The following is a 57051-nucleotide window of genomic DNA, read 5'->3' as shown; positions in this document are numbered from 1 at the left end:
ACGCTGCCCGCGGCAGCTGCATAGGATTTCACATATCAAAAACAATTTTCCGCTTTATGAAATCTGGGAGCGGCAAAGGCAAGAAACGAGGAGGAACAGATGGACCCGAAGGATCAGAACAACGTCTCGGAATTCCCGGCACCCGGCCAGGAGCTGTACCTGCCGTTTGGCGCCACGGATCCTGACTTCTACATTCCGGCGGACTGTGACCGGCGCTCCGGCGGCCTGTCCCGGTGGCTCCGGGCGCTCCCGGTCTTCGGCCGGAGGTAGCCCAGATTCAGGACTCCTCCGGGCGGCCGGGCCACTCCTTGCCGGCCCAGGGGTCGTAGCTGGCGATCAGCTCCTCCTGGGGCGGCCGCTCCGGTTCCGGGACGTGCTGCAGGTTCACGCGCACCCGGTACCAGAGCGAGCTCGATCCGCGCATGCCGTCGACCAGCACGTCGGCCGGATGCAGCGCCGGCACAACGTCCGCGTGCCGGGACTTCCACTCCTCCAGGGCCGACAGTGCCTCAGGCTTGGTCCTCGTCCGCGCCACCTCGATGAGCGGCATCACGGACTGCCGGCGGCCGGTGCCGTTGACGCCACGCGGGGCCTTCTCCGCCGGGCCGAGCTCGGCGGCCAGCGAGAGCAGCCCGTCCAGTGAGCCAACGGCACCGTCAATGCCGGCGTGGGGGTCGCCAACGTGCGCAAAGCGCTCCAGCACCGCAGGCACCGTGAACTGTTCCGGCCGGGCTGAGCGGACCTCTTCCCAGGTGAGCGGTGTGGAAACCCTGGCATCGGGCAGCGGCCGCACGGAATAGGCCGATGCCACGGTGCGGTCCTTCGCATTCTGGTTGAAATCCACGAACACGCTCTCGCCGCGCTCCTCCTTCCACCAGCGCGCGGTGGCGAGGCCGGGGGCGCGGTTCTCGACCTCCCGTGCGAGGGCCTCGGCCGCGAGCCGCACGTCGCGGTAGGACCACTCCGGCGCGATGCGCACCAGGATGTGGAGCCCGCGCGAACCGCTCGTCTTGGGCCACCCCACCAGCCCCACGTCGTCGAGCACCTCCTGGGCCACATACGCGACGTCCACGATCTGGGACCAGTCGACCCCCGGCATCGGATCGAGGTCCACCCGCAGTTCATCCGGGTGGTCCAGGTCCTCGGCGCGCACGGGATGCGGGTTGAGGTCGAGGCAACCGAGATTCACCACCCATGCCAGGCCTGCGGCATCCCGGATCACCGCCTCCTCCGCCGACGTCCCCGACGCGTAGTGCAATGTGGTGGTGTCGATGAATTCGGGATGGTTGTCCGGCACGCGCTTCTGGAAGAACGGCTCTGAGTCGATGCCCTTCGGGAAGCGTTTGAGCACCATCGGCCGGCCGCCCGCCCCGCGCAGCGCACCGTCCGCAACCGCCAGGTAATAGCGCACCAGGTCCAGCTTGGTCAGCCCGGGCTCCGGGAACACCACCTTGTCCGGGCTGGAGATGCGGACCTCGTGGCCGGCAATGTCCAGGATCTCGGCCGGCGTCTTCGACGGAGTCATGCCGCCACGCTAGCAGTTGGCCGGCCCCGTTTCGATGGTTCCGTGCGCACTCGACGCTGCGAATCGTCGTCTGCGCAGGGAACCGTCGAAATGGCGGGAGCAGGGGGAGGGGTCAGCCGTTCACCAGCCGCCGCGCTGCCGCCGAATGCTCCGCGATCAGCCCGGCCACGTCCAGCCCCGGAATCTGCCCGTCGGCCACCCGCCATTCGCCGCCCACCATCACGCGGTCCGCGCGGTCGGCGGCGCACAGCAGCAGGGCAGCAAGAGGGTCGTGGCTGCCGGAGAACCGCAGGTCGTCCAGCCGGAACAGGGCCAGGTCCGCCTGCGTGCCGGGCGCCAGCTGCCCCAGGTCCGGCCGTCCCAGCACCGCTGCCGATCCCCGCGTGGCCCAGCCGAGCGCCCGCTCCACCGGAACGTGCGCACCGTAACGCAGCCGCTGCAGGTACAGTGCCTGCCGCGCCTCGAGAATCATGTTGGATGCATCGTTCGACGCCGATCCGTCCACTCCCAGCCCCACGGGCACTCCCGCGTCCTCCAGTTCGAGCACCCGGGCGGTGCCGGAGGCAAGGCGCATGTTCGACGTCGGGCAGTGGGCGACGGCGGTTCCGGCTGCCCCCAGCCGGGCAATTTCAGCGTCGCTGAAGTGGATGCCGTGGCCCAGCCATGTCCGGTCCGTCAGCCAGCCCACGCTGTCCAGGTAATCCACGGTGCGCAGCCCGAACGTCTCCAGGCAGAACTGCTCCTCGTCGAGGGTTTCAGCGAGATGGGTGTGCAGCCGGACGTCGTGCCGGTCCGCCAGTGCGGCGCTCTCGGCCATGATCTCCTTGGTGACGGAAAACGGCGAACACGGCGCCAGCGCAATCTGGATCACGGCACCGTCGCCGCGCTCGTGGTACTGCCGGATGAGCCGTTCACTGTCCGCCAGCACCGCCTCCGGCGCCTGCACCGTCGACTGCGGCGGCAGACCGCCGTCGTCCTCTCCCAGTGTCATGGAGCCGCGGGTGAGCGTTGCCCGCATGCCCAGGCGCCGGACGGCGCCGATTTCGACGTCGACCGCGTCCTCCATCCCGGCCGGGAAGAGGTAGTGGTGGTCCGCGGCGGTCGTGCAGCCGGAGAGCAGCAGTTCGGCGAGGGCCACGGTGGCTGCCAGTTCCAGATCCTGCGGGGTCAGCCGGGCCCAGACCGGGTAGAGGTTCTGCAGCCAGGGGAACAGGGGAGCGTTGGCCACCGGCCCCCACGCGCGGGTGAGGGTCTGGTAGAAGTGGTGGTGCGTGTTGATCAGGCCAGGCAGCAGCACATGCGCGGAGGCGTCAAAGGTTTGCCCGCAGGGTGAGGCGGGCTGCTGCCCGGCGCCCAGCACCTCCACGATTTTGCCTCCGCTCACCACCAGGCCGCCGGAGGCGTCGAGGCTGTTGGCGGTGAAGGCTGCCAGCGGGTTCCGGATCCAGAGCCGGGATTCAGTGCCCGGAAGGGTGAGCGTTGCTGAGGGGGCAGGGGACTGGGTCATGAGGGTCCTTGTCTGAGCGTGCTGATACTTTCCAGCTCAGTGGTCCTGTCTGCTGATCCAGGGGACGGGCTGCCCTGTAACGCGACGTCCGGGCAGCAGATCGGCACCAGCGTAGGGCGGCGGCGCGGGGCCCGTCAACGGCGACGGATTGCGACAGTACCAGCGCAGCAGTCATTTCACATTACGAAATTAAGTTTCCAGAAAACTATGGCGCGGACCACATCCGGGTGCTACTCTCGATGTTGCCAAAGGCGGGCACCCGGACTCCGGGAAGCTATCTACCAGGCGCAACTTAACCTTCAAAAGCACATGCTGAAGCCTGGTAACCGTCGCATCTGGTCCCTTCCGTCCGTCCGCGGGTACCGGCTTCCACAGCAAAGGGAGTCGCATCATGAGTACCACCGTCACGGCCGAGGCATTCCTGGCCAGGTCCATCCAGCTGGCAACCGCCAACGTCCTGAACAGCGGCGGCCCGTTCGGCGCCGTGATCGTCACCGCCGACGGTCAGACGTTCGACGGCGTCAACCGGGTCACGGCCGACAACGATCCCACAGCCCACGCCGAGGTCACGGCCATCCGCCGCGCGTGCAGCGGGCTTGGCACCTTCGACCTCCGCGGGGCCACCCTCTACAGCAGCTGCGAGCCGTGCCCCATGTGCCTCGCTTCCGCTCTTTGGGCCCGCATCGACCGCGTGGTCTTCGCCGCCGACCGGCACGACGCCGCCTCCGTTGGCTTCGACGACGCCGTCTTCTACGAGTACTTCGACAACAAGGACCGGAACAGCCTGATGCCGGTCTCCAAGCTCGAGCTGGGCCACCCTGAAGCCCCGGCCATCCTGGAACCGTTCAACACCTGGAACACGCTCGAATCCAGGATTGACTACTAGGGCCCGGTGGCTGACATGACAATCCTGGACAATTCCGCTGAAAAGCAGGCTGCGCTCGAGGGTGCAGGGCAGACAGCGGCACTCGAAATGCACCAGACAGCCGGCAAGGCGCACCGGGGCACCAGCCCCCAGCCCCCGTCGTCGAACTCGCTCCTGGACCGCTTCTTCCACATCACCCGGCGCGGTTCCACCGTGGCCCGCGAGGTGCGCGGCGGACTGGTCACCTTCTTCACGATGGCCTACATCGTGATCCTCAATCCGCTGATCCTCGGCGGGTTCAGCGCTGACAACGCCCCGACGGACGTCGCCGGCGGCTGGCTTTCCGCGGCACAGGTGGGTGCTGTCACCGGGCTGACAGCCGGCGTCATGACCATCGCGTTCGGCCTGATCGCCAACCTGCCGTTCGGCCTCGCGGCGGGGCTGGGCATCAACTCCTTCCTCGCCGTGGCGGTCATCCAGGAGGTCACCTGGGCCGAGGCCATGGGCCTGGTGGTCATCAACGGCATCCTGATCGTCCTTTTCGGTGTCACCGGCGCGCGGACAGCGATCTTCCGGGCCGTGCCCAAGGAGCTGAAGGCCGCCATCACGGTGGGCATCGGCCTGTTCATCGCCTTCATCGGCTTTGTTGATTCGGGCTTCGTCAAGGCCACCGCCGGCGGACCGCCCGTCCAGCTCGGCGACAACGGCTCCATTACCTCCGTGCCCACCATCGTGTTCATCGTCGGCCTGCTGACCATGGGCATCCTCGTGGCACGGAAGGTCCAGGGCGGCCTGCTCATCGGCATCGTCGCAACGACGGCGCTCGCCGCGGTTGTCGAGGCCATCCTGCACATCGGCCCCGCCAGCGAAAGCAACCCCGGCGGCTGGCACCTGAACACCCCGGTGCTGTCCGGCCACCTGGTCTCCGCACCGGATCTTGGCCTGGTGGGTCAGTTCGACCTGTTCGGCGCCTTCGGCCGGATCGGCGGCCTGGCCGCCACGATGCTGGTGTTCACGCTCGTGTTCACCAACTTCTTCGACGCCATGGGCACCATGACCGGGCTCGCGAAGAGCGCAGGCGTGGCGCACAAGGACGGCACGTTCCCGCGGCTCAAGTCCGCCTTCATCGTCGAAGGCGTCGGGGCGGTGGCAGGCGGCGCGACGTCGGGCTCCTCCAACACCGTGTACATCGACTCCGCTGCGGGGATCGGGGAGGGGGCCCGCACCGGGCTCGCCTCGGTGGTCACCGGCGCGCTGTTCCTGGGATCGATGTTCCTCACCCCGCTCACCAGCGTGGTGCCGCTCGAGGTGGCAGCCGCAGCCCTGGTGGTGGTGGGCGCGATGATGATGGCGCAGATCCGCGAGATCAAGTTCACCAAGTTCGCGGTGGCGCTGCCGGCCTTCCTGACCATCGTCACGATGCCGCTGAGCTACTCGATCGCCAACGGGATCGGCGTGGGCTTCGTGACGTGGGCCGTGATCGGCGCGGCCTCCGGCAAGGCCAAGAAGATCCACCCGCTGATGTGGGTGGTGACTGTGGGCTTCGTCATCTACTTCGCGCGGGGTCCGGTCGGGGCGCTGCTCGGGGCCTAGGAACCGGCCTAGGAACCGCCCTAGGACCCGGCAAGGATCCGGAAAACGCACCGCGACGCGCAAACGGCCGGCGGACACGGGAATCCGCAAATCCCCGGACCGTTTGCGTGTCGCCGGGCCGGACCGGCATCCGGATCCGCGCCAAACACTTTCCACTACCGAGATAAGGAACGACAATATGGGCACCATCGGACGGGACGAGGGAGTGCTGCCATGCTGGACCTGATGCCTTCGCTGGCCGGCTGGCGCCCGGCGGCCACCGGGGAACGGTGCGCCGTCGCCACCATCATCGCCGCCAGCGGCTCCGTGCCGCGACCGCCCGGCACCTCCATGCTGGTGTCCGAATCGGGCGAGATCCTCGGCAGCCTCTCCGGCGGCTGTGTGGAGGGGGCCGTGGTTGCCTCGGCGCTGGAAGTGATGGCCGACGGCGGCACGCGCCTTGAGGCGTTCGGGTACAGTCCCGAGGACGCATTCGCCGTCGGGCTCACCTGTGGCGGCGAGCTGGAGGTCCACATCCAGCCACTGGACGGCAGCGCCACCGGTCTCGCGGCACTCCGGACGCTTGCCGCCGGCGATCCCGAACGGCCCCTGGCCCTGATCCGGCGCATCGACGCTCCGGGGGAGGGGGCACTTGCGCAGCCGCCCTCCGCCGTCGTGATTCCGGACCCCGGAAGCTTCCGGGCAGCCGGATCAGCCGAGTTGGCGGCACTGCTGGGACTGGGCGCTGCGGAGCTGGGCGCCCCGGGGCTGGGCCTTGAAGCGAGGCGGGAAGCGGTCCTGGCAGCCGCGGCGCAGGTCGAACCGTTGCTGCACGGCGGCCGGACGGGTCTGGTCCGGCTGGCCCCCCTGCAGGGCTGCGGCGGTACCACCTCGCCGGAGCCGGTGACGCTGCTGGTGGAAAGCCGGCTGCCGCAGGCCCGGCTGCTGGTGTTCGGTGCCAACGACTTCGGCGCAGCGCTGGTGCCCGCCGCGAAGCTGCTCGGTTACCGCGTCACCCTCTGCGACGCCCGGCCGGCGTTCGCGGCGCAGGAGCGCTTCGCGGCCGCGGACGAGGTGGCCATTGACTGGCCGCACCGTTACCTGGCCGCCGAAGCAGCAGCCGGCCGGACCGATGCCCGCACGGTGATCTGCGTCCTGACCCACGACCCCAAATTTGACATTCCCCTGCTGCAGGAAGCCCTGGGACTCCACGTCGCGTTCGTCGGCGCCCTGGGCTCGCGCCGCAGCCACCGGCAGCGCATCGACGGGCTGCTCGAGGCGGGCGTTGCACCCGAGCGGCTGGCCCGGCTGCATTCGCCCATCGGCCTGGACCTCGGCGCCGTCACCCCGGCGGAGGTGGCGGTGTCCATCACCGCCGAGCTGATCGCGGCCCGCACCGGCTCCGCCGCCTGCACCCCGCTGCGGAACGGCACCGGACCCATCCATTCCCTTCCCGCCGCCGGCGCACCGGCAATTACGACAGAACAGGCATCCCAGGAGATCGCATGGACATGAACACCATCGAGGCGGTGGTCCGCACCACCGACCCCGCCGACTGGCGCGACGGCGACGCCTGGCTTGCGGGCGGCACCGTCCTCTTTTCCTACGGCAGCACCGCCTTCGGCCCGGAGCCGCTGCGGCGCCTGCTGGACCTCGGCTCGGCCGGCTGGCAGCCGGTCACGGTCACGGCGGACGGCATCGAGCTCGCCGCCACCTGCACGGTCGCAGAACTGTACGCGCTTCCGGAGCGGCTGGCCGCGGAGGATTCCGGGGCCGCCAACTGGCCCGGCCTGGACCTGATCCGGCCCTGCTGCGACTCCTTCGTGGCTTCCTTCAAGGTCTGGAACATGTCCACGGTCGGCGGCAACCTGTGCACGTCCCTGCCGGCCGGCCCCATGATCTCGCTGTGTGCCGGGCTGGACGGCACGGCCACTGTCCTCGGCCCGGGAGGCTCCCGCCGGGAGCTGCCGGTGGCCGAGCTCATCACCGGGGACGGGCAAAATGCCCTGGCACCCGGCGAGCTGCTCCGCAGTGTCAGCCTGCCGGCGTCGGCCCTGTCCTCCCGCGCGGCGTTCCGCCGCCTCTCGCTGAGCAACCTTGGCAGGTCGGGGGTGCTCCTGATCGGAAGGCTCGACGCCGGCGACCGGTTCACGCTCACCGTCACCGCCGCCACCAAACGGCCCGTGCAGCTCCGGTTCGATTCCCTGCCCGAGGTGCCGGAGCTGGCCGCAGAACTCGAGGCCACCATCCCGGAGAGCCTGTACCACGACGACATCCACGGGCTGCCCGCCTGGCGCCGCGACATGACGCACCGCCTCGCCCTGGAAATCCGGGCGGAACTCGGCATCCCGGCCGGAGAGCCCGCAACAGTTTCCGGCGACTTCTGGCCGCCGCAAAAGACACAGCAGACCAAGAGAGGGGCCTGAGCATGGCCATGGAAATCAATGGCGCGCCGGTCCAGGCGCAGCCGCGGCCCGGCCAGTGCCTGCGCACGTTCCTCCGGGAGCAGGGCACCTTCGGCGTGAAGAAGGGCTGCGACGGCGGCGACTGCGGCGCCTGCACCGTGCACGTTGACGGCACGCCGGTGCACAGCTGCATCTACCCGGCCGTCCGGGCTGAAGGCCACGCGGTCACGACGATCGAAGGCCTCGCAGCCGCCGGCGAGGGGGCGGACCTGCACCCCATGCAGCAGCAGTTCCTGGACCGGCAGGGCTTCCAGTGCGGCTTCTGCACCGCGGGCATGGTGATGACGGCAGCCACGTTCGACGACGCCCAGAAGGACAACCTGCCGCGCAACCTGAAGGGAAACCTGTGCCGCTGCACGGGGTACCGGGCCATCGCGGACGCCGTCTGCGGGCACGAGGGCCACCCCGCCCCGGAAGGCCCCGGCTCGGGAATCGCCGGCGAGGGGCAGCCGGCCCCGGAACCCGGCCGGCTGGGGGACGACGTTCCCGCCCCCGCCAGCCGCGCGGTGGTCACGGGACAGGCCCGCTACACACTGGACGTTCCGGCCGAGGCGCTGCCCGGCCTGCTGCACCTGAAGCTCGTGCGGTCACCGCACGCCCACGCCCGGGTGCTGTCCATCGACACAACGGCAGCACTGGCGGTGCCGGGCGTGGTGGCCGTGCTCACCGCGGAGGACGCACCGGGGCAGCTGTTCTCCAGCGCCCAGCACGAGCTTTACACTGACGATCCGGATGACACCCGGCTGCTGGACACCGTGGTGAGGTTCCGCGGCCAGCGGGTTGCCGCCGTCGTCGCCGAATCGGTGGGTGCCGCGGAAGCCGGCGTCCGCGCGGTCCGCGTTGACTACGAGGAACTGCCCGCGGTGTTCACCCCGCAGGACGCCATCCGGCCCGGCGCGCCCGCCCTGCACGGGGACAAGGACGCCGGCACAGTGCGGATCGCCCAGCCGGAGCGGAACATCGTGGCCGAACTGCACTCCGAACTCGGCAGCGTCCGTGACGGGTTCGCGGCCGCCGACTTCATCCACGAGCAGACCTACCGGACCCAGCGCGTCCAGCATGTCGCACTGGAAACGCATGCTGCCATCGCATCAGTGGACGACGACGGCCGGCTGCAGGTGCGCACGTCAAGCCAGGTTCCGTTCCTGGTCCGCCGCACGCTCTGCCGCGTGTTCGGGCTGCCGGAGGACCAGGTGCACGTGGTGGCCGGCCGGGTGGGCGGCGGCTTCGGCGGCAAACAGGAGGTCCTGGCCGAGGACATCGCCGCGCTCGCCGCCCTGAAACTGCGCCGGCCCGTGCAGCTCGAGTTCACCCGGACCGAACAGTTCACCGCCAGCACCACGCGGCACCCGTTCACCATCAAGCTCAGGGCCGGCGCCAGCAAGGACGGCAGGATCACGGCGCTGCAGCTGGACGTTGTGACCAACACCGGCGCCTACGGCAACCATGCCCCCGGCGTCATGTTCCACGGCTGCGGCGAATCCCTGGCCGTGTACAAGTGCGCCAACAAGAAGGTGGACGCGCTCGCCGTCTACACCAACACCGTCCCGTCCGGCGCGTTCCGCGGCTACGGGCTCAGCCAGATGATCTTCGCCATCGAATCGGCCATCGACGAACTGGCCGCGGGCATCGGCATGGACCCGCTGGAGTTCCGCCGCCGCAACATGGTCCGCGAAGGCGATGACATGCTCTCAACGCATTCGGAGCCGGAGGAGGACGTCCACTACGGCAGCTACGGGCTGGACCAGTGCACACGCCTGGTGCAGGACGCGCTGGAGCGCGGCCGCGAACGCTACCGCGCCGCCGGCCTCGACGACCTCGGCCCGGACTGGGTCACGGGCGAAGGCACGGCGCTGTCCATGATCGACACCGTCCCGCCGCGCGGCCACTTCGCCCATTCGAAACTCCGGCTCCTGGCCGACGGAACGTACGCCGCCGACGTCGGAACCGCCGAATTCGGCAACGGCACCACCACCGTGCACGCCCAGCTGGCGGCGACGGCGCTGTCCACCGTGGCGGCGCGGGTTGCCGTCCGGCAGTCCGACACGGACCTGATCGAGCACGACACCGGCGCGTTCGGCTCGGCCGGCACCGTGGTGGCCGGCAAGGCCACGCTCGCCGCCGCCGAGGAACTGGCCGTCCGGATCCGGGCCTTTGCCGCCGGCGTCCGCCAGATCCAGGCCTCGGGCTGCGTGCTCGACGGCGATGCCGTCATCTGCGAGGGAACGCGCGTCCCGCTTACCGAACTGTTCGACGCTGCCCGGCAGGCCGGCGTCGAACTCGAGGCCGAGGGCCGCTGGGGCGGCACGCCCCGCTCGGTGGCCTTCAATGTGCACGGCTTCCGGGTGGCCGTGAACACCGGGACGGGCGAGCTGCGGATCCTGCAGAGCGTGCAGGCGGCCGACGCCGGCGTGGTGGTGAACCCGCGGCAGTGCCGGGGCCAGATCGAGGGCGGGATCGCCCAGGCACTGGGTGCCGCGCTCTACGAGGAGGTCCGCGTGGACGACGCCGGGCGCGTCACCACGGACATCCTCCGGCAGTACCACATCCCGTCCTTTGCCGACGTGCCCCGCAGCGAGGTGTACTTCGCCGACACCAGCGATGCGCTGGGGCCGCTCGGTGCAAAGTCGATGAGCGAAAGCCCCTTCAATCCCGTGGCGCCGGCGCTGGCCAACGCCATCCGGAACGCCACCGGTGTGCGGTTCGCCGAGCTGCCGATCGCCCGGGACAAGATCTACCTGGGGCTGAAGGAGGCGGGCCTGGTTCGTTCTACCGTTCCCGCAGGCAGTGTTCCCGCGGACAGCGTTCCCGCAGGCAGTGTTCCCGCAGGTACAGGCAACGCGGAGTCACTTTGCGCCCAATAACCGCCCCGCGGAGGGCGCGATGTGACCCCGCGTTGGGTTCGCAACATATAGTCGGGGGATGGAACAGCGCATCTTAGGCAAGACCGGACGGAACGTTTCAGTCGTTGGACTGGGAACCTGGCAGCTCGGCGCGGACTGGGGCAACGTTGACCCGGCCCAGGCGCAGGACATCCTCGAGGCCTCGGCCCAGGCCGGCGTGACCTTCTTCGACACCGCCGACGTCTACGGGGACGGGCGCAGCGAGCAGGCCATCGGAGAGTTCCTCGCCAACAACCCGGGCACGGGCATCACGGTGGCCACCAAGATGGGCCGCCGGCTCGACCAGCGACCCGAAAACTACAACCTGGCAAACTTCCGCGAGTGGGTGGACCGGTCCCGCCGCAACCTGCGGACCGAATCCCTGGACCTGGTCCAGCTGCACTGCCCGCCCACCTCCGTATACAGCCGCAACGAGGTGTACGACGCCCTGGACACCCTCGTGGCCGAGGGGGCCATCCAGAACTACGGCGTCAGTGTGGAGCGCACCGACGAGGCCCTCGAGGCATTGCTCCACGGGGGCACGGCTTCAATCCAGATCATCCTGAACGCCTTCCGGCTCAAGCCGGTGGAGGAAGTGCTCCCTGCGGCAAAGTCCGCCGGGGTGGGCATCATTGCCCGGGTTCCGCTCGCCTCCGGCCTGCTGTCCGGGAAGTACACCAAGGAAACCGTCTTCGCCGCGGACGACCACCGCAACTACAACCGGGGCGGGGACGCCTTCGACGTCGGGGAGACCTTCTCCGGAGTGGACTTCGAGCTGGGGCTCAAGGCGGTGGCCGAGTTCGAACAGCTGGTGCCGGACGGGTCCGGAACCGCGCAGGCAGCCATCGCGTGGGTCGCGGCCCGGGACGGCGTCACGTCGGTCATTCCCGGCGCCCGTTCCGTGGAGCAGGCCCGGGCCAACGCCGCCGCGGCCGCAACCGTCCTCCCCCCGGAATTCGACGAGGGCGTGCGCTGGATCTACGACCACTACTTCCGCGAGGCGGTCCACCCGCGCTGGTAATGGGCCCGTCCTCCATCGACGACTTCATTTCCCGGCTCGCCGCCGTGGAAAGCACGCCGGGGTGCAACAACTTCTTCGATCACTCGGTTCCCGGCAACGCCCTGCGCCGGCACAACCTTGCGGCGTACCTGGGGGACATGCTGGACCGGGCGCCCAAGGTGCTGCTGGTGGGGGAGGCCCCCGGCTTTCGCGGCATGCGGCTCACCGGCGTTCCCTTCACCAACCGCACCATGTTCCAGGGTGCGGCCAATGCCTTTGGGCTGTTTGGTGCCGGTCACCGGTATGTGCTCCCGCCGGAGGCCGCCACTGTACCCGCCGAACCCACAGCCACCGTCATGTGGGAGGTCCTGGCCGAGCTCGACTTCCTGCCGGTGCTGTGGAGCGCCTGCCCGTGGCACACGCATGTGCCCGGGCAGCCGCTGTCCAACCGCACGCCCAAACCCGCCGAGGCCGAGCTGGGTACGCCGTTCTGGCAGGCCCTGACCAGGATCTTTCCCATCGAAACGGTGATTGCCGTAGGAAACGTTGCCCACGGCAGCCTTCGCCGCACTGGCCTGGACGCGCCGAAAATCAGGCATCCGGCCCACGGCGGGAGGGCCCGTTTCAAGCAGGGACTGCAGGAACTCCTGGCCGGCGGGATGGCGCAGTAGAAAGAGCTATCCCAGCAGATACAACTGGTCCGGGGTGTCGAGGTCTTCGCCGCCGGACTGGCCTGAACCGGTTGGCATGGTGCAGTCCACCAGATCCACCAGCTCGGGGTGGGCCTGCAGAAAAAGCCGGGCACCGGCGTCGCCGCCCGCCGCCGCCGCAGCCTCCGCCCGCAGCGTTGCATCGAGCAGCAGCGGGTGGCCGCGCCGGAGCTTCCCGGAAGCATCCCCGTAGGCCGCCGCCGTGATCCGGCCCGGCCGGTGCGCCCGCAGCAGCCGGGCGACAGTTTCCGCCGTCAGTCCCGGCTGGTCCACCAGCGCCACCAGCACATGGTCTTCCTCGCGGACACTGTCCAGACCCAGCCGGAACGAACTGCCCATGCCGCCGGCCCACGCCGGGTTCTCCACCACGTTGTGCCGGGCCAGGTCCGTTTGCGCACGGACATCCGCGGCGCCCGCGCCCAGCACCACCACAACCTCCCGGCAGCCGCCGTCGAGCAGGACATCCGCCAGGATTTCCACGAGGGTACGGCCGCGGAACGGCAGCAGGGCTTTCGGTCCGCGGCCCAGGCGGGTGCCCGCGCCGGCCGCCAGCAACACGGCGGTGGTCAAAGCGGGAGAGGGGGCCATGCGATCACCCTAGGGCATGCCGTTTCGGGGCATCCAGTCACGGTCCGTTTTCGGTGCGGCGAAATGCTACCCGCTGGTAGGGGTGGTCTGTCCAGTGAATGACGGCTAACGTCGGATATGTCGTGTTGGCAATTGGGGGTCGTAATGGCAGCTGCAAGGGTGCAGCTGGCGGAAGGAGCGTATATGGCAGGCAAATTCGTAATCGAGACAGCGGGCGCAGGACAGTACCGGTTCAGGCTGACGGCCGACGACGGAACGGTGGTTGCAGTCTCGCCCAGTTTCGCCAACATCAAGGCAGTCACGGCAGGGATCACGGCAGTCCGGGAGAGCGCAGCCACCGGCTTCGTCGTTGACGGGCGCCCATCCCTGCGGTAACCCAAAACAACGCCCGACGGCGGCCCCCACCATTTGGTGCGGGCCGCCGTCGTTCGTTTTAGGCTGGGGCCACGCCCGCAGGGTTCCCTGGCCGAGCTTGCGAGGCGAGGGTGCGGGTGGGGATTATCTGTACAAAAACTCGGGATGCGAAAAGTCAGGCGTCGCCGCCGGCTCCTCCCGTTGTTCCGGCCGTGACGTCCAGGAGCTTGTAGCGGTCCATGGCGTACGACGGCGCGCCCTCCTGTACCTCGCCCCTCGCCGCGAGCAGCTGGAGGGTTTTCACGACGATGGAGTGGGTGTCGTTTTTGAAGTAGCGGCGGGCGGCGGCTCGGGTGTCGGAGAAGCCGAAGCCGTCGGCGCCGAGGGTGGCGAAGTCGTTCGGGATGAACTGGCGGATCTGGTCCGGGACGGCCTTCATGTAGTCCGAGACGGCGACGACGGGGCCCTGGGCTCCGGCGAGCTGGCGGGTGACGAAGGGTTCGCGGGCGTCCTTGCCGGGGTTGAGGAAGGCTTCCTCTTCGGCGGCGAGGCCGTCGCGGCGCAGTTCGTTCCAGGAGGTGACGGACCAGACGTCGGCGGAGACGCCCCAGTCTTCGGCGAGGATCCTTTGGGCTTCGAGGGCCCAGGGGACGGAGACGCCGGAGGCGAGGATCTGGCTCTTGGGGCCTTCTGCGGGGGAGTCCGCGAGCTTGTAGATGCCCTTGATGACGCCTTCGACGTCGAGGTTCTCCGGTTCGGCGGGCTGGACGATGGGTTCGTTGTAGACCGTGAGGTAGTACATCAGGTTACGGTCTGCGTTGTCTCCGTCGGAGGCTTCCCCGTACATCCGTTCCAGGCCGTCGCGGACGATGTGGCCCATTTCGTAGCCGTAGGCGGGGTCGTAGGTGACCACGGCGGGGTTGGTGGAGGCCAGCAGGGGGGAGTGTCCGTCGGCGTGCTGGAGGCCTTCGCCGGTGAGGGTGGTCCGTCCTGCGGTGGCGCCGATGATGAAGCCGCGGGTCATCTGGTCGGCGGCGGCCCAGAAGGCGTCGCCGGTGCGCTGGAAGCCGAACATGGAGTAGAACACGTAGACCGGGACCAGGGGCACGCCGTGGGTGGCGTAGGCGGTGCCGGCGGCGGTGAAGGCTGCCACGGCGCCGGCTTCGTTGATGCCGGGGTGGATCAGCTGGCCCTGCGCGGATTCCTTGTAGGCCAGGACCAGGTCGCGGTCCACGGACAGGTAGTTCTGGCCGCCCGGGTTGTAGATCTTGGCCGTCGGGAAGAACGCATCCATCCCAAAAGTGCGCGATTCGTCCGGCACGATGGGGACAATCCGGTGCCCGAACTTCTTGTCACGGAGCAGGTCCTTGAGCAGCCGGACGAAGGCCATGGTGGTGGCGGCCTGCTGCTTGCCGGAACCTCTCTTCGCGACCTCGAACGTCTTGGGGTCGGGCTGCTCCACTGTCCCGTATCCGGACCGGCGTTCGGGCACGGAACCGCCGAGGGCCGCACGGCGCTCAAGCAGGTACTTGATTTCCGGCGCGTCCGTGCCGGGGTGGTAGTACGGAGGACGGTACGGGTCCTTCTCCAGCTGCTCATCCGTGACCGGGATCCGCAGGTGATCGCGGAACTTCTTCAGGTCGTCGAGGGTGAGTTTCTTCATCTGGTGGGTGGCGTTGCGGCCTTCGAAGTGCGGGCCCAGGCCGTAGCCCTTGACCGTTTTGGCCAGGATCACGGTGGGCTTGCCCTTGAATTCGGTCGCTGCCTTGTACGCGGCGTAGACCTTGCGGTAATCGTGGCCGCCGCGCTTGAGGTTCCAGATCTCGTCGTCGGACAGGTCCGCGACGAGGTCCTTGGTCTGCGGGGTCTTCCCGAAGAAGTGTTCGCGGACGAACCCGCCGGACTCGGCCTTGTAGGTCTGGTAGTCCCCGTCGGGGGTTTCGTTCATGATCTTCACCAGGGACCCGTCGGTGTCGCGGGTGAGCAGGTCGTCCCATTCCCGGCCCCAGACGACCTTGATCACGTTCCAGCCCGCGCCGCGGAAGAACGCTTCGAGTTCCTGCATGATCTTGCCGTTGCCGCGCACCGGCCCGTCCAGGCGCTGGAGGTTGCAGTTGATCACGAAGTTCAGGTTGTCCAGGTTCTCGTTCGCGGCCAGCTGGAGCAGGCCGCGGGATTCGGGCTCGTCCATTTCGCCGTCGCCCAGGAACGCCCAGACCTGCTGGTCGGAGGTGTCCTTCAGGCCCCGGTTGTGCAGGTAGCGGTTGTTCTGGGCCTGGTAGATCGCGTTCATCGGGCCGATGCCCATCGACACGGTCGGGAACTCCCAGAAGCCCGGCATCAGGCGCGGGTGCGGGTAGGAGGAAAGGGCGTGGCCTTCCTTGGACTTTTCCTGCCGGAACCCGTCCAGGTCCTCCTCCGAAAGGCGGCCTTCCATGAACGCCCGGGCGTACATGCCCGGGGACGCGTGGCCCTGGAAGAACACCTGGTCCCCGCCGCCGGGGTGGTCCTTGCCGCGGAAGAAGTGGTTGAACCCGACCTCGTACAGGGTCGCAGCTCCGGCGTAGGTGGAGATGTGCCCGCCGACCCCGATCTCGGGCCGCTGCGCCCGGTGCACCATCACCGCCGCGTTCCAGCGCATGTACGCCCGGTACCGGCGCTCGAATTCCTCGTTGCCCGGGAACTGCGCTTCCTGGTCCACCGGGATCGTGTTCACATAATCCGTGGTGGTCACCATCGGAACCCCGACGCTCTGCGCGCCGGCACGCTGCAGGAGACTGCGCATGATGTATTGGGCACGCTCCGTGCCCTGTTCCCTGATCAACGCATCCAGGGACTCAACCCACTCGGCGGTCTCTTCCGGATCACGATCAGGCAGCTGGTTAGTCAACCCGCTGAGGATATGGGAGGTATCTTCTCCTGCAGCCACGGCAGCCTCGTTTCATCTTTGAATGTTGGGCTTATGTTTTCGTATTGTGAGAAAACATTCTTGCCATTCGAGATTATCTGCCGCGGCTGACCACGGTCAAACGTAAAGGGTGGTCCAGGCAGCAGGCACCCCCGCAATCTCCCGTCCCTGCCGTTTGTGACAGCGGTCGGGAGGTGAACCACCTTGACCCGGGGTGATCTAGGTCATACGCTTGTTTCACTATTCAACAAGTTTATTTCGCTATGTGGAATAACAGCAGGATTTGTCCGGCGACCGATCAAGGGGTCGTCCGACCGAAGGCTCACCACCGCGAAATCCCAGAAACTGGAGATCCAGATGCAAACGACTCCACCAGTCGGCGTCGAACCGGCTCCCGCTCCGACAGCGCCGTCGGGGCAGCACGTTCACCAGGCCGAGGCCACGGACGCCCTGTGCCGTGAAGCCAGCAAAGCCGTCGGCCAGGACATCAGCCCGGCCCTCTACAACGCAGACCTCGCACCCACCAAGCGGCAAGGGCGCCGCTGGACCGGGTACAGCATTTTTACCCTGTGGGCGAATGACGTGCACAGCCTCGGGAACTATGCGTTCGCCGTCGGACTCTTTTCCCTTGGCCTCGGGGGCTGGCAGATCCTGACTGCCCTCGGCGTCGGCGCCGTCCTCCTTTTCATCCTCCTCAGCTTCTCCGGCTTTATGGGCCAGAAAACAGGCGTTCCGTTTCCCGTCATGAGCCGGATCAGTTTCGGCATCCGCGGAGCCCAGCTCGCAAGCCTGATCCGCGGCGCGGTGGCGGTGGCATGGTTCGGAATCCAGACGTTCCTGGCCTCGGTGGTGCTCCGGGTCATGCTTGTGGCCATGGTTCCATCGCTCCGCGACCTGGATACGAACTCCATCCTGGGGCTGTCCACGTTGGGCTGGATTTCCTTCGTGGCGCTATGGATCGTGCAGCTGGTGATCGTCAGCTTCGGCATGGAGATGATCCGCAAGTACGAGGCATTTGCCGGTCCGGTCATCCTGATAACGATGGTCCTGCTTGCCATCTGGGTCTTCACCGAGGCGCAGGGCTCCATCCAGTGGACCGGCATCCGAGGCCTCGAGGGCGGCGAGATGTGGCGGACCATCTTCGCGGGCGGTGCTCTGTGGGTGTCCATCTACGGAACGTTTGTCCTGAACTTCTGCGACTTCACCCGCTCCGCCGTGTCCAAGAAGTCGATCGTCCGCGGCAACTTCTGGGGCATCCCCATCAACATGCTCCTGTTCGGCGCCATCGTGGTGGTTCTCGCCGCAGGGCAGTACAAGATCAACGGCACCATCATCGAAACCCCCTCGGACATTGTCGAGAGCATTCCCAACACCCTGTTCCTGGTCCTGGCCTGCCTCGCGATCCTCATCCTGACCATCGCTGTGAACCTCATGGCCAACTTCGTTGCCCCGGTGTATGCCCTCACCAACCTGTTCCCCAAGCGGCTCAACTTCCGCCGCGCGGCATGGGTGAGCGGCACCATCGGCCTGGTCATCCTGCCGTGGAACCTGTACAACAACCCGCTCGTGATCGTGTACTTCCTGGGTGGCCTCGGCGCCCTGCTTGGCCCGCTGTTCGGCGTCGTGATGGCCGACTACTGGCTGCTCCGCCGCGGAAAAATCAATGTCCCCGAGCTGTACACGGAAAACCCGGGCGGTGCCTACTTTTACAAGAAGGGCGTCAACCCGCGGGCCGTCATCGCGCTAATTCCTGCCGCTGTCCTGGCCATCCTCGTCGCGTTCCTTCCTGTCTTTGAGCCCGCGGCGCCGTTTGCCTGGTTCTTTGGTGCCGGCGTCGGGGCGCTCAGCTACTACCTCATAGCCGACCGCAGGCAGCGCTTCGAGGACGTCGACGGCGAGCCCATCGCCGTCGCCAGCACCCACTAGGAGGACATCCAATGCGCATACTCGTCGCGAACGTCAACACCACCCAGTCCATGACCGACTCCATCGCCGCCCAGGCGCGCAGCATCGCGGCGCCCGGCACCGAAATCGTGGGGATCACGCCGCGCTTCGGCGCCGACTCCTGCGAAGGCAACTTTGAGAGCTACCTGGCAGCGATCGCCGTGATGGACCGGGTGGCCAACTATCCGGAGCCGTTCGACGCCGTCATCCAGGCGGGCTATGGCGAGCACGGCCGGGAGGGGCTGCAGGAGCTGCTGGACGTGCCCGTCGTCGACATCACCGAGGCGGCGGCCAGCACTGCCATGTTCCTGGGCCACAAATATTCCGTGGTCACCACCCTGGACCGTGCCGTACCGCTGATCGAGGACCGGCTCAAGCTCGCCGGCCTCGACGCCCGCTGCGCCTCTGTGCGGGCGAGCGGGATGGCGGTGCTGGAGCTGGAGGAGGAGCCGGAGCGGGCGGTGGAGGCGATCATCAGCCAGGCCCTGCTTGCCGTCCGCGAGGACAAGGCAGAGGTCATTGTCCTGGGCTGCGGGGGCATGGCGGGCCTGGATGAACAGATCCGCCAGCGCGCCGGAGTGCCCGTGGTGGATGGCGTCGCGTCCGCCGTGACCATTGCCGAATCCCTTGTGCGGATGCGGCTTTCCACGTCCAAGGTCCGGACGTACGCCACGCCGCGGCCCAAGACTGTCGTAGGCTGGCCGCTGGCGGCGGACGGCGTCCCTGCCACCGCTTGAGATTCCCCCAGCCGTACAGGAGAAGCACCATGACCGTTCCAGCCACTGCGGCGCGCGTCGCCGTCGTCACCGGCGCCGGTTCCGGCATCGGGCGCGCGGTTGCCCGGCAGATGCTGGCGGGCGGTTACCGGGTGGCCCTGGCCGGCCGGCGTGAGCAGCAGCTGCTGGAAACGGCGGACGGGCATCCCGAGGCGCTGGCGGTTCCGTGCGATGTCACCGTGCCCGACGACGTCGAGCGCCTTTTCGCTGCCGTCCTCCGGCGCTGGGGCCGGGTGGATGTCCTGTTCAACAACGCCGGCGTGTTTGGTCCGGCGGCGTCGGTGGACGAGATCAGCCTGGCGGACTGGGAAGCAACCGTCGCCGTGAACCTGACCGGATCCGTGCTCTGCGCCGGGGCGGCCGTCCGGGCGATGAAGGCGCAGTCGCCGCAGGGCGGCCGGATCATCAACAACGGTTCCATCTCGGCGCATTCACCCAGGCCCCGCACCGTTGCCTACGCTGTCACCAAGCACGCGATGACCGGGCTGACCAAAAGCATCGAACTGGACGGCCGGGAGTTCGGGATCACCTGCGGGCAGATTGACATCGGCAACACGGCCACGGAAATCATGGACACCATCGGGGTTGGCTCCGGGGCGCTCCAGGCCGACGGAACCCGCAAGGTGGAGCCGATGTTCCCGGTGGAGGACGCGGCCCGGGCGGTGCTCATGATGGCGGGCATGCCGCCGTCGGCCAGCGTGGGTTCGGTGGTCATCACGGCCGCCGGAATGCCCTTCATCGGCCGCGGCTGATCCCCGCCGACCCCTTCTTCCCCTGCCAACCGTCCTTCGGAGTTTTTGGCCCTTCGCCATCACCGAAGCGGCGGCCGCCCCCGTTCCCGCCGGCAGGCTCTTTGCCCGTGACATGCACCGTCCCAGCCGGGGCATCCGGGTGCCCATGTCGTGCAGCCCCGACCTGCCTGCGCTTGTCCGGTCACACACCGCACTCGAAGGGGACAACTTCGCTGCCCTGATCACGGCCGCCGAAGTCCACGGGGTTCCGCTGCCGCCGTGGGCGGAGTTCAGGCCCGACGGCGGCGGGCCTGAACTCCGTCGTCGAACCGGTGCCCTGGGGCAAGAAAAGCGGTCCCCACTTCCGGGAACCGGGACGGTTTCCTGCACCTTTCCCGGGAGAGCGGTGCGCCGCTGCCGCGGCGGCGCGGGATTGCCGGGCACAGGCTCAAGATCCGCCAGGGCGACCTCGTTGAGATAGACGGTCTGCGGCTGACCTCGGTGGCGCGGACCTGGGTGGATCTGGGTTCCGTCCTGCCCATCGACGACCTCGTGGTGGCCGGTGATGCGATCGTCAGCGAGCATGCCAGGCTCTTCGGGCCGCCGCGCGTAGCCATGGTGCCGCTCGCCAGGTTGCGGGAATTCGTGGACGGTGCCAACGGTATCCACGGTGTGCGGAAGGCGCGGCTTGCGCTTGACCTGGTACGCGTCGGCGTCGACTCGCCGCCGGAGAGCAAGCTTCGCCTGCTGCTGGACGACGCTGGTCTTCCCGAGTTCATTGCCGTGTTGATGACGTCCTGAACAGGCCAGTCTGGACGGATCTGGGCTGCCCGAGGTTCCGTACGTGCATCGAGTACGACGGTGTGCATCACCTGACCCCTGAGCAGCAGGCGCTGGACGCGTACCGGGACCAGCGAGTGGCCGACGCGGGCTGGCGGCAGGTCAAAATCAACAGCGTGGACATGAGCCGCGGGCAGGAGTGGGTGGTCGCGCGGGTGCGGCAGGCGCTGCGAAAGCAGGGTTTGCAGCGGTAGGAGTTTTCGTCCAGATATTCGCCGCTGAAGGTCCCTGAAGTGCCGATAAGTGGACAAAAACTCAAATGTGACCGCTCGCGCTGGTTCCGTATCGTGAAAATCTAATTTCCTCTTGCGGAATGATGTGACCGGGGTTACGTTGGAAACAGACCCCGATCCGGGGCGTTCCCAATTGATAGGTACAGATCAATGAAGATCCCAGATTCCTCGGCGCTGAAGGCGAGTTCGGCGCCGTCGAAGAAGAAGCCGCTGTATAAGTCGCTCTTCTTCCAAATTCTGATCGCCGTCGTGGCAGGTGTTCTCATAGGGCATTTCTGGCCGAACCTGGGCGCTCAACTGAGGCCGCTTGGTGACGGCTTCATCCAGCTCATCAAGATGATCATCGCGCCGCTGATCTTCCTTGTGATCGTCACGGGCATTTCGGCCGTTGGCGACGTCAAGGCGGTCGGAAGGGTAGGAGTCAAGGCGCTTCTCTACTTCACAGCGGCCACGCTTTTCGCCCTGGTCTTCGGCCTGGTCGTCGGCAACATCGTCCAGCCCGGGGCCGGGCTGAATATTGATCCAAGCACCCTGTCCCAGGAAGCGCTGGACGCCAAGACCGGCCACGCCGTGCCGAAGGACGCGGCGGCCTTCATCCTGGACGTCATTCCCACGAGCGTCATCGGCGCCTTCGCCAACAACAGCCTGCTGCAGGTCCTCTTCTTCTCCGTGTTCTTCGGCGCCGCGATCGTGGTCATCGGCCGCGAGCGGTGCATGCCGGTCATCAGCCTCATGGAGACGGTCCTCGAACTTATCTTCAAGATCATGTCCTGGATCATGAAGGTGGCTCCGATCGGTGCGTTCGGCGCGATGGCCTTCATCATTGGCCAGTACGGCCTGGACACCCTCGGCACCTACGCCATGCTGATCGCCGCCTGCTACGGCGCCGCGGTGGTCTTTATCGGGCTCCTGTTCCTCGTGGCCTGGGGCTTCGCCAGGGTCCCGCTGTGGCAGTTCCTCAAGTACACCCGCGAGGAATTCCTGCTGGCCCTCGGCACCGCCTCCACAGAAGCCGTGATGCCGCGCATCATGACCAAGCTGACGAATGCCGGATGCTCCCGCGCCACCACCGGCCTGGTGGTCCCCACTGGCTACTCGTTCAACCTGGACGGTGCGGCGATCTACCTGTCCATCTCGCTGCTGTTCCTCGCCCAGGCCTTCGGCCACCACCTGGACCTCGGCCAGCAGCTTGCCGCCCTGGGTGTCCTGCTGCTGACCTCGAAGGGCATGGCCGGCGTTCCCGGCTCATCCTTCCTGGCACTGTCCGCCACCGCGGCGGCGCTGGGAATCTTCCCGGTGGCCGGCGTGGCCCTGCTGCTCGGCGCCGACCGGCTCATGGACTCGATGCGCGTGGTGGTCAACCTGCTGGGCAACTGCGTGGCGACGTTCGTGGTCTCCAAATGGGAGGGCCAGTTCGACCGCAGCGTCATGGTCCGTGCATTCCGCGGCGAGATCACCAACCACGACTCCGCCGTCATGCTGGGCGTGGAGGAGGACTTCCAGGACCAGGAGCTGGAGCGGATCAGCAAGGGCGGCCCGGCGTCGCCCAAGTTCCGCGGCGGCCCGAACCCCGGTGAGATGCCCGAGTTTGAGATGAGCAGGCCCTCGGCAGCCATCAACCACGAATAAGCCGAAGAGTTTTTGTACAGATAGTGGCCGCTGAAGGCCGCTGAAGTCGCGGTATCTGGACAAAAACTCCGAGGAAAGCGAACGAGGGATCCCGTCCGGGCCGGCTGTTTCGGCTCCGGGCGGGATCCTGCTCGTTAGCGGCGGATGGGAGGGCGCGGGGCCGGCGGCTCTCAGAGGGGGAGCAGCGCCGAGAGGTCTGCGCGCAGGCCCGATGCGGCTACCCGGCCGGCGCTGACGGCGTCCGCCCAGCTCAGCCGGCCGGTGACCATCGCCAGCCAGGTGGCGGCGTCGCACTCGATGACGTTCGGGGGCGTGCCGCGCGTGTGCCGGGGGCCCTCCACGCACTGGGTCACGCCGAACGGCGGCACCCGTACCTCCACCGAATTGCCGGGTGCCCGGGCGGTGACCTCCTCGAGCGAGTACCGGACCGCCGTCGCAATCACCGAGCGGGGAACGGCAGGGGCGGCGGACGGTTCGCCAGGAGCAGCGTCCGACGGCGGGACGGCACCTGCCGCCCATTCGTTCAGGGCCGCTTGCCCCGCGGCCGGTTCAATCCTGCGGCGCGCAATTGCCACCGGAACCTCCTTGAAAAGCTAAAAGTCTAGTCGAGCAGCGCCGAGACGGCGTGGCCGAGGCGGATCTTCCCGACGGGGCGCCCGCCGCCCAGGACCGGCTCCACCACCTTCTCGAGCACGCTGGACACGCCGGGAATGTCGACCGCTCCGCAGGCCGCCAGCAGGGTGAGACCGACGAGGGAAGTGGCCCGGAGGTTGCCGTCGAGCATCTTGAGGGCCACGGAAACACCCTGTGAGGTGGCCATGACCAGGATCCCTTCGGCGCCGATCTTGGCGATGACGTCCAGCTCCTCCATCACCACGGTGTTGGCTTCGCCCTTGCCCTGGACCGCCCACGGGTAGTCCAGCATGGAGGTGGCGATCGTGGCGGCGCGGGCGTTGGAGCTCTTGTCGGAAGGGGCCTTTGCAAGCAGGGAGTAGGCGCGGGCCAGCCCGGTCAGCGAGATGGCGGCAACCGGAGCCCCGCAGCCATCGATGCCCAGGTGCGCGATCCGCTCGCCCGAGTACTCCTCGATCACAGTGCGGATGCGCTGCTGCAGCGGGTGGTTGGGTTCCAGATAGCTGTGCGTGTCCCACCCGTTTTCCGTACAGGCCCATAGGAAAGCCGCGTGCTTGCCGGAGCAGTTGAAGGCCAGCCGGGACTTGCCGCGCTCGGACCGGGTCAGCCAGTTACGGGCGGTCTCGTCCTGCGGCCACGCGGCGGGGCACTGCAGCTGGTCTTCCTTAATGCCTGCAGCCTTGAGCATGCCCTCGACGACGTCCATGTGGTCGAGGGATCCGGTGTGGCTGGCGCAGGCGAGGGCCACCTGGGCGCCGCGCAGCGGAACCCCGGACTGCATGGCCGCCAGCGCCTGCAGCGGCTTGAGCGTGGACCGGGCCAGGATGGGCGTGGAAATGTCGCCCAGCTGGGTAACCACGTGGCCGTCCGCGGCAAGGACCACGGCCGCACCGATGTGGCGGGACTCCACGAATCCGCTCCGTTCAACCACGGCGAGTTCGACGGCGGAATCCACAGTGAACGTGGCGTGCGAATTTAGGGCCATGCGCCAAGTCTATGGTGCCGCAGGTCCATTCCCCGGGAGCCGTCAGCCCCTACTGATCAGCGCCTACTGAACCGTGACCATGACCGACTGCCAGCCGGAGGCGCCGTCGGGCACCGGATCGGCACGCTCCTCCGTCTGCAGCGAACCGGTCCCGTCGGTGGCGCGCACCCGGATGTAGTGCGGGCCCGGTTTCGCGTCCCAGGCGAAGGACCACTGCCGCCAGGTATCCACGGAAGCCTCGTCGGACAGCACCGCCTCAGTCCAGTTCCCGTCGTCGATCTGCACTTCCACCCTGCTGATGCCACGGGTCTGGGCCCAGGCGGTACCGCCGATGGCCACCTTCCCCGCGGGCACCGTCGCGAAGGATTTGGGCACCTCCACCCGGGCCATCGTCTTGATGGGGCCGCGCTCCGACCAGCCGCGGTTGGTCCAGTAAGCCTTGCTGTCAGCGAAGCGGGTCACCTCCAGATCCACCACCCACTTTGTGGCGGACACGAAGCCGTAGAGTCCGGGAACCACCATGCGCACCGGGTAGCCGTGCTCCAGCGGCAACGGCCCGCCGTTCATGCCGATGGCCAGGATGGCATCGCGGTCATCCTGCAGGACCTCCAGCGGCGTGGACGCGCTGAACCCGTCGACGGACGTGGAGAGCACCATGTCCGCGCCGGCCGCGGGCCTGGCCCGCTGGAGCACGTCGCGGATCGGGAGCCCCAGCCACTTGGCGTTGCCGGCGAGGTTGCCGCCCACCGGGTTCGAAACACAGGTGAGCGTCACATGTGATTCGATCAGCTCGGCGTCGAGCAGGTCCTGGAAGGTCAGCCGGACTTCCTGCTCCACGAGCCCGTGCACGCGCAGTTCCCACTCCTCCGCGCTAATCTCCGGAACGCTGAGGGCGGTATCGATCCGGTAAAAGTCCCTGGCCGGTGTCAGCCACGGCGTCACGCCCGGAGTGCCCGACTGCACTCCGCCGGGAACGGCAGCTGCGGGGCGGGCCGGTGCCGGCAGCCGGAGGGACTCCCGTGCCTGCGCCACGTTGCTGCGCGCCGTCCCGAGCAGCCGGCCCCCGGCGGCGGCAATGCCCGCGGCAGCCGCCGTCAGGCCGGCAGCCGTGAAGAAGTCCCGCCGGGACGCAGGCGGCCGCTCCGGATCCTTGGCTGCCAGGTTGGCTGGTGCGTCCGGAAAGCCCCGAAGCCGCCACAGCCGCGACACCAGCAGCCGCAGCACCCCCAGCCCCGCCACGGTTCCCAGCAGCGAGGGCACGGCGTCCAGCGGCGTGACGCCTGCGCGGGTCACCACGCTGGCCACGATCACCGCGCCCATGAACAGCACGCCGGCAGCGCCCAGCGCCCACCGCCGGTAGGCCACCACGCCCAGCACGCACGCCAGCAGGAAGATGGTCACGCCCATTCCGGCGAACAGTGCGGCCTTGTCATTGGTGCCGAATGTGGCAATCGCGAAATCCTTCAGCCACGGCGGCGTGAAGTCGATGAACGTCGAGCCCAGGGCGATCAGGGGCGTGGCGCGGGCGGTAAAGAAGGCACCCGCCAGTTCTGCAACGGAGAGAACGACGGCGGCCGCGGCCACCCCGGCGAGGGCCGCCAAAGCGGCAGGTCCCCGGAACCATCCCGTGAGTTTCTTCATGGCATTGGTTCGTAGCAGGCGGCGGGACGGATGGCCCGATCGCAACCGGTAGCGGGTCACAGCTTAGGAGCCTGCACGGTGCACAAAGTACCCTTGGAGACTGTGAAGGTACTCGTTATTGGCCCCGGTGGCCGCGAACACGCCATTGTCCGCTCCCTCCTTGCCGACCCCAATGTTTCCGAAGTCCACGCGGCTCCGGGCAATGCCGGCATCAGCAAGCTCGTCCCCACGCACGCCATCAACGGGAACGATCCGGACGCCGTGGCGGAGCTCGCCACCCGGCTCGACGTTGACCTGGTGGTGATCGGCCCCGAAGCTCCCCTCGCCGCAGGAGTCTCTGATGCCGTGCGCGCAGCCGGCATTCCGGTGTTCGGGCCCAGCAAGGCGGCCGCCCAGCTCGAGGCCTCCAAGGCATTCGCGAAGCAGGTCATGGCCGAAGCCGGCGTACCCACGGCCATGGCGTTGGTGGCCGCCAATGCTGAAGAGGCCGCAGCGGCACTGGACACGTTCGGCGCGCCCTACGTCGTCAAGGACGATGGCCTGGCCGCCGGCAAGGGAGTGGTGGTCACCAACAGCCGCGACGACGCCCTGGCCCACGCCCAGAGCTGCTTCGACGCCGGCGGCACCGTGGTCATCGAGGAGTTCCTGGACGGCCCCGAGGTTTCCGTCTTCGTCCTGTGCGACGGCCGCAACACCGTGGCGCTGTCCCCGGCCCAGGACTTCAAGCGCATCTACGACAACGACGAAGGCCCCAACACCGGCGGCATGGGCGCGTACACCCCGCTCGACTGGGCGCCTGAAGGCCTGGTCCAGGAGGTCATCGATCGCATCGCCCAGCCCACCGTGGACGAGATGGCCCGCCGCGGCACCCCGTTCGTGGGCGTGCTGTTCGTTGGCCTGGCGCTGACCAGGCGCGGCACGCGCGTCATCGAGTTTAACGTCCGCTTCGGCGACCCCGAGACCCAGGCTGTCCTCGCCCGGCTCAAGACGCCCCTCGGTTCCCTGCTGCTGTCAGCTGCCAAGGGCGAACTGGACCAGGCGGAAGAGCTGCGCTGGTCCAAGGAGACGGCAGTCGCCGTCGTCGTTGCCTCCGAAAACTACCCGGACACCCCGCGCACGGGTGACCGCATCCGCGGGCTGAAGAAGGTGGACGAGCTGGACGGTGTCCACGTGATCCATGCCGGAACCAAGCTCGACGACGAGGGCAAGGTGGTCTCCGCCGGCGGGCGTGTGCTCGCCGTGGTGGCGCTGGGGTCCGACCTCGTGGAGGCACGGGAAAGGGCGTACGACGGCGTTGAACTGGTCCAGCTCGAGGGCGCCCAGTTCCGCACGGATATAGCAGGCAAGGCCGCGCGCGGCGAGATCAAGGTGTCGTCCGCCGTCGCAGCCCCGGCTGCCCCGGCCGTGCCCGCCTCGGAACGGAAGGCGTGACAGTGGCTGAACAGGACATCACCCGCGGCCTGGACACCGCCCACGCCGAGCTGCCCGGCTGGAAGCACGTCTACTCCGGGAAGGTCCGGGACCTGTACGTCCCGGCCACCGACGCCATCAACGAGCAGTTCGGGCAGGAATGCGTGCTGGTGGTGGCGAGCGACCGCATCAGCGCCTACGACCACGTGCTCAGCAGCGAGATCCCCGACAAGGGACGGATCCTGACCCAGCTCAGCCTCTGGTGGTTCGATCAGCTGGGCGTCGAACACCACGTCCTGGCGTCCACCGTGGAGGACGGCGTGCCGGCCGCGGTCGAGGGCCGCGCCATGATCTGCAAGAAGCTGGAAATGTTCCCGGTGGAATGTATCGCCCGTGGCTACCTCACCGGCTCCGGACTCGTGGAGTACCGGCAGTCCGGCACCGTCTGCGAGATCCCGCTGCCGGAAGGCCTGGTGGACGGTTCGCGCCTGGAGCACGCCATCTTCACGCCGTCGGCCAAGGCCGAGGTGGGCGAGCACGACGAAAACATCACCTACGACGCCGTCGTGTCCATCGTGGGCGACGACATCGCCGCGCGCCTGAGTGAGCTCACCCTGCGTATTTACACCAAGGCCGAGGAGATCGCCCGTGAACGCGGCATCATCCTGGCCGACACTAAGGTGGAGTTCGGCTACGACGTGGTGAACGGGGCCATCACCCTGGGTGACGAGGTCCTCACACCGGATTCCTCGCGGTTCTGGGACGCCTCAACCTACGAGCCCGGCAAGGCACAGCCCTCCTTCGACAAGCAGTTTGTGCGGGACTGGCTGACCTCCGCCGAATCCGGCTGGGACAAGGCGTCCGACACGCCACCCCCGGCGCTGCCCGCGGACATCGTGGACCGCACGCGGGCCCGCTATGTCGAGGCCTACGAGAAGCTGACCGGCCGCGCATTCAGCTAGGTTCCGGCGCAAATCATCAGCAAAAGGCGTCCTCGCCGGAGGGCGCCTTTTGCTTTGGTTTTGCTCTCAGCTGTCAGCTGGCCTCGGCCGCGGCGGCGCGGCGCTGGGCGAGCCGGATCTCCAGCACGGCATCGAGAGCCTGCTGCACCCGGTCTTGGGCGCCGGCGGCACTGAACGCCTTCTGCGCTTCCTCCAGGTGGGCCAGTGCCTCGTCCAGTTCGCCGGCAGCCTTCAGCGATTTGCCGAGGAGCAGCGAGACCTCACCGGCCGTGTGTTTGCCCAGGTCGGCGCGTTCGGCGTGGATGTCGCGCAGCTTCTGGACGGCAGCCACGATGTCGCCGGTGAGATAGAGCCAGCGGGCGCGGATGAACGCGACCTCCAGCTGGTCCGCCTTGTTCCCGCCGACGATGGACAGCGCGAGTTCGGCCCGTTCAATCGCCGAGAGCGTCTCCGGCTCAACGATGCCGGAGGAAAGCCGGACCGCGGCCGACGCCTTGTTGAAGCGCGCCCAGAGTTCGATGTCGTTGGCGGGGGAGAGCAGCTTGGCCGCCCGCTCGTGGTGCTTGATGCCCTCCGGGTAGTCGTGCCGCATGAAGGCGACGTTCCCGATCACCCAGGCCACCTCGCCGGCGAGCTGGGACATCGACCGCTCATCCATCTGCTCGTTCATGTCCTGGCAGTACTTCCAGGCCTCGTCCAGCCGGCCGCTTTCTGCCAGGGCCCCGATCAGCGCGCGGAGGGCGCCGATGATCAGGGTTGAACCCTTGGGCAGCTGGGCGCACAGCTCCACCGCCTTCTCGGCGTGTTCGACGGCGGTGCTCAGCTGGCCCTGTCCGTGGCACAGGGCGGCGAGCATCTGGCGCGCCCGGACGCCGAGGCCGGCCGACTCCGTGGCCATGGGGTGCTCGGAAAGGTGCTCCATGATCTTCTGGCATTCCTTGAGCTGGCCCTGTTTCATGAGGCATTCGGCCTGCATGTAGGTCATGTTCCACCAGGCGCTGGTGTTCTTGCCGTCGAGGGCGATCCGGGCCGCGTTGGCGGCGTGCTCGGCAGCCAGTGCGTAGTCGCGCAGGTCCCAGGCCTGCCGCGCGTAGAGCCCGGCCAGCACGTACTCGGCATCGCTGACCGAGATGGGCTGGCTCCACGCCTCCAGCGCCTTGGGTGCGAGCTCCAGCCTGCGGGCGAGCTCCTCGATGACGTCTGCCGTGGGTTCCCGCCGGCCGGTCTCCAGCAAGGAAATGTAGCTGGGGGAGTAGAGGTCTTTGCCCAGTTCGGCCTGGGTCAGGCCGCGCTCCAGCCGCTCAGCGCGGAGCTTCTCCCCGAATCCGTTACCCACTGGGTTCCTCCTATTCCGGACAGCCTTTGTACAGAATGCTTGACACCCTCTGTGGAAAACATTTTACAATGTATGTCAACAAGGACTGTGCTGGCCTGGTAACGAATCCGATCGTATTGAGGAACTCTCACATGTTGAAGAAGATAGCAGCCGCTGCCGTTTTGGCGGGGGCCCTCGCATTTTCTGCTGCGGCTCCCGCCGTTTTGTCTGCTGGCTCGATCGCGGACACCGCGGGCACCTCGGTTGCCATCGGCAACTGGCCTGATCCGATGAGCGTCAAGGACGTGAACGAAACCGATATTGGCAACTGGCCCGATCCCATGTAAACAGCTTCCATGAGGAAAACGGCTCCGGAACATGCGCCACACCATGTTCCGGGGCCGTTTTTCTTTCCACAACAGCAGGCCGCAGATGAGGAGTGGGGACCATGACACGGAGAGCGACCGACGGACAGCAGCGCGCCTTTTTTCTCTGGACCATCGCCGGCACGTCACTGATCGTTGCGGCCGCCGCCGGCGCGGCCATCGTTGAGGTGTTTCGGGGAACGGCCGACGCCGGGACTTTCGTCTGGGGGATGATCGGCATTGCGGCGCTGCTGGAGTCGGCGGTGCTCTTCGCCGTCGGCTTCCGGTTGCGCCATCAGTACCTGAGCCAGGTCCAGAGCTACGGCAGCCGCGGGGACTACCTGCCGGACGACGGATCCCGCCGGCCGAGGATGCCGCTCCTGGGGGACGGGCAGGCGAGGCAGAACATCCACAACCAGAGCCACGGTGGAAGCTAATGTGACAAACAGAAAGAGGGCCTCCCCGTGGGGAGACCCTCTTTCCTTGTGGTCGGGATGACAGGATTTGAACCTGCGACCTCTTCGTCCCGAACGAAGCGCGCTACCAAGCTGCGCTACATCCCGATCCGTTGCTGCGAAAGCAACTGAACAAGGATATCCGATACCCGGCCCACATGTGAAATCGAGGCCCGGAGAGGCCAACGGCTCAGACCAGCGAATCCTTCCAGGCGGTGTGCAGCCGGGCGAAACGGCCGTTGCCGCCGATCAGTTCCTCCGGCGTGCCGTCCTCCACCACCTGTCCGTCGTGGACCACCAGGACCCTGTCTGCCGTCTCCACCGTGGACAGCCGGTGGGCGATGATCAGCGCCGTGCGGGCGGTCCCGTCCATGCCGCGCAGCAGGCCGGCCAGGCCGCTCTGCACGAGGCGTTCCGAGGGGATGTCCAGCGATGACGTGGCCTCGTCCAGGATCAGGACCGCCGGCCGTGCGAGGAAGGCGCGCGCGAAGCTGATCAGCTGGCGCTGGCCCGCGGAGACCCGGCCGCCGCGCTTGTTGACATCGGTGTCGTACCCCTCGGGGAGTTCCAGAATGAACTCGTGCGCCCCCACGGCCTTCGCCGCCGCCTCGATCTCCTCGCGGGCTGCGCCGGGCCGGCCCAGCGCGATGTTGTCCGCCACCGACCCGCTGAACAGGAAGGCCTCCTGGGTGACCATCACGATGTTCCGCCGCAGGTCCGCGGTGGCCAGCTGCCGGACGTCCACGCCGTCGAGCATGACCGACCCGGCGGACACGTCGTAGAAACGGGCAATCAGCTTGGCCAGGGTGGACTTGCCGGCACCAGTCTGGCCCACCAGCGCCACCGTCTGGCCCGCAGGAATGGTCAGGTTCAGGGCGGGGATGACAAGCGGGCCGTTGCCGTAGCGGAACTCGACGTCCCGGAATTCGACGGCGCCCCGGGCGTTCCGGAGCTCCACCGCGTTCCGTGGCGGACGCACGGTGGGCACCTCCTCCAGCAGGCCCGAGACCTTCTCCAGCGCGGCCTGCGCGCTTTGGAAGGAGTTGTAGAACATGGCCATCTGGTCCACCGGCTGGAAGAAGCGCTTGGTGGACAGCATCAGGGCCAGCAGCACGCCCACAGCCAGGTCACCGGTCAGCACCCGGAAACCCCCGGACAGCAGCACTGCGGCAACGCAGACGTTGCCGATCAGGACGAGGCCGGGCTGGAAGATGCCGTTCAGGTTGATGGAGCGGACCGTGGCCTGGCGGTAGTCCTCGGCGAGCTCGCCGTAACGGGCAGCGTTCTCGCGCTCCTTGCGGAAGGCCTTGACCGCGCGGATGCCGGTCATGGTCTCGATGAAGTGCACGATCAGCCGGGCCGAGACCACCCGGGACTTGCGGAACGCGATCTGCGAGTGTTTCTGGTACCAGCGGGCCAGGAGGAACATCGGCGCGGCCGCGGCCAGCACCAGCAGCCCGCTGCGCCAGTCGAGCGCGAAGACGGTGACGGCGGTGAGCAGCATGAACAGCGCACCCGAGGCGAGCGAGCTGACACCTGAATCCAGGAGTTCACGCAGCGCTTCAAGGTCCGAGGTCTGCCGGGCGATGATCCGCCCCGAGGTGTATCTTTCGTGGAATTCCAGGCTCAGCCGCTGGGTGTGGCGGAAAACCCGCAGCCGCAGGTCCAGCAGCATGGCCTGGCTGAGCTTCGCCGTCGAGGTCACGTACAGGGCGGTCAGCCCGGCCGCGGCTAATGCGGTGACCAGGTAGGCGGCGCCGGTCAGTACCAGCGGGAAGCTCTCGCCGGTGCGGAGGGCGGGCAGTGCGTGGTCGATGCCGAAGGCGATCAGCGCCGGTCCGGCCACCCGGGCTGCCTGGGAGAGGACCACCGTGGCCATGGTGAGCCAGAACCTCAGCCGGACGGGACGGATCAGCGACCCCAGCAAGGCGAGCGACCGGCGTCGTACTGCTTTGCTGTCACTCTTGCTCAGATTGGCATTGTCCTCATTGGCAGTGCCGAAGGCTGTGGCGCTCACCGGCTGACCTCCTCTGCATCGTCGAGGGCCGACAGTTCGGAGTCCAGGTCGCGGGGCTCCGTTGCCAGGCTCGCGATCACGTAGCGGTAGTGGCTGTTTCCGGCCAGCAGCTCGGTGTGGGTTCCGACGGCGGCGATCCGGCCGTCCTCCAGCAGCGCCACCCGGTCAGCCAGCGCCACGGTGGACGGGCGGTGGGCAACGATGAGGGTTGTGGTGCCGGCCAGCACTTCCCGGAGGCGGTTTTCCACGAGCTCCTCGGTGTTAACGTCCAGGGCGGAGAGGGGATCGTCGAGGACCAGCACGCCGGGTCGGGCGGCGATGGCGCGGGCCAGGGCGAGGCGCTGGCGCTGGCCCCCTGACAGGCTGAGGCCTTCCTCGCCGATGAGCGTGTCCAGGCCCTCGGGCAGCGAGTAGGCGAAGTGCGCCTGCGCCGTGTCCAGGGCCTCGGCCAGGATGTGCTCCCGGGCCTCGGTATCGCTGTCCTGGACGCCGAGCAGCACGTTGTCGCGGACGGAGCTGGAGAACAGGGTGGTGTCCTCGAAGGCCACGACCACAGCCGTGCGGAGCTCCTCGACGCTGTATTCGCGGAGGTCCACGCCGTCCAGCGTGATGGAACCTGCTGTGACGTCGTAGAGCCGGGGCACCAGCTGCAGCAGGGCGCTCTTGCCGCTGCCGGTGATGCCCACCAGCGCCATGGTCTCGCCCGGGCGGATGTCCAGGCGGATGTCCTTCAGCACCGGCTTGTCCGGGGCATCGTCGAATGCGAACGTCACGTTGTTGAAGCTCAGCGCGCCCGTGATCCCGCCCGCGCGGCGGGGTTCGGCCGGGCCGGTGATGGTGTTGCGCGAATCCATGACCTCGAAATGCCGGTCCAGTGCCGTTTTCGCCGTCAGGGCCATGGCCAGCAGCATGCCCGAGAACTCCACGGGTGCGGCGATGACTGCCGCCGTGGCGAAGAAAGCCACGAGGGAGCCGATGCTGAGCTGGCCGCTGGCGGCGAGCAGAAGCCCGGTGACCAGGCAGGCGCCGAGCGCCAGTTCGGGCAGGAGCGTGACCACCATGCTGAAGACTGCCTGGTGCCGGGCCTTGGCGATTTCGGTCTGCCGGAGTTCCTCGGCCTGGCCGTTGAAGGTTTCCAGCGCTTCGCGGCTGCGGCCGAAGGCCTTCAGGACGCGGATGCCGTGGACGGATTCCTCGACGGTGGTGGCGAGGTCTCCGGCCTGGTCCTGGCTCCGCCGGGCCACCTTGCTGAAGCGGGTCCGGAAGCGGAAGCCGTAGACCATGACCGGTCCCGCGGCGGCCAGGAAGATCAGGGCGAGCTGCCAGCTCATGGTGAACATGACGACGACGCCGATCACCACGGTCAGGGTGGTCACCACCAGCATGATGGCGCCGAACGCCATCCAGCGGCGGATGAAGTTGAGGTCCGTCATGGCCCGGGAGAGGAGCTGGCCCGAGCCCCAGCGGTCATGGAACGACACGGGCAGATCCTGCAGGTGGCCGTAGAGCGAGACCCTCATCCGCGTCTCCACCGTGGTGGCCGGGTTGATCACGAAGGTGCGGCGCAGGGCGACCAGCACCGCCTCGGCGACGCCCAGGGCGAGGATAAGTCCGGCTGATCCCCATACTGCCTGGGCCGTGGCTCCGGGCCGGAAGGAATCATTAATGAGCACGCGCAGGACCTGCGGGATGGCCAGGGCAACCACGCTGGCCAGGAGTGCGGACAGCAGGCCCATGATCAGGCGGGGGAGAACCGGCTTCACATGCGGATAAAGCCGGCTGACGGATCGAAAAAATGAACTCTGCTTGGCCATGCCCGCTTCTTGAACGTGATGTAGTTTCCCGTAGCAACTACCCTATGCCAAAGGCGGCACCCTTCACAGGTGGCAGGTCACCGAAGGACCCCAAGCCCGTCCGGCCGCGGGCGTGGCCGGGTCAGCCGCGCGGGGTGAGGGTCAGCCGCGCGGGGTGAGGGTCAGCAGGACGGCCTCCGGCCTGCACGCGATGCGGACCGGCGCAAAACGCGAGGTGCCGATCCCGCCCGAGACGTTGACCGGCGTCGTGCGACCGTTGCTGGTCCAGTCGTTGAGCCCCTTGGCCCGCCACGTGGGGATGTCGCAGTTCGCGACGACGGCCCCGTAGCCCGGGATGCACAGCTGGCCGCCGTGCGTGTGGCCGGCGAGGAGAAGGTCCGCGCCGTCCTCGGTGAAGTGGTCCAGGACCCTCTGGTAGGGGGCGTGGATGACGGCGACGCGCAGGTGGTCCTGGGCATTCTGGCCCCTGGTGCCCCGCGGCCAGCCGGCATAGCGTTCACGGTTGAGGTGCGGATCATCCACACCCGAGAAATCGAACCGCATGCCGTTCAGGACCACGGACTGGTGCCGGTTGGTGAGGTCGATCCAGCCGCTCATGCCGAAGCCGGACCGGAGCCGGGGCCAGTCAAGCGGTTCCCGGTCGGGCGCCGCCTTGGAGGGGCCCAGCAGGTAGCGGGCAGGGTTCCTCAGCTTGGGGGCGTAGTAGTCATTCGAGCCCGGAACAAACACGCCCGGGAACTCCAGGAGCGGCGCCAGCGCGTTGAGCAGCGGGTCCACGGCCTTGGGGTGGCTGAGGTTGTCACCCGTGTTCACCACCAGGTCCGGCTTCAGCGCAGCGAGCGACTGCAGCCACTCCGTCTTAGCCTTCTGGCCGGGAACGAAGTGGATGTCGCTCAGGTGCAGGATCCGGAACGGGGCGCGGCCGGCGGGCAGGACCTGGACGGTCTCCTCGCGGAGGACGAACTGGTTCTTCTCCCACAGCCCGTAGGCCGTGGCGGCCAGCGCCGCGGCGGTCCCGGCGCCGGCGGTGACGGCAAAGCCGCGCCCGACGCTACGGACGCGGCTTGCCACGCGTGAAAAGTCAGCCACGGTCAGCCGTTCCCCTTTTTGCTGTCGCCGTTTCCGTTATTGCCGCTGTTTCCGTTGCCCCCGGTGCTGCCGCCCGTGCTTCCGCCGGTGTTGCTGCCCGTGTCACCGCCCGTGTTGCCGCCCTGGACCGGGTTGTTCGGTACCGGGTTGTTCTGCACCGGGGGCTGGTACTGCGGGGTGCCGTACAGCAGGTTCGACGGCGGTTCCGGGAACGGTTCGGTGCCGTAGCCCGGTGCGATCTCGGACATGAACCGCGAGAACATGGGCCCGGCAATCATGTAGCCGTCGATGCCGGTGTAGAACTTGCCGTTGACTGTCACGTTCTGGCCGGCTCGCTGCTGGCTGCCGAGCGGGTCACCGAACCACGCCGCCGTCGCCAGGCCCATGGTGTGGCCGACGACCCAGGTGGAGCCGTTGTTGTTCGACGTACCGGTCTTGGCGGCGATCGGGAAGTTGGTCCGGGTGGAGATCCGCGGTTCGATCAGCGAGCCGGAGCCTTCGTTCAAGACCTGCTGCAGGGCGTAGTTCACGCCTCGTGCCACCTCGGGCTTGAGGGCGTCCCGGCAGGCAGGGGCCTGCGCCGGCAGCTGGGCGCCGGTCTGGTCCGTCACCGACGTGATGGCGATCGGCGCGCAGTACTTGCCGTCGTTCGCAAAAGTCGCGAAGGCCGCGGCCATGGTCAGCGGCGCCGTCTGCCGGGAGCCCAGCAGGTTGCCGATGGTGGTCATGGTGATCTTCGGGTTCGGATCGACCACCGCGTTGGTGTCCTTGTCGCGGGTCGGCAGTCCCTCGTGCAGTCCCACCGCGTCCACGACCTTCTGGATGCCGCACAGGTCAAGCTGGGCAGCGGACGCGAAGGTGGCGGTGTTGATGGAGTTCTTTAGGCCGTCCAGCACGCTCATGGGCCGGTAGTAGCCCTCCTCGGCGTTTTGCAGGTCCGTGGAATCGCCGTTGGTGCTGTCGTACCAGCCGACCGTGGGGGTCTCGCAGGTGTTGCGCCACGGGAAGCTCTGCGGGTAGCGGCGCTGGGTGGCGTCGACGATCGTGTTCATCGACTTGCCCTCGTTCAGCCACTCGGCAAACGTGAACGGCTTCATGGTGGAGCCGGGCTGCGCGCCGCCGAGGCCGTTCAGGTCATTGCCCTGGTCGTCGTACTGGTCGACACTGAAGTTGATCTGCGAATCGAACTTGCCCTTGCCCTCAAACCACGAGGTGTTTTGGGCCATGTTGGTGATCTTGCCCGTGCCCGGTTCCATGGACACCAGCGCGGCACCCCACTTGTCCGGGTTGGCGCCGGCGGCAGCGTTCACCTGGTCCTGCGCTATCTTCTGCGCCTTCGGGTCCAGGGTGGTCTTGATGGTCAGGCCGCCGCGGAACACCTTCTTCTCACGCTCGGTGGCATCCGCGCCGTACGCCGGGTTGTTCAGCAGGAGGTGCAGGACGTAGTCACAGAAGTACGGGGCGGTGGGGGAGTAGGCGCAGCCCTGCCGGGCCGGGGTCACCTTCGGCTTGACCGGCGTGGCCACTGCGGAGGTGTACTGCGCCTTGGTGATCTTGCCGTGGGTGAGCATTGCGCTCAGCACCAGGTCCCGGCGCTTCTTGGCGTTGTCCGGGTTGGTGATGGGGTCGAAGGCCGAGGGGCTGTTCACCAGGCCGGCGAGCAGCGCAGCCTGGGGGAGGGTCAGGTCCTTGGCGGTGGTGCTGAAGAAGAACTTGGAGGCGGCCTCAATACCGTACGCATCACGGTTGAAGAAGACGATGTTCAGGTAGCCCTCAAGGATCTGCTCCTTGGTGAATTTCTTCTCCAGGGCGATCGCGAGCTTCATTTCGCGGAGCTTGTCGCCCACGCCCTTGTTAACGCCGTTGAGCTTGATCTCGTCGGAGTTGCCTTCCGCCTCGAGGTTGGCGTTCAGGACGTTGTTGACGTACTGCTGCGTGATGGTGGAGGCACCCTGCTTGTTGCCGCGCGCGGTGCTGACCAGGGCGCGGAGGATGCCCGTGGTGTCCACGCCGCCGTGCTCGTAGAACCGGCTGTCCTCAATGGCGATCACCGCGTCCTTCATGTACGGGGAGATCTGGTCCAGCGGAACGCGGGTACGGTTTTCCGCGTACAGGTTGGCGATCACGCTCCCGTCGGCGGCCAGGACCTTGGTGGACTGGCTGGGCGGGTCCACCTGGAGTTCAGCCGGCAGGGTGTCAAAGAATTCGATCGAGCCGCTGGCCGTGCTGCCTGAGACGGCGGCTGCGGGAACCAGCAGGCCAGCCACGAGGACACCACAAATAGCGCTCACGCCAAGGAAGCCGAGAATTTTACCGAGGGTGGTGGCCGTGTCGAATATGGGGTTCTTACGAGTCGCCATGTTCTCCAGTTTACCGGCAACGATTAGGCTTTATTTCATGACCAAATGGGAGTACGCCACGATTCCGCTCATCATCCACGCCACGAAGCAGATTCTTGACCAGTGGGGAGACGACGGCTGGGAGCTAGTTCAGGTAGTCCCCGGACCCGACGGCAACGGCCTTGTCGCCTACCTTAAGAGGGAGAAGCAGTAGCATGACCACCCCCCAGGAAACCGCTTCCAGCACTGGAACGGTGGCATCGTCCGCCGTCGAGCAGCGTCTTGCTGAGCTGGGACTGACCCTTCCCGAAGTCGCGGCGCCCGTCGCCGCCTATGTGCCGGCTGTCGTCTCCGGCAACCATGTTTACACCTCCGGCCAGCTGCCGTTTATTAACGGCAAACTCGAAGCTACGGGCAAGGTGTCCGCCGGCACCGAGGGCACCTCGGACGAGCCGACTGTGTCTCCGGAAGACGCCAAGGCTTACGCCGCGGTCTGCGCCGTGAACGCCCTGGCAGCGGTAAAGAGTGTCATCGGCGACCTCGACCGCATCACCCGCATCGTCAAGGTCGTGGGCTTTGTCTCCTCCGATCCTTCCTTCACCGGCCAGCCCGGCGTCATCAACGGCGCGTCCGAGCTCCTGGGCCGGGTCTTCGGCGACGCGGGCCAGCATGCCCGTTCCGCCGTCGGCGTTTCAGTCCTGCCGCTCGACTCCCCGGTGGAAGTCGAACTGATCGCCGAATTCAGCTAGGGAGCAGTCGGTTCCTTTGCCTCACCTAGCACGCCGGCTGTTCGTTCTTCCCCCCGACCTTGAAGGGGCGGCACACAGCTGGCTCGAACACGGGGAACGCACTCCGCGCGCACCCCGTTTCGCTTCCTCCGTGGTGCTTCTCCGGGACTCACCCACCGGCCTGGAAACCTGGCTCGGGTACCGTCCCGGGGAATCACCACTGGGTGTGGTTGCCTTTCCCGGCGGATCGCTGGACGCTTCCGACGACGACCCCGTCGGCTGGCTGGGGCCTCCGCCCCAGCACTGGGCCGAGCAGATGGGAACGGACGACGTCGGACTTGCCCGCCGCCACGTGGTGGGCGCCGTCCGCGAACTGTTTGAGGAGACCGGCGTGCTGCTGGCCGGCCCGGACCTGTCCTCCACGGTGGAGGCCACCTCCACCGCGGAGTGGATGAAGGCCCGGGAGGCGGTGGCCGTGCAGGAAAAGTCGTTCACCGAGATCCTGGCCAAGCGCGGCCTCTCCATCCGCACCGACCTGCTTAAGCCGCTTGTGAACTGGCTCAGCCCTGACTTCGCGCACCGGCGCTTCAACACCCGCTACTTCGCCGCGACCGTCCCCATGAACCAGCAGCCCACACTCCTCGAGAGCAAGGGCGTCTGGGGGCAGTGGGTGTGCGCCACCAAGGTGGTCGCCGAACGCGACACCACCGCCCTCGGCGACGAAGTCGGCCAGGAGAACACAGTCGGCCTGACCCTCGGCCAGCTCATGGTTCCGGGCTCCGAGATCATGCTCGAAAAGATGGCCAAGGCCAACGGCTGCATCGCCTACCTCAGCTACAAGCGCACCCCGCACGTGTACCAGCCCCGGCTCGTCGACGAAAACGGCGCGCTCATGCTCGAGGTCGAGGCAGCCAAGACAGTAGCAGGAGAGCCCCAGCGGGAACGGTAAACTACCTTCGCCGTGGTTCCGTCGGTTGTGGTCACCTGCGCCGAGCGGCGGCCCTTCGCCGTCGCTTAGCGCGTAGGTCCCTTCCCAACGCTCGCGAGCTCGCGTCGGGGCCCTCGGGACGACGCTTACGGCCGAATTGCGTCGCTCGGTCGCTGAGCGACCTCCGGACCCCGATGCCCCGCGATGCGCTCCTACCCGAAGGCCCGCAGCCCGGCTCGCGCGCACCTCACCAAATGCTTCCTCACATCCCGTCGGGTTCTTCCCAACGCGTCCTCAGTTCCCGTCGCCTTTTCCCCAACGCGTCCTCAGTTCCTGTCGGGTTTTGCCAAACCCTTCCTCAGTTCCCGTCGGTTTTGCCGACGACAAACTGAGGCGGATTGCGGTTCTTCGGAAAGGAGCGCATCGCGGCGCATCGGAGCCTGGAGGTCGCTTAGCGACCGGAGGGGTCCCTATGGGCCGTAAGCGTCGTCCCGAGGGACCCGATACGAGCTTGCGAGTGTCGGGAAGGGACCTTCGCGCTAAGCGACGCCGAAAAGCCGCCTTCCGCCGGTGGTGAGCTGCAAGCAACAGCCGGTGCTGAATTAAAAAGCAAAGGCCGCCCCGGTGGAAAACCAGGGCGGCCTTTCGCTGATGTGGGGCTAGCGTGAGCGCTGGCGGAGGCGCTGCATGTCCAGGATGACGACGGCGCGGGCCTCGAGGCGCAGCCAGCCGCGCTGTACGAACTCGGCGAGGGCCTTGTTGACGGTCTCGCGGGAAGCACCGACCAGCTGGGCCAGCTCTTCCTGGGTGAGCTCGTGTGCGACGAGGACACCGTCGGTGGCCGGACGGCCGAAGCGGTCGGCGAGGTCCAGGAGGGCCTTGGCCACGCGGCCCGGCACGTCGGAGAAGACCAGGTCGGAGAGGGAGTCGTTGGTGCGGCGCAGGCGGCGGGCGAGGGCCTGCAGCAGCTGGGCCGAGACCTCAGGGCGGGTGCGCAGCAGGGAGTTGAGGCTCTCGTTCTTGAGGCCGGCGAGGCGGGTCTCCGAAACAGCGGTGGCCGTTGCGGTGCGCGGGCTCGGGTCGAACAGGGCCATCTCGCCGAAGAGCTCACCCGGGCCGAGGATGGCCAGCAGGGATTCGCGGCCGTCGGGGGACGTGCGGCCGAGCTTCACCTTGCCGGAGACGATGAAGTAAAGCTGGTCACCCTGGTCGCCCTCGCGGAAGACGGACGCGCCGCGGGACAGGTCGACCTCGGTCAGTTCGTCCGTCAGCAGACGGAACGCGTCGTCATCCAGCGTGGCGAAAAGGGGTGCGCGGCGCAATACCTCGATGTCCATGAATTCTCCTGAGTAAAAGTGTCGTCTGGGGCGCTTGTGCCATTGTTTCAGAATTTTCAACGTTCTGTGACGTACTTGGCAGCTGAAACACGCTAAAAGACGCTGCGAGACCAGCCTGCGCTCCGGGCATCCACGGCAAACTGTCAGACTTCGCCAGTAGAATCGGGGCTTAGCTGCTTGTGAGGAGACCCGGTGTTTGGCCTGACCGTTCTGGACCTTGCGTTGATTCTCACGCTCTTGTCCTATCTGATCTACGGGCTGCGCAACGGCTTCCTGGTGACAGTCGGCGGCCTTGCCGGGTTCGCGGTCGGTGCAGTGGCCGCCTTCCTCTCCGTTCCGCTGGTCAGCGACTTCGTGAAGGACAGCGGATGGCGCCTGACCGCCATCATCGGAACCGCCGTGTTGCTGGTGGTTCTGGGCAATGCCCTGGGCACGATGATTGGGCGCAGCATCCGCAGTGCCGTCCGGATGAGGCCGCTCCGCGCTGTGGACCGGCTCATCGGCGGGGCCGTGAACCTGGTGGTCTCCGCGTTGGTCATGTCCATGCTGGCCTTCAGCATCAGCGCACTCGGTGTGCCCTTCGTCTCACAGCAGCTGGCGGAGTCCAAGGTGATCCGTTTCATAGACGGACTGACGCCAAATCCGGTCAAATCCACCATGGCGCAGCTGCGCTCGGCGGTTATCGGGGACGGGATCCCCACGCTCATCGAGGGCATCGGGCAGGACGAGCAGGTGCCGGTGCCCAACGCCAGCACGGACACGCCGGCCCTGAACAGGGCGGCCGGCTCGGTCCTGAAAATTGCCGGGACCGCATTCCAGTGCGGGCAGAACCAGACCGGCACAGGGTTTGTGGTCTCGCCCGGACGCGTGGTGACGAACGCGCACGTCGTGGCTGGTGTATCGCAGCCCGTGGTGGAGATCCCCGGCGGCGGCGCAATGCCCGGCAGGGTCGTGTACTTCGACAGCAAGCGCGACCTCGCAGTCCTGGCCGTGGACGGTCTGCCCACCGCGGCGCTGCCGCTCAGCTCCGACCTGCCCGCCGGAACCGGCGCCGCTTTTGCCGGGTACCCGCACGGCGGCCCCTACCAGTCCAAGCCGGCCACGGTGCAGGGCATTTCCACGGTGCTCGTGCCGGACATCTACGGCAACAACCCGGTTCCCGATGAGGTGTACAAGCTGGCAGGCGACGTCCAGCCCGGGAACTCGGGCGGGCCGCTGCTCACCACCAACGGTGAGGTGGCGGGCGTCATCTTTGCGAAGACAACGTCCAACGCCGCCACGGGCTTCGCGATTCCGATGATCGACCTCCGGCCGGTCGCGGCAGAAGCGCCGGGGCTGTCCAACCCCGTCTCGTCGGGGCAGTGCATCCAGCAATAGCGGGCATCCAGCAGTCGCAGGCAAGGCATCCAGTAATAAATCCGCTCTAGAGCCATTCCAGGCTCTGGCCGTGCGGGCCGGTGATGGCCACCGGGCGGCCATTGTGCTGCAGCAGGAAATTCCCGCGGAGCCGTTCGGCGTCCATTTCCGGGACCACCGCTGAGCCGTCTTCCTGGATAATCACCGTCTCGCCCTCGTTGGACAGCCAGTGGCAGCCCCTGCTGTGGGTCAGTCCCTGCATGGTGGTTCGGAACCGTGCACGCCCGCCAGCGCTGAGGTAACCCATGACGGCGCTGTGGAACACCACCAGCGCGGCATCCGCAGGCGCCCGCGCGGCCAGTGCCGGCAGTTGCTCGTTCAGGTCCCCGGCCACCAGCAACGGAGGCTCTTCCCTGGCGACGGCAACGGCCCGACGCAGCCGGGCGCGGCGGAATTCCTGCTCCGGCCAGATCAGCGCCTCAAGCCAGGCCACGTTGTCAGTATTCCGCACATCAAGGGGGTTCAGGTCAATCCCGGCCCGCCACACCACCTCAGGCAAGCTGTCCGGCAGGGGAACAGGGCCGGCAGTCCTGCAGTGCAGGACCGGAGGTTCCGGCCGTGAACCGGCCAGCGGCCGGCCGGGCACCGGGGGCGGCTCGCCGGAAACGGTCACGCGGGTGGGTCCCCCAAACCCAGCGGGACCCACCCGCGTGACCGTTCCGCCGTCGTCGAACTCGTAGCTGTACCGGTCCGGGAACAGAGCGAGCCCAGCGGAGGCGCCCACCTCGATCAGGGCGAGCGGCCTGCCCTCGGCAGCGGCGATGCCTGCGAGCGAGGGAAGCAGCGTGGCGCAGCGGCCCACCTCGTTGGTCTGGGTGGCGCGGGACAGGACGATGCCCGAGACCTCGGCCCAATGTGCGTCCAAAAACGCACGAAACTCCCGGTACGGGGAAATTTCGGCACCCAGGAAGCGTGCGGCGGCAAGCATCAGCAGGGGCTGGCGCTTGTTGTACGGCCACTCGTCGATCCGGGCGATCAGCTCGGGATCCTCCGCGATGTGCACCGACCAGTCGGCGTAGCAGGGCGAGGACCCGGGGGCATCAACAGTGCCGAAGTGCCGGTACCACGCTGCGGTGCCGGTGCCGGATCCGGGCGCAGTACCGGACCGCGCCGGCATGGTCAGGCCTTGCCGGCATTCAGGTCGGCGAGGTACTCCACAGCGAACCGGTAACCGAGGATTCCGGCGCCGGCGATCACGGCCTTGCTGATGTCCGAGAGGTAGGAGTGGTGGCGGAACGGCTCGCGTGCGTGCACGTTGGTGATGTGGACTTCCACCGCGGGGACCTGCACGGCGGAGATGGCGTCGCGGATGGCCACCGAGGTGTGGGTGTAGGCCCCGGCGTTCAGCACAATGCCGACGGCCTTTCCGCGGGCGGCGTGGATGGCGTCCACCAGGGCGCCCTCATGGTTGGACTGGAAGCACTCGACCTCCAGGCCGTGGGCGGCGGCGGCGTCCTTGGCGAGCTGCTCGACGTCGGCCAGCGTGGCAGTGCCGTACTTCTCCGGCTCACGGGTGCCGAGGAGGTTCAGGTTGGGGCCGTTCAGGACCAGGATGGTGCCGCGGCCGGCATCGTTGGCGGAGGGGGCTTCAGTCATGACAGCAAATCTATCGCGTCCCGGCAGGGAACCGCCCACATCCGTCATGAGAGTAGGGCGACCCTACCCCGCGTAGCCCTGCGGGTTGTTTTTCTGCCAGCGCCAGTGGTCTTCGCACATCTGGTCCAGCGCTTTGGTCGTGGACCAGGAGAGGTCGGTCATGGCGGAGGTGGCGTCCGCCCAGAAGGCCGGCAGGTCTCCCGGCCGCCGGCCCGTGATTTCATACGGGATCGGGGCGCCCACCGCCTTTTCAAAGGAGCGCAGGACTTCCAGCACCGAGGACGCTTCACCTGAGCCGAGGTTCCAGCGGAACACGCCTGTCTCGTTCGTGATGTGCCGCAGTGCCGCCACGTGGCCTTCGGCGAGGTCGACGACGTGTATGTAGTCCCGCAGGCATGTTCCGTCAGGGGTGTCATAGTCACCGCCAAACACCATGAGCTTTTCACGGCGGCCTACGGCCACCTGCGCGATAAAGGGGACGAGGTTGTTGGGGATGCCCTGGGGGTCTTCGCCGATCCGTCCCGAGGGGTGGGCCCCTACCGGGTTGAAGTACCGCAGGAGGGCGATGCGCCAGCGGCTGTCAGCGGCGCCAAGGTCGGAGAGAATGTCCTCGATCTGTTCCTTCGTGCGCCCGTAGGGGTTGTTCGCACCGATTTCCATCTTCTCCACGTACGGAACCGCGTTGTGTTCGCCGTAGACCGTGGCCGAGGAGCTGAAGACGACCGAGCGGACGCCATGGCGGTCCATTGACCGGATCAGGTTCAGGGTGCCAACGAGGTTGTTGTGGTAGTACTTCACCGGTTCAAGGACAGATTCGCCCACGGCCTTGAGCCCGGCAAAGTGAATGACGGCGTCGATGGCGTGCTGTCCGAAGACGGCGTCGACGGCCGGCTCGTCCAGGAGGTCGGCGTGGTGGAAAGCGGCCTGCCTGCCCGTGAGTTCGGCGACCCGCCGCAGTGACTCCTCGCTGGAGTTGCTGAGGTTATCGATGACCACCACGTCATGGCCGGCTTCCTGCAGGGAGAGGACGGTGTGGGAGCCGATGTACCCGGTGCCGCCGGTAACCAGAATTTTCATCTACGTTCCTTCATCTGGGCGGAGCCTGCCCTGTGTTCCCGCCAGGGGAACCGCAGGGGCAGGCTCCGCTCTTGGCCTTATTGGCTAAAGCGCCGTGACCTTCAGCGCCAGGGCGTGCTCCGGGTTGAGGCTCGGCATGGGCAGCCCGACCTCGGCCAGGAAACGGCCGCTGGCTTCCGCGCCGGTGGCCAGCCAGGCCGGCGGCTGGATCTGCGTGAAGGTGTGGGCGTAGTCGGCGTCCGCCGGTCCCGGGAAGATGGCCTCCACCCGGTAGCGGCGTGCCCCGTCCAGTCCCGGCAGCGCAACCCGGCCCGGCTGCTCCGCGAACGAGGTGCGCGTGCTGACCAGGGCGAACAGGGCCGCCGTCGAGCCTGCAGCAGCGGCAACCCGAGCCGGACCGGCCACCACACCGTGCAGCATGAGCGAATCGTCGGGGACGTCGGCACGGACCATCCGGCCGCTGTGGATCAGCCCGCGGTGCTCCTTATAGAGGGCGATGAACCGCTTCAGCTCCGCACGCTCGGCACCCTGCACCTGCCGGACGTCCCACTCCATCCCGAAGTGTCCGAACAGTGCCGTGATGGCACGGAAGGACAGGTCGTGGGTCCGGGCGGTGGTGTGCGAGGTGGTGGGGCCGATGTGCCCGCCCACCAGTTCCGGCGGAACCACGACGCCGGTCCAGCGCTGGATGGTCTGCCGTTCCAGGGCGTCGTTGCAGTCCGAGGCCCAGATCCGGTCCGTGCGCTCCAGGATGCCGAGGTCCACGCGCGCCCCGCCGGAGGAGCAGCTCTCAATCTCGACGCCGGGGTGGGCCTTCCGCAGCTCGTCGAACAGGCGGTAGGCGGCGATGGTCTGGGCATGGACGGACGGGCGTCCGGCATGCCCGTGCTCGGTGAGGTCGCGGTTCTGGTCCCACTTCAGGTAACTGATGTCGTTCTCGCGCAGAAGGGCGTCGATCCGGTCAAAGATGTACTGCCATGCCTCCGGGTTGACCAGGTCGATGACGTGCTGGTTCCGCCAGGCCAGCGGCAGCCGCCCGCCGTCCTTGTGGGAAACCGCGGCCGGCCCGACGATCCAGTCCGGGTGCGCCCGTGCCACATCCGAGTTGAGGTTGATCATCTCCGGCTCCACCCAGAGGCCGAACTCCATGCCCCGGGAGGTGACCGCGTCGATGAGCGGCGTCAGCCCGTCCGGCCAGAGCGTCTCGTCCACGAACCAATCGCCCAGCCCGGCGGTGTCGTCACGGCGGCCGCGGAACCAGCCGTCGTCGAGGACGAAGCGCTCCACCCCGAGGTCGGCGGCCGAGTCAGCGAGTTCGATCAGGGTGTCCAGGTTGTGGTCGAAGTAGACGGCTTCCCACGTGTTCAGCACCACGGGGCGGGGCTTACCGGTGGGCTTGCCGCCGCCCGCCGCCGGAAGCACGTGGTGCGGGCGGGAACGGAACCAGCTGTAGAACGCCTCGCTGATGCCGTCCAGGCCGCGGTCCGAGTAGGCGGCGAAAAGTTTGGGCGTGGAATAGCCAGCGCCCGGTTCCAGGATGACCTCGGCCGGGCCCAGCAGTTCGGAACCGCCGATCATGGTGCGGCCGTCGCCGATGGTGTCCGCAAACTGTTCGTGGTTCCCGCTCCACGCCAGGTGGGTGGCCCAGACCCGGCCGTGGCGGTTGCCGAAGCCGGCCGTGCCGGCCGCGAACAGCAGTGACGAGTCGTGCCCGGTCCGCCCGTGCCGGCCGGAACGCACCCAGGTGCCCTGCTGGATGGGTCGGCGCTGCGGGTGCCGTTCCCGGCACCAGCGCCCGGTCAGGTCCAGAAGTTCGACGGCGTCGGGAGACACCGGGAGGACGGCGGCAAGCTCGTCGAGCTGGAACGGCGACGTTCCGGTGTTGGTGGCGGTGTGCTGGAGTTCCAGCAGGCCGCCGTCGTGCAGGGTAATCGTGGACTCGACGGCGATGCCGGCGTCGGCGTCCTGCTGGACGACGGTGGCGGAGTTGCCGTTAATCGTGCTGTGCACGGCGCGCAGGCGGACGGAGAAATCGAACCCGGAGGCGCCGTCGGCAATCCTGTGGCCGCGCAGCGCCGGCCGGCCGCGCCAGCTGGAGGACGCCTGGGGGAGCAGTCCCGCCGGGACGGTGACGTCGATGGCGGAGTTGGTGATCGCCGGCGTGAGGATGGACAGGTCAGGGAGTTCGCTGCCAAGGTCGGCGCCCCAGTGGATGACCTCGGCCTCCCCGCTGTTGAAGCTGATCACCAGGCTGGTGCCGGCGGTACGGAGGTGCAGGGGATCCATAGGTAAGTCTCTTTCATGATGAGCAGATCGGGTGAAGGGTACTGCGGGGCCGGTCGCGGTGTCCGCGGTGCCGGCCCCGCCGATGCGGTGCTGGATGCCTGGACTTTGATTTTCGCCCAGTTGAACGCCTACTTGAAGAGGGAGTTGACCTGCCCGTTGGCGTCGGAGAGGGTGCTGGCGTCCTTCTTGCCGGACAGGACGGCGTCCATGGCCGGCTTCATGATGCCGTCCACCTTGGCGGCCTTGTCAGCGATGGGGAACAGGAAGGTGGTCTTGTCCTTGACCTGCTGCGTGAACGCCGAGACGTCGATGCCCTTAACCTTGAACGCGGCCGCGGCCTTGTCCGAGGAGGTCTTGAGGGCCGGGAAAACGACGGCCTTGGAGGCCACGACGTCCTGGCAGGCGGGGGAGGCCAGATACTCTACCCACTTGGCCGAGGCTGCCGGGTACTTGGTGCCGGCGAAGATGGAGTCGGCCAGGCCGTTGAACATGCTGGCACGCTTGCCGTCGGGTCCCTTGGGGGTGGGGGCGATGCCCGTTTCCACGCCCTTGTAGCTGGTGTACTGGCCGATCATCCAGGATCCGTTGGTGTTGATGGCTGCCTTGCCTGCGCCGAACGCGTCAGCCACGCTGGCGCCGACGGTGGTTTCCAGCTTGGGCATGTAGCCCTTCTCGGCCAGCCCCGCCCACCACTTGATGGTGTCCTGGAACTTCGGGTCGTCGTAGTTGAACTTGGTGCCCCACGGGTTCTTGTCCGTGTGGGTCCAGCCGGTGGTGCCGGTGAGGAAGCTCCACTGGGTCTGGCCCTGGCCGGAGCCTGCGGATTCCAGCCCGAGTCCGTACACGGCGACGTTGTTTTTGTCGAAGCCGGCCTCGTCGCCGCGCTTGCCGTTCTTGTCCACGGTCAGGTGGGCGATGGCCTTGCCGTAGCTGCCGCCGTCCTGCGGGTTCCAGTCCAGGTTTCCGAGCTGTTCCCCGGTGTAACCGGCATCCTTGACGAGTTTCTTGTTGTAGAACATGGCCACGGTGTCCCAGTCCTTGGGCAGCCCGTAGCGCTTGCCGTCCTGCCCCACCCACAGGTCTGCCAGGCCTTCGTTGTAGCCGTCCAGTTTCACGCCGTCCTTCTGGACGGCCTCATCCAGCGGGAGCAGCTGCTTCTTGGCGGCGTATTCGGGGTACTTGGACAGGTGGTTGGTGAACACATCCGGAGCGGTACCTGCCACGAAGCCGTTGGTCAGCGTGGTCCAGTAGTCGTCCCAGCCGCGCTGGGTGATCTTGACCTTGATGTCCGGGTTCGCCTTGGTGAAGTCCGCGGCGCACTGCTGGTAGGCCGGGAGCTGGTTGGCGTCCCACAGCCAGTAGTTGATTTCGCCCTTCGCCTCGGACGAGCCGGAGGAGGAACCGCCGCAGGCGGAGAGGGACACGGCAATGGCTGCGGCGGCAGCGACGGCGCCGATCGTTTTCTTCATGATGGACCTTTCTTGGGGGAGGCTGTGTTGGGGGAGGGGGGTTATTTGATGCCGGAGAAGCCGATGGAATTGACCACCTTCTTGCCGAAGGCGAAGAAGAGCAGAAGCACCGGGAGGGCGGCGACGATGGTGGCGGCCATGAGGCCGGACCAGTCCGGGGCGCCCTGCGGGGACTGGGACTTGAAAACGCTCAGGCCTACGGTGAGGACGCGGACGTTCTCGTCCTGGCCTACGAGCAGGGGCCAGAAGTATTCGTTCCACTGGCCGATGAATGTCAGCAGGGCCAGGGTGGCCAGCGGTGCGGCGGCATTGGGCAGCACAATCTGGAAGAAGATGCGCAGGTGCTTGGCGCCGTCCAGCATGGCGGCCTCCTCCACCTCGCGGGACATGTTCAGGAAGAACTGCCGGAGGAAGAAGATGGCGAAGGGGGTCATGAACAGGAACGGGAGGGCCAGCCCGGCGAAGGAGTTCAGCAGGCCCAGGTTCTTGATGAGCAGGAAGTTGGGCAGTGCCGTGAAAATCGGCGGAACCATCATGGTGGCCAGGAACAGCGCGAACACCTTGTCCCGGCCGGCCCAGCGGAGCCGGGCGAAGGCGTAGGCGGCCATGGCGCTGAAGAACACCTGGCCGGCGGTGGTCACCGTGGAGAAGACCACGGAGTTGCGCAGGTACAGCCAGAAGTTGATGTTGGCGCCGGACCCGCCGTCAGCGATGGCTTCCTCGGCGGTCTGCATGCCGAAGACCCGCTTGAATGCGCCCCAGCTGAAGTCGGCCGGGAGGATGCTTGAGGCGTTGGCCGCCAGCGAGTGGTTGCTGGACAGTGCGGTCCGCAGCATCCACAGGAACGGGACGACAGTGACGAGGAGGGCAAGGACGACGAGTGTCCAGGCGCCCGCACGGCGCCAGTTCACCGGCTTGCGTGCAGCTGTGCTCCGGTTCCGGGTGTTGGGGTTCCGGGAATTGCGGTTGAGGATCTGCGTGGTCATGGCGGGGGTTCCTTAGTCCAGGTCCGATTCGTTGCCCTTGAGGAACTTCATCTGGATGAAGGCCACCAGGGCGAGGATCACGAAGAGAATGACGGAGAGCGCCGACGCGTACCCGAAATCCGATTCACCGAAGGCTTTTTGGTAGATGTACATCTGGATGACCCGGGAGGCGTTGACCGGGCCGCCGTTGGTGGTGACCGCGACGGTGTCGAACACCTGGAAGGACCCAATGACGGTGACCACCAGGACCAGGGCCAGCACGGGGCGAAGCAGCGGCATGGTGATGGACCAGAAGGTCCTCGTGGGGGAGGCGCCGTCCAGGGAGGCCACCTCGTAGACGTGGTTCGGAATGGCCTGCAGGCCGGCGAAGATCAGCAGGGCGGTGTAGCCCATGTGGCGCCAGACGTTGACGAAGGCGATGGTGGGGATGGCCCACTGTTCACTGCCGAAGAAGGCAATGCGGGGCAGGCCCAGCCAGCTGATCACCTCGTTGACGATGCCCAGCTGGTAGTCGAGCATCCAGAACCACAGCAGGGCAACGATGACGTTGGCCACGAGGAACGGCAGCAGCAGGGCGCCGCGGATGAACGTGGACTTTGCCACGCGGTGCATGAGGAGGGCCAGGCCCAGGGCGATCGCCGTTTGGAAGCCGATGTTCAGCGCCACGTACTGGACCGTGACGCCCATGGCGTTCCAGAACAGTTCGTCGCCGAAGATCGCCGTGTAGTTCTTGACGCCAATCCACTCCGGTTCTCCCAGAATGCTGTATTCGGTGAAGCTCAGGTAGATGCCGCGCAGCGTGGGCACCAGGTAGAAGGCCACAAAGCCGATCATGGCGGGGGCAACAAAGAGCAGCGCGATCCGCAGGTCGCCGAGTCGGGGAACTCCCCGGCGCAGCTTGCCGGGCCGTGCAGGACGCTGGCTGCTCCTGGCTGGGGGATTCTTGGTGAGGGTGGTCATCATCGACCCTTCCTGGGTGTGTGATGGAACTAACAATCGCCAACGAATCTACACGAGTAGAAACCGGAGTGCAAGGAAAATTTCCTTGCTTTTACTAGGATTTTTCTCTCCAACGTTGCACATATTGACTCGAGTAGATCCTGCTGCAAGACTGTGGCGCAGATATCTGCGCGGGCCCTCGCCGGTGCCGCTCAAACCAGGAAGGCAGGAACAATGGCGTTTTCAATCGGAGTCGTGGGGGTCGGACAGTTCGGCTCCCAGTTCGCCCATCTCTTCAACCTCCACCCCGGAGTCAGCGAGGTCTTCGTGGTGGATGAGCGGCCGGAGCGTGCCGCCGAGGCCATCGGCCGCTACGGGCTCGCCGGTTCCATCGGCACCTTCGAGGAGCTGCTGGCGTCCGACGTCGATGCTGTCGCCATCTTCACGCAGCGGTGGACCCACGGACCCCTGGTGGAGCGGGCGCTCCGCGCCGGAAAGCATGTCTACTCGGCTGTGCCCATGGCGGTCACCGAGGATGAGATCGCCAGGATCATCGACGCCGTCAGGGAGACCGGCAACGTCTACATGATGGGTGAGACCAGCTACTACAACCCGGCCACGGTCTACGCCCGGCAGCAGCACGCGGCCGGCACGTTCGGACGGGTGTTCTACTCCGAGGGCGACTACGTCCACGACATGGACCTCGGCTTCTACGACGCCTACCAGTACAGCGGCGGCGAACGCTGGAAGGAGACCGCCAGCTACCCGCCCATGCTGTACCCGACCCACGCGATCGGCGGGGTCCTCGGTGCCCTCCCGGCGCACGCCGTAAGCGTCAGCTGCGTCGGCGTGAAGGACGACCGCCAGGACGGCGTGTTCGACAAGGACATCAGCATGTTCGGGAATGACTTCTCCAACGCCACTGCCCTTTTCGAGCTGAACGACGGCGGTGCCATGCGGACCAATGAAATGCGCCGGGTGGGCTACCCCTCACATATCCGTGAATCCCGGTTCCGCTTCTTCGGCACCGAGGCCAGCTTCGAGCAGCTGGCCAAGGTTACGGTGTGGCAGGACAAGGCCAACGTGCACGACATCTCGGAACAGGTGGAGTCCCGGCCCAGCGTGCCCCTAGACGACCCATCGCTGGCCAACGTGGCTCCGGAACTGCGTGATGCGTTTGTCTCCGGGCTGGCTCCGGTCCATGACAGCGCGAGGCTGCCTGAGGAGTTCCGCGGCGCACCCAACGGCCATGAGGGCAGCCACCAGTTCCTCGTGGACGACTTTGTCACGGCCGTGAATACCGGATCGCTGCCGCCGGTGAACGCCTGGACGGCCGCGCGTTTCACCCTTCCCGGCATCGTGGCCCACGAGTCCGCCCGCCGGAACGGCGAACGGCTCCCCATCCGCGACTTTGGCGATGCCCCGGCAAGGCTGTAGGGCGGGCTGTAGCTAGCATGGACACTATGACGATTCCGGCAGTGCCCACCCCCCGGACACAGGTGACCCGTAAGGATGTTGCCCGCTACGCCGGGGTGAGCACCGCCGTCGTCAGCTACGTGGTGAACGGCGGGCCGAAGAAGGTGGCGCCCGCCACCGAAGCAAAAGTCCAGGAGGCCATCCGGCAGCTGGGCTACCGCCCCAACGCGGCCGCGCGGGCCCTGAAACTGGGGTCCAGCGAAACGATCGGCCTGGTCATCCCGGACAACAGCAACCCGTTCTTCTCCATGCTGGCCCACGCTGTGGAGGATGCGGCGGGCGCACTCGGGTACGCCCTGGTGCTGACGAACTCGGACGGAAACCTTGCCAAGGAACGCCGGAACATCCGGAACCTCGCGGCCCGGCAGGTGGACGGCGTGGTGCTGGCCAGCGTGCTGTTCGAGCCGGACCTGGCCGATCTGGAGACCGCGGAGATCCCGTCAGTGCTGCTGAGCCACAGCGGCAGTTCTGCCGCCGTCACCACGGTGGGCGTGGACCTGGCCAAAGGTGCCCGCACCGCCGTCGAGCATCTGATTGGGCACGGCCATACCAACATTGGGCTGGCCATGGGCACGACCACCGGCAACGAAGCGGATGCCCGCGAAGAGGGCTGGGTGCAGGCACTGAGGGACGCCGGATTGCCGGAAGGACCCATCGCCCGCAGCGCCTTCACCCGGGTTGGCGGGTATGCGGCCGGGAAGCGGTTCCTGGCGTCCGGGCACCGGCCCACGGCCATCTTCGCCAGCTCGGACATGCAGGCGATCGGCATCCTCCGGGCCTTTCACGAGGCCGGGCTGTCCGTCCCGGGGGACATCGCTCTGGTCTCGTTCGACGGATCGGAGGACGCCGAGTACTCCTGGCCCACGCTGACCACCGTGGAGCAGCCTGTGCGGGACATGGCGGAGGCCGCGGTCCGCGCACTGGTCGGAGCGGACCGCGGCGAGCCGGCACAGCACCGCGTCTTCCCCACGAAGCTCCTGGTCCGGCAGTCCTGCGGCTGCCCGTAGCTGCTAAACGAGCCGGAGCCGGCCCACCCGGTCCCGGAGGATCCGCTGGGCGTCGGGGGGCAGCCCGGAATCGCTGATCACCTCGTCGGCTTCCTCAAGCTTGGCGATGGTGCTGATGCCCTGCATGCCCCACTTCGTGTGGTCGGCCAGGACCACCACTTTGCGGGCGGCAGCTATGAAGGCACGGTTGGTTTCGGCTTCCAGGAGGTTCGGCGTGGTGTAGCCGGCCTCGGCGTCCATGCCGTGCACGCCGAGGAACAGCAGGTCCAGGTTCAGCTGGCTGAGCGCCGCCGTCGCAATCGGTCCCACCAGGGCGTCCGATGGCGTGCGCTCGCCGCCGATGAGGATCACCGTGGAGGCGTGGCGTCCGGTGCCCGATGCTGAGGCGTGATGGAAGAGGTCGGCGATCTTCACCGAGTTGGTCACGGCGGTGATCCGGGGGCCGCCGGCGAGTTCCTTGGCCAGCGCCCAGGTGGTGGTGCCGGCGCTCAGGGCCACCGCCATGCCCTCGTGGACCATGGCGGCAGCTTCCAGGGCAATGGCGCGTTTCTGCGCGGTCAGCTGGGTGGACTTCAGTTCGAACCCGGGCTCGTGCGTGCTGGCGTCCCCGGGCAGTTTGGCGCCGCCGTGGATACGTTCAACCTGGCCGCTTTCCTCCAGCAGCTCGATGTCCCGGCGGACCGTCATCAGGGACACGCCCAGCTGCTGGGCGAGGTCCGACACGCGGACCACCCGGTCGCGCCGGACGGCATCCACTATGGACTGGTGGCGGGCCGCGGGAAGCATCGGGATCCTTTCAGTGGATGAAACCTCGTCCTGCCCATCATCGCCTAGCCCTTGCTGGAACCAAGAGTCAGGCCCGCAACAAACTGCCGCTGCAGGAGCAGATAGACAACCAGGGTGGGGATGACCGTGATGACGGCGCCGGCCGCCAGCAGGTTGTAGTTGTTCAGGAACTCGCCTTGGAGGTTGTTGATCGCGGTGGTGACGGGCAGCCGGTCGCCGCTCTGGATGAACAGCAGGGGCCAGAAGAAGTCGTTGTAGATAAAGATGACCTCCAGGGTTGCCAGCGCGGCGAAGGCAGGCCGGCACAGCGGCATGATGATTTCCCGGTACTGGCGCCAGATGCCGGCGCCGTCCACGAGCGCCGCCTCCGTCAGGTCAGCGGAGAGCGCCTTCATGTAGTTGGACAGCACGAAGGTGCAGAACCCCATTTGGAATGCCATGTTCACGGCAATGACGATGATGTAGGTGTTCAGCATGTTGCCCGAGTCGCTGAAGGAGTACGGAACCTGGAAGTGCTTGGCCATCTCGAACAGCGGGGCCGCCAGGACCTGGGGCGGCAGCAGGTTGCCCGCCGTGAACATGATGAGCAGCGTGATGTTGAATTTCCAGCTCACCCGGCTGACGGCGAATGCCATCATGGACGCGAAGAAGAGCACCAGCAGCACCGCCGGGACGCAGATGATCACCGAGTTCCAGAGGTACTTGGCGAAGCCGCCCTGGGACCAGGCCTGGATGAAGTTGTCGAAGTTGAAGTCGCCGGCCAGGCTGAAGTAGCCGTGCTCGTTGGTGGAGCTGATCGGCCGCAGGGCGGTGAACACGGCCCACAGCAGGGGGACCAGCCACATGACGGCCATGGCCGTCAGGAAGATGTGCGTGCCGTAATGCCGCTTCGGCTTGCTGCCGGAGCGGCCGGTGGTGCCGGTGGTGCCGGTTGCGGCGGTGCTGGGGGAAGAGGCGGCGCTCATGTCCTGTTCTCCCTGCCGAAGGTGCGGCTGAGGTAGAACACGATGGGGACGAGGGAGATGACCAGCAGGACCACCGCAAGGGCGGAGCCGACGCCGATCACCTGGCCTTCGCCCACGAGGTTCTGGATCACCAGGGCGCTGAGGAGCTCCAGGCCGTTGGTGCCGCGGTTGATGACATAGACGACGTCGAAGGCCCGGAGCGACTCGATGACGGTGATGACGACGATGACGATGTTGATGGGCCGCATAGCCGGGAACACCACGCGGAAAAAGGTTTGCGCCGCGTTGGCGCCGTCGATCGCCGCGGCCTCCTTCAGGCTGGGATCCACGCCCTTCAAGCCGGCCAGGTACAGGAGCATCACGTAGCCGGCGTGCCGCCAGGTGGCGGCGACCATGGCTGCCCAGATGTTGACTGAGGAGTCACCGAACCAGTCAACGGCCTGCGGCGTCCCTGAGGTTCCGAGGAGGAAGTTCAGCAGGCCGTTGTCACGCTGGTAGAACAGCTGCCAGATGATGCCGATCAGTGCCAGCGACAGCATCACCGGGGCGAAGAAGATGCTCTGGTAGATCCGGCTGCCGCGGATCTGCTGGTCCAGCAGCACTGCCAGCAGCAGCCCCAGAGGTGTGGCCACCAGCGCCAGGAAGGCCAGCCAGAGCAGGTTGTGCTGCATCGCCGGCCAGAACGGCGGGTAGTCCTGGGAGATGTACTGGTAGTTGTCCGTGCCTGCCGGCCTGATGTCGCTGACGGCCAGTCCGTTCCAGCGCGTGAAGCTCAGCCCGACGGACATGACCGTGGGCAGCCACACAAACACCAGCTGGATCAGCGTGGGGATGCCCACCATGAGGGACAGGGCGGCCTTGTCCCGCGTGGAGAGCCGGCGGACCTTTCCGCTGCGGACCTGCTTCGCCGGCGCCCCGGAGGGTGCCCTGGACTCCGGCGGGACCAGGTCTCTTGCTGTTGCGCTCATGGGAGTGTCCGGGCTATTGGGCTGCGTACAGTGACTTGGCCTGCGCCTCAAGGTTCTTGACGTCCATCTTGCCGCTCTTGAGGAAGGTCTGCAGGGCAGGGATCATGACGTTGTTGGCCATGGCGGGCAGGGCGTCGCGGTCAAAGAACTGGCTGATGGACTTCGCCTGGGCGATGGTGTCGGCGCACTTCTTGTTCAGCGGCGTGAACTTGGAGGTGTCCGCGCCCTTGGCCGTGGCGATGTTGGAGGCATCCACCGAGGCGTAGATGTCCTGGCCCTCCGGTGTGCCGATGAATTCCATGAACTGGTGCGCGGCCGCGTTCCCGCCGCCCTTGGTGGACAGCAACAGTCCGTCGATGGGTGCTTCCACGGCATCCCTGCCCTCGGTGGCGAGCTCCGGGAACGGGAAGAAATCGATGTCCTTCAGCACTGCGGGATCGGTGAACTGCTGCGTGACAAACGAGCCCAGCAGGTACATGCCCGTCTTCTTGGCGGCAAGTGCCCGCGCCGCGTCCTGCCAGGTCTGGCCGAGTGCCGCAGGATCCTGGAACGGCAGCAGTGCGGACCAGGTGTCGAAGACGTCAGTCACCTTCTTCTGGTCCCAGGACTCCTTGTGGGCGCAGAGGTCCACGTGGAACTGGTAACCGTTGAGCCGCATGTTGATGTAGTCGAACGTGCCCATGGCGGGCCAGCCGTCCTTGTCGGCGAAGCCGATCGGAATGATGCCGTCGGACTTCATCGTGGCCGCCAGTGTCTTGAGGGCATCGAAGGTTTCCGGCACCTCGTAGCCCTTATCGGCCCACACGCTCTTCCGGTAGAAGAAGCCCCACGGATAGTTGTAGTTGGGGACGAAGTACATCTTCCCGTCCGGTCCCGTGGACGCTTTCTTCAGGGCGTCCGAGAAGTTGCCGCCGATCTTGGCCCAGACGTCGTCGACCGGTGCCAGAAGCCCCTTGCCCGCATAGAACTGCATCCGGTAGCCGGCGAACCAGGTAAAGGCGTCGTCAGGGGAGCCCTGCAGGTAGGAGTTGATCTTGTTCTGGAAATCGTTGTGGGGCACCACGTTGGTGCTGACCGTTTTGCCCGTCTTCTTGGTGAAGGCATCGGTGACGGCCTGGTAGGCCTTCTTGGGAACCTCGTCCGAGGAACCGGAGCCGAACGTTAGTCCGGAGGAGTCCGAACCTCCGGCAGACGGGCCGCTGCCTCCGGTGCAGGCTGCCAACAGCGGCACGCCCGCCAGGCCCGCGGCGCCCGCGCCGACTGTTTTGAGGAATGTCCGCCGGGCTGGCCCGGCGCTGGTGGACGCTTCCGGATGTTTTGCCATGATCTCTCCCGGGGAATGGAGCTATGTGACATGTATCACATACAGCTGACTATAACCTCGCAAAAGGGAACAGGAAAGATCGCAAAACAACACGGGTCTTGTGGCCTGGTTGGACTGCCGGCAGGGCTGCCGCGGCGGCTCGCGGGGTCCGACGGCGGGATGCGGCGGGGGTGCAAAAGGCAGGGCCCGTCCGGTGGTCCGGACGGGCC

General features: G+C 67.1%; 49 protein-coding genes and 1 tRNA gene. 25 read left to right on the top strand and 25 right to left on the bottom strand.

The window, feature by feature from the left end; all coding sequences use genetic code 11:
* The first annotated feature begins 99 nt into the window (after window positions 1-99).
* Window positions 100-270, top strand: a complete 171-nt coding sequence (locus ACFUTU_RS13895) for a hypothetical protein (protein WP_377965189.1) — start codon at window positions 100-102, stop codon at window positions 268-270.
* 7 nt (window positions 271-277) lie between these two features.
* On the opposite strand, the gene ligD is transcribed toward ACFUTU_RS13895, so the two are convergent.
* Both ligD and ACFUTU_RS13885 read right to left on the bottom strand, forming a co-directional pair.
* On the bottom strand, window positions 278-1525 hold the full coding sequence (gene ligD, locus ACFUTU_RS13890) for a non-homologous end-joining DNA ligase (protein ID WP_377965187.1): 1248 nt from the start codon (window positions 1523-1525) through the stop codon (window positions 278-280).
* Window positions 1526-1637: 112 nt separating this feature from the next.
* Window positions 1638-3032: an 8-oxoguanine deaminase gene (locus ACFUTU_RS13885; protein ID WP_377965185.1), complete on the bottom strand. Its 1395-nt coding sequence runs from the start codon at window positions 3030-3032 to the stop codon at window positions 1638-1640.
* 391 nt (window positions 3033-3423) lie between these two features.
* Here ACFUTU_RS13885 and ACFUTU_RS13880 point away from each other — a divergent pair, with 391 nt between their 5' ends.
* The 7 genes from ACFUTU_RS13880 (at window position 3424) to ACFUTU_RS13850 (ending at window position 12487) form a co-directional block, all read left to right on the top strand.
* The gene (locus ACFUTU_RS13880) at window positions 3424-3918 is read left to right on the top strand and encodes a nucleoside deaminase (protein ID WP_377965183.1); all 495 of its coding nucleotides are present in this window, start codon (window positions 3424-3426) and stop codon (window positions 3916-3918) included.
* Between the two features lie 6 nt (window positions 3919-3924).
* Window positions 3925-5490, top strand: a complete 1566-nt coding sequence (locus ACFUTU_RS13875) for an NCS2 family permease (protein ID WP_377965181.1) — start codon at window positions 3925-3927, stop codon at window positions 5488-5490.
* A 213-nt stretch (window positions 5491-5703) separates the two neighbouring features.
* On the top strand, window positions 5704-6984 hold the full coding sequence (locus ACFUTU_RS13870) for an XdhC family protein (RefSeq protein ID WP_377965179.1): 1281 nt from the start codon (window positions 5704-5706) through the stop codon (window positions 6982-6984).
* Window positions 6975-7895 carry an FAD binding domain-containing protein gene (locus tag ACFUTU_RS13865; RefSeq protein WP_377965177.1) on the top strand — a complete coding sequence of 307 codons (921 nt, stop codon included), beginning with the start codon at window positions 6975-6977 and terminating at the stop codon, window positions 7893-7895. The genes ACFUTU_RS13870 and ACFUTU_RS13865 overlap by 10 nt, the downstream gene beginning before the upstream one ends.
* Before the next feature lie 2 nt (window positions 7896-7897).
* Complete coding sequence (locus ACFUTU_RS13860; RefSeq protein WP_377965175.1) at window positions 7898-10798, top strand: molybdopterin-dependent oxidoreductase; 2901 nt, start codon at window positions 7898-7900, stop codon at window positions 10796-10798.
* A gap of 58 nt (window positions 10799-10856) precedes the next feature.
* On the top strand, window positions 10857-11837 hold the full coding sequence (locus tag ACFUTU_RS13855; protein ID WP_377965173.1) for an aldo/keto reductase: 981 nt from the start codon (window positions 10857-10859) through the stop codon (window positions 11835-11837).
* Window positions 11837-12487, top strand: a complete 651-nt coding sequence (locus ACFUTU_RS13850; RefSeq protein ID WP_377965171.1) for a uracil-DNA glycosylase — start codon at window positions 11837-11839, stop codon at window positions 12485-12487. The genes ACFUTU_RS13855 and ACFUTU_RS13850 overlap by 1 nt, the downstream gene beginning before the upstream one ends.
* A 6-nt stretch (window positions 12488-12493) precedes the next feature.
* Here ACFUTU_RS13850 and nboR read toward each other — a convergent pair whose 3' ends face one another.
* Window positions 12494-13114, bottom strand: coding sequence for a nicotine blue oxidoreductase (gene nboR, locus ACFUTU_RS13845; protein ID WP_377965169.1), 621 nt, complete (start codon window positions 13112-13114; stop codon window positions 12494-12496).
* A gap of 183 nt (window positions 13115-13297) precedes the next feature.
* Between nboR and ACFUTU_RS13840 the strand changes: the two genes are divergently transcribed.
* Window positions 13298-13489 (top strand): YegP family protein, encoded by a 192-nt coding sequence (locus tag ACFUTU_RS13840; RefSeq protein ID WP_377965167.1) that lies wholly within the window; start codon window positions 13298-13300, stop codon window positions 13487-13489.
* 154 nt (window positions 13490-13643) lie between these two features.
* Here the strand turns inward: ACFUTU_RS13840 and aceE are convergent, their stop codons facing one another.
* Window positions 13644-16397: a pyruvate dehydrogenase (acetyl-transferring), homodimeric type gene (aceE, locus tag ACFUTU_RS13835; protein WP_377965165.1), complete on the bottom strand. Its 2754-nt coding sequence runs from the start codon at window positions 16395-16397 to the stop codon at window positions 13644-13646.
* A 336-nt stretch (window positions 16398-16733) separates the two neighbouring features.
* Here aceE and ACFUTU_RS13830 point away from each other — a divergent pair, with 336 nt between their 5' ends.
* The 6 genes from ACFUTU_RS13830 (at window position 16734) to ACFUTU_RS13805 (ending at window position 22529) form a co-directional block, all read left to right on the top strand.
* A complete protein-coding gene (locus ACFUTU_RS13830; RefSeq protein ID WP_377965163.1) occupies window positions 16734-18302 on the top strand; it encodes an NCS1 family nucleobase:cation symporter-1 in 1569 nt (522 codons plus the stop codon).
* Between the two features lie 11 nt (window positions 18303-18313).
* Entirely contained in the window at window positions 18314-19057 is a 744-nt protein-coding gene (locus ACFUTU_RS13825) for an aspartate/glutamate racemase family protein (RefSeq protein ID WP_377965161.1), read from the top strand.
* 29 nt (window positions 19058-19086) lie between these two features.
* Window positions 19087-19848 (top strand): SDR family oxidoreductase, encoded by a 762-nt coding sequence (locus ACFUTU_RS13820; RefSeq protein ID WP_377965159.1) that lies wholly within the window; start codon window positions 19087-19089, stop codon window positions 19846-19848.
* Between the two features lie 480 nt (window positions 19849-20328).
* A complete protein-coding gene (locus ACFUTU_RS13815; RefSeq protein ID WP_377965157.1) occupies window positions 20329-20628 on the top strand; it encodes a hypothetical protein in 300 nt (99 codons plus the stop codon).
* 62 nt (window positions 20629-20690) lie between these two features.
* Window positions 20691-20861 (top strand): hypothetical protein, encoded by a 171-nt coding sequence (locus ACFUTU_RS13810; RefSeq protein ID WP_377965155.1) that lies wholly within the window; start codon window positions 20691-20693, stop codon window positions 20859-20861.
* Window positions 20862-21050: 189 nt separating this feature from the next.
* A complete protein-coding gene (locus ACFUTU_RS13805) occupies window positions 21051-22529 on the top strand; it encodes a cation:dicarboxylate symporter family transporter (RefSeq protein ID WP_377965153.1) in 1479 nt (492 codons plus the stop codon).
* A gap of 170 nt (window positions 22530-22699) precedes the next feature.
* Here the strand turns inward: ACFUTU_RS13805 and ACFUTU_RS13800 are convergent, their stop codons facing one another.
* The 3 genes from ACFUTU_RS13800 to ACFUTU_RS13790 all read right to left on the bottom strand — a co-directional run bounded on the left by ACFUTU_RS13800 (window position 22700) and on the right by ACFUTU_RS13790 (window position 25788).
* Window positions 22700-23104 (bottom strand): sterol carrier family protein, encoded by a 405-nt coding sequence (locus ACFUTU_RS13800; RefSeq protein WP_377965151.1) that lies wholly within the window; start codon window positions 23102-23104, stop codon window positions 22700-22702.
* Window positions 23105-23130: 26 nt separating this feature from the next.
* Window positions 23131-24147 (bottom strand): asparaginase, encoded by a 1017-nt coding sequence (locus ACFUTU_RS13795; protein WP_377965149.1) that lies wholly within the window; start codon window positions 24145-24147, stop codon window positions 23131-23133.
* A 63-nt stretch (window positions 24148-24210) separates the two neighbouring features.
* Window positions 24211-25788, bottom strand: a complete 1578-nt coding sequence (locus ACFUTU_RS13790; protein WP_377965147.1) for a molybdopterin-dependent oxidoreductase — start codon at window positions 25786-25788, stop codon at window positions 24211-24213.
* Window positions 25789-25890: 102 nt separating this feature from the next.
* On the opposite strand from ACFUTU_RS13790, the gene purD reads away from it, so the two are divergent.
* Both purD and ACFUTU_RS13780 read left to right on the top strand, forming a co-directional pair.
* Window positions 25891-27219, top strand: coding sequence for a phosphoribosylamine--glycine ligase (gene purD / locus ACFUTU_RS13785; RefSeq protein ID WP_377965195.1), 1329 nt, complete (start codon window positions 25891-25893; stop codon window positions 27217-27219).
* A 2-nt stretch (window positions 27220-27221) separates the two neighbouring features.
* Window positions 27222-28160 carry a phosphoribosylaminoimidazolesuccinocarboxamide synthase gene (locus tag ACFUTU_RS13780; protein ID WP_377965145.1) on the top strand — a complete coding sequence of 313 codons (939 nt, stop codon included), beginning with the start codon at window positions 27222-27224 and terminating at the stop codon, window positions 28158-28160.
* 73 nt (window positions 28161-28233) lie between these two features.
* On the opposite strand, the gene ACFUTU_RS13775 is transcribed toward ACFUTU_RS13780, so the two are convergent.
* Entirely contained in the window at window positions 28234-29496 is a 1263-nt protein-coding gene (locus tag ACFUTU_RS13775; RefSeq protein WP_377965143.1) for a helix-turn-helix domain-containing protein, read from the bottom strand.
* 131 nt (window positions 29497-29627) lie between these two features.
* On the opposite strand from ACFUTU_RS13775, the gene ACFUTU_RS13770 reads away from it, so the two are divergent.
* Window positions 29628-29822: a hypothetical protein gene (locus tag ACFUTU_RS13770; protein ID WP_377965141.1), complete on the top strand. Its 195-nt coding sequence runs from the start codon at window positions 29628-29630 to the stop codon at window positions 29820-29822.
* A gap of 101 nt (window positions 29823-29923) precedes the next feature.
* Window positions 29924-30277, top strand: a complete 354-nt coding sequence (locus ACFUTU_RS13765; RefSeq protein WP_377965139.1) for a hypothetical protein — start codon at window positions 29924-29926, stop codon at window positions 30275-30277.
* A gap of 49 nt (window positions 30278-30326) precedes the next feature.
* Here the strand turns inward: ACFUTU_RS13765 and ACFUTU_RS13760 are convergent.
* The 5 genes from ACFUTU_RS13760 to ACFUTU_RS13740 all read right to left on the bottom strand — a co-directional run bounded on the left by ACFUTU_RS13760 (window position 30327) and on the right by ACFUTU_RS13740 (window position 37575).
* Window positions 30327-30403: transfer RNA gene (locus ACFUTU_RS13760), tRNA-Pro, on the bottom strand.
* 82 nt (window positions 30404-30485) lie between these two features.
* Complete coding sequence (locus tag ACFUTU_RS13755) at window positions 30486-32312, bottom strand: ABC transporter ATP-binding protein (protein ID WP_377965137.1); 1827 nt, start codon at window positions 32310-32312, stop codon at window positions 30486-30488.
* The gene (locus ACFUTU_RS13750) at window positions 32309-34126 is read right to left on the bottom strand and encodes an ABC transporter ATP-binding protein (protein WP_377965135.1); all 1818 of its coding nucleotides are present in this window, start codon (window positions 34124-34126) and stop codon (window positions 32309-32311) included. The genes ACFUTU_RS13755 and ACFUTU_RS13750 overlap by 4 nt, the downstream gene beginning before the upstream one ends.
* A 141-nt stretch (window positions 34127-34267) precedes the next feature.
* Window positions 34268-35215: a metallophosphoesterase gene (locus tag ACFUTU_RS13745; RefSeq protein ID WP_377965133.1), complete on the bottom strand. Its 948-nt coding sequence runs from the start codon at window positions 35213-35215 to the stop codon at window positions 34268-34270.
* A gap of 2 nt (window positions 35216-35217) precedes the next feature.
* The gene (locus tag ACFUTU_RS13740) at window positions 35218-37575 is read right to left on the bottom strand and encodes a transglycosylase domain-containing protein (protein WP_377965131.1); all 2358 of its coding nucleotides are present in this window, start codon (window positions 37573-37575) and stop codon (window positions 35218-35220) included.
* A 37-nt stretch (window positions 37576-37612) separates the two neighbouring features.
* On the opposite strand from ACFUTU_RS13740, the gene ACFUTU_RS13735 reads away from it, so the two are divergent.
* The 3 genes from ACFUTU_RS13735 to ACFUTU_RS13725 are packed head-to-tail and all read left to right on the top strand — an operon-like array spanning window position 37613 to window position 39231.
* The gene (locus ACFUTU_RS13735; RefSeq protein ID WP_003797879.1) at window positions 37613-37768 is read left to right on the top strand and encodes a DUF4177 domain-containing protein; all 156 of its coding nucleotides are present in this window, start codon (window positions 37613-37615) and stop codon (window positions 37766-37768) included.
* A 1-nt stretch (window position 37769) separates the two neighbouring features.
* Window positions 37770-38303 (top strand): RidA family protein, encoded by a 534-nt coding sequence (locus ACFUTU_RS13730; RefSeq protein WP_377965129.1) that lies wholly within the window; start codon window positions 37770-37772, stop codon window positions 38301-38303.
* A gap of 16 nt (window positions 38304-38319) precedes the next feature.
* Window positions 38320-39231: an NUDIX hydrolase gene (locus ACFUTU_RS13725; RefSeq protein ID WP_377965127.1), complete on the top strand. Its 912-nt coding sequence runs from the start codon at window positions 38320-38322 to the stop codon at window positions 39229-39231.
* Between the two features lie 638 nt (window positions 39232-39869).
* Here ACFUTU_RS13725 and ACFUTU_RS13720 read toward each other — a convergent pair.
* Window positions 39870-40547, bottom strand: a complete 678-nt coding sequence (locus tag ACFUTU_RS13720) for a Crp/Fnr family transcriptional regulator (RefSeq protein ID WP_003797871.1) — start codon at window positions 40545-40547, stop codon at window positions 39870-39872.
* Window positions 40548-40739: 192 nt separating this feature from the next.
* On the opposite strand from ACFUTU_RS13720, the gene ACFUTU_RS13715 reads away from it, so the two are divergent.
* Window positions 40740-41924, top strand: a complete 1185-nt coding sequence (locus ACFUTU_RS13715) for a MarP family serine protease (RefSeq protein WP_377965125.1) — start codon at window positions 40740-40742, stop codon at window positions 41922-41924.
* Window positions 41925-41970: 46 nt separating this feature from the next.
* Here the strand turns inward: ACFUTU_RS13715 and ACFUTU_RS13710 are convergent, their stop codons facing one another.
* From ACFUTU_RS13710 to ACFUTU_RS13680, 7 genes are all read right to left on the bottom strand, one after another.
* The gene (locus tag ACFUTU_RS13710; RefSeq protein ID WP_377965123.1) at window positions 41971-43080 is read right to left on the bottom strand and encodes a DUF2332 domain-containing protein; all 1110 of its coding nucleotides are present in this window, start codon (window positions 43078-43080) and stop codon (window positions 41971-41973) included.
* A 2-nt stretch (window positions 43081-43082) separates the two neighbouring features.
* Window positions 43083-43559, bottom strand: coding sequence for a type II 3-dehydroquinate dehydratase (gene aroQ / locus ACFUTU_RS13705; protein ID WP_377965121.1), 477 nt, complete (start codon window positions 43557-43559; stop codon window positions 43083-43085).
* A 63-nt stretch (window positions 43560-43622) separates the two neighbouring features.
* Entirely contained in the window at window positions 43623-44636 is a 1014-nt protein-coding gene (gene galE / locus ACFUTU_RS13700; protein WP_377965119.1) for a UDP-glucose 4-epimerase GalE, read from the bottom strand.
* An 84-nt stretch (window positions 44637-44720) separates the two neighbouring features.
* Window positions 44721-46922 (bottom strand): alpha-galactosidase, encoded by a 2202-nt coding sequence (locus ACFUTU_RS13695; protein WP_377965117.1) that lies wholly within the window; start codon window positions 46920-46922, stop codon window positions 44721-44723.
* 128 nt (window positions 46923-47050) lie between these two features.
* The gene (locus ACFUTU_RS13690; RefSeq protein ID WP_377965115.1) at window positions 47051-48391 is read right to left on the bottom strand and encodes an ABC transporter substrate-binding protein; all 1341 of its coding nucleotides are present in this window, start codon (window positions 48389-48391) and stop codon (window positions 47051-47053) included.
* Window positions 48392-48432: 41 nt separating this feature from the next.
* Window positions 48433-49377 carry a carbohydrate ABC transporter permease gene (locus ACFUTU_RS13685; protein ID WP_377965113.1) on the bottom strand — a complete coding sequence of 315 codons (945 nt, stop codon included), beginning with the start codon at window positions 49375-49377 and terminating at the stop codon, window positions 48433-48435.
* A gap of 12 nt (window positions 49378-49389) precedes the next feature.
* Window positions 49390-50337: a carbohydrate ABC transporter permease gene (locus ACFUTU_RS13680; protein WP_377965193.1), complete on the bottom strand. Its 948-nt coding sequence runs from the start codon at window positions 50335-50337 to the stop codon at window positions 49390-49392.
* A 213-nt stretch (window positions 50338-50550) separates the two neighbouring features.
* Between ACFUTU_RS13680 and ACFUTU_RS13675 the strand changes: the two genes are divergently transcribed.
* Window positions 50551-51753 (top strand): Gfo/Idh/MocA family protein, encoded by a 1203-nt coding sequence (locus tag ACFUTU_RS13675; protein ID WP_377965111.1) that lies wholly within the window; start codon window positions 50551-50553, stop codon window positions 51751-51753.
* 26 nt (window positions 51754-51779) lie between these two features.
* Window positions 51780-52799, top strand: a complete 1020-nt coding sequence (locus ACFUTU_RS13670) for a LacI family DNA-binding transcriptional regulator (protein ID WP_377965109.1) — start codon at window positions 51780-51782, stop codon at window positions 52797-52799.
* A gap of 3 nt (window positions 52800-52802) precedes the next feature.
* Here the strand turns inward: ACFUTU_RS13670 and ACFUTU_RS13665 are convergent, their stop codons facing one another.
* Genes ACFUTU_RS13665 through ACFUTU_RS13650 form a run of 4 tightly spaced genes read right to left on the bottom strand, consistent with a single transcriptional unit; the run spans window position 52803 to window position 56842 of the window.
* On the bottom strand, window positions 52803-53585 hold the full coding sequence (locus ACFUTU_RS13665; protein WP_377965107.1) for a DeoR/GlpR family DNA-binding transcription regulator: 783 nt from the start codon (window positions 53583-53585) through the stop codon (window positions 52803-52805).
* Between the two features lie 44 nt (window positions 53586-53629).
* Window positions 53630-54550: a carbohydrate ABC transporter permease gene (locus ACFUTU_RS13660; protein ID WP_377965105.1), complete on the bottom strand. Its 921-nt coding sequence runs from the start codon at window positions 54548-54550 to the stop codon at window positions 53630-53632.
* Window positions 54547-55518: a carbohydrate ABC transporter permease gene (locus ACFUTU_RS13655; RefSeq protein ID WP_377965103.1), complete on the bottom strand. Its 972-nt coding sequence runs from the start codon at window positions 55516-55518 to the stop codon at window positions 54547-54549. Before ACFUTU_RS13655 ends, ACFUTU_RS13660 begins: the two co-directional genes overlap by 4 nt.
* A 13-nt stretch (window positions 55519-55531) precedes the next feature.
* Window positions 55532-56842, bottom strand: a complete 1311-nt coding sequence (locus ACFUTU_RS13650) for an ABC transporter substrate-binding protein (RefSeq protein WP_377965101.1) — start codon at window positions 56840-56842, stop codon at window positions 55532-55534.
* Window positions 56843-57051: the final 209 nt, after the last annotated feature.

It is taken from the genome of Arthrobacter sp. NPDC057388, from assembly GCF_042668165.1.
Classification (GTDB): Bacteria; Actinomycetota; Actinomycetes; order Actinomycetales; family Micrococcaceae; genus Arthrobacter.
Note: the sequence above shows the minus strand (reverse complement) of the source record. Positions and strands in the feature narration are given on the sequence as shown.

Bases quoted from the DNA above. Each gene is read 5' to 3' on its own strand.
- ACFUTU_RS13895 (WP_377965189.1), top strand. From the start codon at position 100: ATGGACCCGAAGGATCAGAACAACGTCTCGGAATTCCCGGCACCCGGC.
- ligD (WP_377965187.1), bottom strand. From the start codon at position 1,525: ATGACTCCGTCGAAGACGCCGGCCGAGATCCTGGACATTGCCGGCCAC.
- ACFUTU_RS13885 (WP_377965185.1), bottom strand. From the start codon at position 3,032: ATGACCCAGTCCCCTGCCCCCTCAGCAACGCTCACCCTTCCGGGCACT.
- ACFUTU_RS13880 (WP_377965183.1), top strand. From the start codon at position 3,424: ATGAGTACCACCGTCACGGCCGAGGCATTCCTGGCCAGGTCCATCCAG.
- ACFUTU_RS13870 (WP_377965179.1), top strand. From the start codon at position 5,704: ATGCTGGACCTGATGCCTTCGCTGGCCGGCTGGCGCCCGGCGGCCACC.
- ACFUTU_RS13865 (WP_377965177.1), top strand. From the start codon at position 6,975: ATGGACATGAACACCATCGAGGCGGTGGTCCGCACCACCGACCCCGCC.
- ACFUTU_RS13860 (WP_377965175.1), top strand. From the start codon at position 7,898: ATGGCCATGGAAATCAATGGCGCGCCGGTCCAGGCGCAGCCGCGGCCC.
- ACFUTU_RS13855 (WP_377965173.1), top strand. From the start codon at position 10,857: ATGGAACAGCGCATCTTAGGCAAGACCGGACGGAACGTTTCAGTCGTT.
- ACFUTU_RS13850 (WP_377965171.1), top strand. From the start codon at position 11,837: ATGGGCCCGTCCTCCATCGACGACTTCATTTCCCGGCTCGCCGCCGTG.
- nboR (WP_377965169.1), bottom strand. From the start codon at position 13,114: ATGGCCCCCTCTCCCGCTTTGACCACCGCCGTGTTGCTGGCGGCCGGC.
- ACFUTU_RS13840 (WP_377965167.1), top strand. From the start codon at position 13,298: ATGGCAGGCAAATTCGTAATCGAGACAGCGGGCGCAGGACAGTACCGG.
- ACFUTU_RS13830 (WP_377965163.1), top strand. From the start codon at position 16,734: ATGCAAACGACTCCACCAGTCGGCGTCGAACCGGCTCCCGCTCCGACA.
- ACFUTU_RS13825 (WP_377965161.1), top strand. From the start codon at position 18,314: ATGCGCATACTCGTCGCGAACGTCAACACCACCCAGTCCATGACCGAC.
- ACFUTU_RS13820 (WP_377965159.1), top strand. From the start codon at position 19,087: ATGACCGTTCCAGCCACTGCGGCGCGCGTCGCCGTCGTCACCGGCGCC.
- ACFUTU_RS13805 (WP_377965153.1), top strand. From the start codon at position 21,051: ATGAAGATCCCAGATTCCTCGGCGCTGAAGGCGAGTTCGGCGCCGTCG.
- ACFUTU_RS13795 (WP_377965149.1), bottom strand. From the start codon at position 24,147: ATGGCCCTAAATTCGCACGCCACGTTCACTGTGGATTCCGCCGTCGAA.
- ACFUTU_RS13790 (WP_377965147.1), bottom strand. From the start codon at position 25,788: ATGAAGAAACTCACGGGATGGTTCCGGGGACCTGCCGCTTTGGCGGCC.
- ACFUTU_RS13770 (WP_377965141.1), top strand. From the start codon at position 29,628: ATGTTGAAGAAGATAGCAGCCGCTGCCGTTTTGGCGGGGGCCCTCGCA.
- ACFUTU_RS13765 (WP_377965139.1), top strand. From the start codon at position 29,924: ATGACACGGAGAGCGACCGACGGACAGCAGCGCGCCTTTTTTCTCTGG.
- ACFUTU_RS13750 (WP_377965135.1), bottom strand. From the start codon at position 34,126: ATGGCCAAGCAGAGTTCATTTTTTCGATCCGTCAGCCGGCTTTATCCG.
- ACFUTU_RS13740 (WP_377965131.1), bottom strand. From the start codon at position 37,575: ATGGCGACTCGTAAGAACCCCATATTCGACACGGCCACCACCCTCGGT.
- ACFUTU_RS13735 (WP_003797879.1), top strand. From the start codon at position 37,613: ATGACCAAATGGGAGTACGCCACGATTCCGCTCATCATCCACGCCACG.
- ACFUTU_RS13730 (WP_377965129.1), top strand. From the start codon at position 37,770: ATGACCACCCCCCAGGAAACCGCTTCCAGCACTGGAACGGTGGCATCG.
- ACFUTU_RS13720 (WP_003797871.1), bottom strand. From the start codon at position 40,547: ATGGACATCGAGGTATTGCGCCGCGCACCCCTTTTCGCCACGCTGGAT.
- ACFUTU_RS13710 (WP_377965123.1), bottom strand. From the start codon at position 43,080: ATGCCGGCGCGGTCCGGTACTGCGCCCGGATCCGGCACCGGCACCGCA.
- aroQ (WP_377965121.1), bottom strand. From the start codon at position 43,559: ATGACTGAAGCCCCCTCCGCCAACGATGCCGGCCGCGGCACCATCCTG.
- galE (WP_377965119.1), bottom strand. From the start codon at position 44,636: ATGAAAATTCTGGTTACCGGCGGCACCGGGTACATCGGCTCCCACACC.
- ACFUTU_RS13695 (WP_377965117.1), bottom strand. From the start codon at position 46,922: ATGGATCCCCTGCACCTCCGTACCGCCGGCACCAGCCTGGTGATCAGC.
- ACFUTU_RS13690 (WP_377965115.1), bottom strand. From the start codon at position 48,391: ATGAAGAAAACGATCGGCGCCGTCGCTGCCGCCGCAGCCATTGCCGTG.
- ACFUTU_RS13685 (WP_377965113.1), bottom strand. From the start codon at position 49,377: ATGACCACGCAGATCCTCAACCGCAATTCCCGGAACCCCAACACCCGG.
- ACFUTU_RS13680 (WP_377965193.1), bottom strand. From the start codon at position 50,337: ATGACCACCCTCACCAAGAATCCCCCAGCCAGGAGCAGCCAGCGTCCT.
- ACFUTU_RS13675 (WP_377965111.1), top strand. From the start codon at position 50,551: ATGGCGTTTTCAATCGGAGTCGTGGGGGTCGGACAGTTCGGCTCCCAG.
- ACFUTU_RS13670 (WP_377965109.1), top strand. From the start codon at position 51,780: ATGACGATTCCGGCAGTGCCCACCCCCCGGACACAGGTGACCCGTAAG.
- ACFUTU_RS13665 (WP_377965107.1), bottom strand. From the start codon at position 53,585: ATGCTTCCCGCGGCCCGCCACCAGTCCATAGTGGATGCCGTCCGGCGC.
- ACFUTU_RS13660 (WP_377965105.1), bottom strand. From the start codon at position 54,550: ATGAGCGCCGCCTCTTCCCCCAGCACCGCCGCAACCGGCACCACCGGC.
- ACFUTU_RS13655 (WP_377965103.1), bottom strand. From the start codon at position 55,518: ATGAGCGCAACAGCAAGAGACCTGGTCCCGCCGGAGTCCAGGGCACCC.
- ACFUTU_RS13650 (WP_377965101.1), bottom strand. From the start codon at position 56,842: ATGGCAAAACATCCGGAAGCGTCCACCAGCGCCGGGCCAGCCCGGCGG.